This is a genomic window from Bacillus sp. AFS029533, assembly GCF_002585125.1.
GTDB classification, from domain to species: domain Bacteria; phylum Bacillota; class Bacilli; order Bacillales; family Bacillaceae_G; genus Gottfriedia; species Gottfriedia luciferensis_B.
Window position 1 is genome coordinate 115,344 of the sequence record NZ_NUQC01000013.1, and the last position, 57,671, is coordinate 173,014.

Consider the following 57,671-nt stretch of genomic DNA (forward strand, 5'->3'; position numbering starts at 1 on the left):
GTAGATGTATATGCTCTAAATTTAATTTTTGTAAGAAAAGGATTTTAAATAAAGGAAAGAGAATAAAGGACTATATTACCAATTTGGAGTTGAGAAAATGAAAGTTGTAATTAAAGAACTAACAGAATATGAGGTTGCGTTTTTTAGACGTGTCGGATCATATTTTGAACCAAATGGGGAACATTGGGATAAGTTATTAAATTGGGCAATAAATAATGGACTTTTTCCACCACAACAATCTTTCATAGGAATTTCCTTAGATAACCCAGATTTAATAGAAAGTCTAAATTGTCGTCACGATGCCTGTGTTACAATACCTGATGGTTTTGATAAAGAAAAACATGAAAATATCCAATTTAGAAAATTAGATGGAGGTCATTACGTTTTGTATCAATATTATGATTCTCCTAGTATGTTAAATAATGGATATAAATATATGTATGAACAATGGTCACCAAACAGTGAGTTTGAACCTGATTATGACCGCTATAACTTAGAATTTAGTATGAATAATCCTGCTGAAGACCCAGATGGAAAAGCTAAAGTTCATTTATATGTGCCAGTTAAAAGTCGGACAGCTTAAATAAACTAGTTTTTTAGTATTTTGAAAGACCAATTAGTAATAAAGTAAAATGATTTTCTATTAACCTAAACATCTTTTTTCATATATGATGTAAGTATTGTTATTTCTTGGAAATAATAATATAATTAAATAGAATTTAAATTAAAATTATATCCTTTGTGAAAGGGTGTTAGACTATGAATTTCACTATTTACTTTGGAAATCATGAAGATAAAGAAGTACATACAATGGATTGCTATGTAGACATTGAGGAAGAAACTGTTTCTTAAGCTAATGATCAATCTTAATAAAAATTATTTCAAGGATGCGAAAAATTTTCGTATCCTTTTTTCATTTTTAAGATTTACATTTTAAAATTTATTGTGTATGATTAAAATATAAAAGGCGAACTAATGTTCTATGTATAGATTTTAGAAGGAAAGGAACTTGCATGATGAAAAGAAATGGAGCAACTAAAAGGAAATCAAAAACACCTATTATATCCAATACAGGTTTTATCGGAGCAAGTTTCATTGATATGGAAGAATTGCAAGAAAATCAATATTATTTTACAAGGAAACATCCTTTAATTATACATGAAGTATTAAATGGACTATTGCAAGCTGCATGTGCATTATTTCAAAAACAAAAAATTCCAGCATTTATTGCGTGTGAATATTTAAGAGAGGAAAAGAAAATAGGCTTAATCTTATCAAAAAAGCCATTCGAAAAAGAAGAAGGAATTCGTTATTTTATTGAATATCTTCGTGAAATTGGTCACTTAAATAATGACAAAACAATAAGGGCTGAAATTTCAAATACTGGATTTATTGGCGTAATTTTTGTGGATTTATCGTATATTTCAAGGTTTACATTCGATACGGAAATGAAGTTGCTTTCTGCTTTCACTATTAATTTCATGGAACCGTTAAAAGAAATTTATCATCAAAATAAAATTCATTTATATATGTCAGGTGTTGAACTTCAAAAGGAAGATAAGTTAGGCTTTGTACTTTCTAAGAATCCTTATGATGAGCGGAAAGAAGCGAACTTGTATTTTAAGGAATATTTGAGAGAAAGAGGATTGTTAAAAAATTATAAAGAGAATGTGTTTATTCAAAGACATCGAGCATAAATTTTTTCATTATACTTAATTTGGTTTTAAAAATACATATAAAAACTGAGAGGGGCTGGCATGAGCGGTTCCTCTTTTTGTTTATTCAAAAAAAGTTCATAATTTTGATAAAGTTAGAAACTTACTTAAACCATTCGTTTGCATAAAATATAGAAAGGAAATAGTTAGAAAGTAACGAATAGTATAATATAGGACTAACCAAAAAGGTGGCTATAACGATGACGAATAATGGGAAATATGTAGATTGGTTAAGTGAAATTGTTAAACGTCATGAAAAAGAAGGTGGTTTTGAAGATTTACCTGGAATAGGTAAACCATTACCTAAGGAGCTTTTAAAAGATGATTTATTAACAACTGTTATTAAGAAGTCAGGCTATAAACCAGATTGGGTAATGCAACAAAAGAAAATATTCCAGAAGCTTGAAACGATTTTGATGAAGTTAAATTCTGATGAAAATAGTAAAGAAATAGCTAAAATGATCTCGGAAGTAAATGATGAAATTAAGAAATATAACTTAGGCTGTCCTTTTCCGATGCAAAGAAATTATGTAAATAAGGAAAACCTTGAGAGTCAATTGATTTATTGGAAATGAGTTTGTGAAAAAATGAACGAATTCACTATATAGATGTTTATACTTTTTTACTCGGTATAAGCATCTTTTTATTTTCTGACTTTAAAATGGGAATTCTATGAAAAAATCTATATTTAATGTTAATGTAAAATACATACATAATAAAAATAGTTGTAAGGGGGGATAAGAATGAGCGCCACTCTTGAAGTGAGGAGACTAGATCGGAATTTTCCATTTTGTTTATTTTCAAATGATGGATTGACGTTAGTTGGTCATCATTGGCATAAACTCGTAGAAATCATTTATGTACAGAAAGGCGTTTTAAAGATTGGTGTAAATGATGAGTTACTTCATTTAGAAGAAGGCGAATTTTATATCATTAATAGTGGTGATATTCATTATTTTTTATCTTCACCAAATAGTATGAGATTGGTCGTGCAATTTGATTTTACTATTTTCGAAGATGTACAGTTTTTGAAAAAAAATAATATGGAACTAATCGAATTGTTTAATTGTATTCAAAAATCTAGTGTTTTTTGGAATGAAGAAGTTAAACAGAAAATGATTACCTATTTAGAAGAACTTGAATGTGAATATATCGGCAAAAAAGAAGGATATGAATTGGCGATAAGAGCTAGATTATATGATATTTTACTTCTAGTTTATCGGGACCTACCTCATACAGAAAATAATAAACTAAACTATCCAAATAGGAAGGCTAGTTTATTAAAACTAGAAAAAATATTTCATTTTATAGAAGAGAATTATATGAATGATATTACATTAAATGATGTTGCGAATTATATCGGCTTTACCAATTCATATTTTGCAAAGTTTTTTAAAAAATACACTGGTTCTACATTTTGTCATTTTTTAAATCAATACAGAATAACGAAGGCTCAATGGTATTTATTTAATGAAGATTTACCAATTACAGAAATTGCTTATAATGTTGGATTCATTAATGTGAAAACGTTTAACAGATTATTTAAAAACGAAGTTGGTTTATCTCCAACCCAATATAAAAAAAAGACAATATTTGAGAAGTTTTAGGCAAGGTGTAAGGAAGACTCAAATGAATTATTTCTATAAACTGGAAATGTAAATAACATTTCCGGAGGTTTTTATAATGAAATTAAAAGTAGGAATAATCGGTTGTGGCGGTATAGCAAATGGTAAACATATGCCAAGCTTAGCAGTATTAGATCATGTAGAAATGGTAGCTTTTTGTGACATTATTGAAGAACGTGCTATTAAAGCGAAGGCACAATTTGGTGTAGAGGAAGCAAAGACATATACAGATTACAAGGAATTATTAGCAGATGAATCGATAGATGTCATTCACGTTTGTACACCAAATAAATCTCATTCATTTATTACAATTGATTCTTTAGAAGCTGGTAAACACGTTATGTGTGAAAAGCCTATGGCAAAAACTTCAGCAGAAGCAAAAGCGATGGTAGAAGCGTCTAAACGTACAGGAAAAAAATTAACGATTGGCTATCAAAATCGTTTTCGAAACGATTCACAATATTTAAGTGAAGTTTGTAAAAATAATGAACTAGGTGAAATTTATTTTGCAAAAGCTCATGCGATAAGAAGAAGAGCGGTACCTACTTGGGGTGTATTTTTAAACGAAGAAGAGCAAGGTGGCGGACCACTGATTGATATTGGTACTCATGCTTTGGATTTAACGTTATGGCTGATGGATAATTATAAACCTAAATTTGTAGTTGGAAACGTTTACCACGAATTATCTCATAAAGAAAACGCTGCAAATGCTTTTGGTCCATGGGATCCAAAGGAATTTAAAGTAGAAGATTCTGCATTTGGTTTTATAACGATGGCAAATGGTGCAACCGTTATCCTAGAATCGAGCTGGGCTTTAAACACTCTTGAAATAGGTGAAGCTCAAACTACACTTTGTGGTACTGAAGGTGGAGCTGATATGAGAGATGGTCTCCGAATTAATGGAGAAGCATATGGGCGACTTTACGATAAAAAAATTGATATCAACACTGGCGGCGTAGCTTTTTATGAAGGCGCAACCGATTCCGCTGAAGTATTAGAAGCGAGACAATGGATTGATAGTATCATTAATGATACAGAGCCAATTGTTAAACCTGAGCAAGCATTAGTTGTAACTCAAATTTTAGAGGCAATCTACGAATCTTCAAAATCAAAGAAACCGGTATATTTTAACTAATTAGTATAGGAGATGAAATATATGACACTACCAATTGCCCTACAATTATGGAGTGTAAAAGAGGACGCAGCAATCGACTTTTTCGGTACTTTAGAAAAAGTAGCGAAAATGGGTTATGACGGAGTAGAGTTCGCGGGATACTATGGTAAAAATGCTTCGGAAATAAAAGCTGTTTTAAACAAACTAGGATTAAAGATAGCAGGAGCCCATGTAAGTGCAGATCAAATTATTCATTATATTGATGACGTAATAGCTTTCGAAAAAGAATTAGGAAACAAATATGTTGTATGTCCTTGGGCCAATTTTACTAGTTTAGAAGAATGGAAAGAATTTGCGGAACATTTACAACAATCTGGAAACCGATTAGCTGAAGCGGGAATATCGTTAGTTTATCATAATCATGCTCATGAATTAGTCAGATTAGAAAGCGAATATATACTAGATATTTTATTAAACTCAGTTCCAACAAATCTCTTAAAAGCAGAGTTAGATACTTATTGGTTAGAATTTTCTGGTGTAGATGCGGTTGAATATATGAGTAAGTATAAAGGAAGAACTCCATTAATTCACCTGAAAGATATGGCACCATCCAAAGAGGAAAGTACTGAAGTTGGAAATGGAATTATGAATATAAAAGGAATTGTACAACAAGCAAAACTAAATTCAGCTGAATGGTTAATTGTTGAGCAAGAAGCGTTTACGAAACCACAATTAGAAAGTGTTGAAATTGGATTGAATAATTTAAAAAGGATTTTAGCTGAAGCTTAAAACGCTATTAAAATATGTAAAAAAATAGAGATGGGTGAGACATATGGTAAAAGTTACGATTTGGAATGAAAATCGACACGAACAAATTAATCCAGTTGTAAAAAGCATTTATCCAAGCGGAATACACTCAACCATTGCAACGTTCTTAAATGAAGCAGGGTATGATACTACGACAGCTACATTAGAGCAACCTGATCATGGATTGACCAGTGAAGTGCTAGAAAATACTGATGTATTAATTTGGTGGGGACATATTGCTCATAATGATGTGGAAGATCAAATTGTTCAAAAAGTTTATGAAAAAGTATTGCAAGGTATGGGATTAATTGTCTTACATTCTGGGCATTTTTCTAAGATTTTTAAAAAATTAATGGGGACTAGCTGCGATTTAAAATGGCGTGAAGCAGCTGAAACGGAAAGACTTTGGGTTGTCGATCCGAGTCATCCGATAGTAGATGGTATTGGCGAATATATTGAAATTGACAAAGAAGAAATGTATGGCGAACATTTTGATATTCCTACTCCAGATGAGCTAGTGTTAGTAAGTTGGTTTAAAGGTGGAGAGGTATTTAGAAGTGGCTGTACATTTAAAAGAGGGAATGGAAAAATCTTCTATTTCAGACCAGGACATGAAACTTATCCAACTTATCATCATAAAGAAGTTCAAAAAATTATCATTAATGCAGTAAATTGGGCGAATAAATCAAAAAGAAATTATCCTTCATATGGACATAAAGAGGCCATAGAGGCATTAACGTAAATCATAGATTGGAGCGAGAAATCGATGAAATTAGGAGTATTCACAGTATTATTTGCGGATCAATCATTTGAAGAAATGCTTGATAAAGTTGCAGATTCGGGATTAAAGGCTGTTGAGATTGGTACAGGTTGTTATCCTGGAAATTCCCATTGTCCGTTAGACCGTTTAATAGAAAGTGAGCAAGTAAGAAGAGAATATATTGAAAAAGTTGAAAAACGAGGATTAACGATTAGTGCTTTTAGTTGTCATGGTAATCCATTATCACCTGATAAAGAGTTTGCAAAGGAATCTCATGATGTACTTGCTAAAACGATTAAACTGGCTTCGCTATTAAGTGTACCAGTTGTCAATTGTTTTTCTGGAACAAGTGGTGACCATGAAGAAGCAAAATACCCAAGTTGGCCAGTAACTGCTTGGCCAAATGAGTATAGAGATGTACTAAATTGGCAATGGGAAGAAAAGTTAATTCCTTATTGGAAAGAAATGGGCAAATTTGCGGAGGATCATCAAGTGAAAATTGGACTAGAACTACATGGTGGCTTTTTAGTTCATACTCCATATACATTATTAAAGTTACGTAAAGAAACTAGTAATGCAATCGGTGCTAACTTAGATCCTAGTCATCTTTGGTGGCAAGGGATTGATCCAGTAGCAGCGATTAAAATACTTGGAAAAGAAAATGCGATTCATCATTTCCATGCAAAAGATACGTATATCGACCAAGATAATGTAAATATGTATGGTTTAACTGATATGCAACCTTATGGTGAAGTTCAAACTAGAGCTTGGACATTCCGCTCAGTAGGCTGTGGACATAGTTTGAAAGATTGGTCTGATATGATGAGCGCACTACGTACTTTTGGATATGATTATGTTGTTAGTATTGAACATGAAGACCCAATCATGTCGATTGAAGAAGGTTTTTCACGTGCTGTAAAAAACTTACATTCCGTATTGATAAACGAAGAGCCATCACAAATGTGGTGGACTTAATAAAAAATAGGTAACCAATCCAAAAAAAGTTGGTGAAAAAATGGAAAAATTAAGAGTTGCGATTATTGGTTGTGGAAATATATTTTTAATGCATGCACAACCTGCTTTCATAAGAGAAAATGTAGAATTGGTAGCGGTTTGTGATATTAAAGAAGAGCGAGCAAAAGAGAAAGCTGAACAATTCAAATGTACTTATTATACAAATTATCTAGAGCTTTTTGAGAAAGAAAATTTAGATGTTATCCATATTTGCTTACCGCATTATTTACATGCGCCGGTTGCAATTGAAGCTGCAAAGCGAAAAATCCATGTCCTTACTGAAAAGCCAATGTCTATTCATTATTCTGATGCACAAGAAATGGTAGAAACAGCAAAAAATAATGGAGTAACATTAGGTGTCATTTTTCAAAATAGGTATAATCCAGGATCAGTTTTAATTAAAGAAATGTTACAAAATGGTACGCTAGGAAAAATAAAATCTGGAAAACTATCAGTAACTTGGGACCGTTCTGACGCGTACTATTTAACTAGTGATTGGAAAGGGACTTGGGAAAAAGAAGGTGGCGGGGTAGTCATTGACCAAGCGATTCATACGATGGATTTAATGCGATGGTTCGTTGATGATGAGATTGAATATGTCGACGCGACAATTAGTAATAGAGCACATGAAATGATTGAAGTTGAAGATTGTGCAGAAGGTGTTATTAAGTATAGAAGTGGTGTAGTCACTGCCTTCCATACAATAAACTATTATTCTTATGATGCACCAGTTACGATTGAGCTGCATTGTGAAAATGGGCTTGCTAAAATGGTTGCTGACCGTGGAGTAGTCTCTTTAAAAGATGGAAGAGAGTTCGTTGCTGATAACAATCCAAATGAAACCTTTGATTATGGCAATGGCGCGAAGGGGTATTGGGGCGTTAGTCATGTAAAACAGATTAATAATTTTTATGAATCATTGAACGATCATTCTCAGTTACATATAACTGGTGAAGAAGCAATGAAAACTCAAAAGATGATTTGTGCAATCTATGAATCAGGTAAGAAAAAAGAGAGGATTTATTTATAAATAAATCGATTATTTTATCCCCAATAATTTAATAATTAAACTTATAAAAAAGTAAATGACGTAGAGGGTTATGCTACATGTCGTTTACTTTTTTTATTTTTTCACTGTATTCAATGACTAATTGACTAAATTGAATTATAGGAAGGAATTAAGATCGTAAACAAATAAAGTCCATTATTGAGGAAAAGATTTTGATGAAAAAAATATCACAATTAATGCAGCTTGCAACAAAGAATCTTAGTATTTCAATAAAAATTTCATTTACCGTATTAGTAGAACATACTAAGAAAGAAATTAAATCGTTATAAAGCATAAATGGGTAGCGAGTTAGGTTGTCAAGTATCCGTTTTGTTTAATTCACTTCATAAATTTTAATTATTTATTATTTAGTTTCTTTTCGTTAGATTTTTGTATTCATGCTAATTAAAAAAGAACCACTAGGATAGACTGCACCCCTTAAAGTAGATGTTGAAAAACCCACATATGGGCAACATTGATTTTAAGGGGTGTTTCTTATGGCGAAAAAAGGACAAAAGTTTCAAAAATATAGTATGGAAATTAAGGCAGAAGCAATCCGTTTAAAAGAAGAAGGTTATTCTTATAAGCAAATTGCTGACAGATTAAACATTGTAAGTAGTGACACTGTTACTACTTGGTGGATGAAATATCAAAGAGACGGACACGCATTTCATCTTGATAATAGAGGTCGAAAAAAAGATTATTCAGATCAAGAACGATACATTAAGAAATTGGAGTTAGAGAATGCCATTCTAAAAAAGTTTCAGGAAATCTTGATAAAGGAGGGAAAAAACTAAAGTTCCATATTGTTGACATTTTAAGAAGTCGATTTACAGTTGAAGATTTATGTAACTTTCTTGAGGTTTCTCAAAGTGGTTATTATAAGTATAAAAAGACTATTAAAGAGGATAAACATAGAGAACTAAAAGATTTAATTCTGAGATTGTATGATGAATCAGATAAACAATGGGGGTTTCGAAATATACACAGTGAGCTTGTAGAAGAATACCATATGAAGATTAATCATAAACGAGTATATCGACTTTGTAAGGAACTTGGAATCCGGTCTATTATTAGAAAAAAGAGAAAGTATCCTAACTACAATCAATACAGATTGAAAGAACCGGAAACAATCGCACCAAACCGATTAAATAGAGATTTTAAAGTCGATAAACCAAACCATAAGTGGGTAACTGACATTACTCCCTTCCAAGTAGGGGCTGAGAAATTACATTTATCAGCTATATTAGATCTTTATAATAATGAAATTCTTGCTTATGAAATGAGTAAAAATACAGAGACTCTTTTGGTAATAAAGACAGTGTATCAAGCAGTTCAAAAAGAAAAGGATGTGCAAAATGTTATTCTCCATAGCGACAGGGGAACACAGTACACATCCAAGCTATACCAAGATACACTGGATGCTTACGGAATTAAGTCCAGTATGTCTCGACCAGGCAATCCATATGATAATGCCTGTATAGAAAGCTTCTTTTCTCATTTAAAGACAGAAGCATTCTATCCCTATTCTGTACAAAATATGGAGGATTTAAAAGCGATAATTGATAAATATATTTATAAATATAATCACAAAAGAAGACAAATACGACTGAATAGACAATCTCCAGTTAGTTTTAGACATCAACAACTGGCTTCTTAAGCACGTAAAAAGGGAGCTATTTCAAAGAAATAACTCTGCTTTTTATTTCATATCCACTTTTTGGGGTCTTGACCAAGGAAAGGTCCTTCGACGAATATACACTTAAAAAAGATGATTGAATATGATGGGTATACATGGAAAACTAATACTTGATGTAGAAAAGAGGTATATTATGAATCGTTTTTCGGGATTGCCCACTCAAGAAATTGACTCGGGTTCGTCTGACAGTAGTGTAAAAAAGATCATTCAACGGATGAATGAAGAACCGACTTTATTTGGATTTCGATCTGTTGAAGAGTATGAGGGGATGTTGCGAAATAACATAATTTTAAGTGCAAGAGCTATGTTTCAAAATAAAATCAGGTTTGCAGTATTTGAAAAATCTTATTGTAATCCAATGTACTGGCAATTAATGAGAACTGGCGGATTCCTATTGAGGAGAGGCGTAAGACCTTCTGACGCAATTAATGATATTTTCATTAATAGTTCATATTATGCGTTTGAATGTGCAACGGCAATGGTCATCATTTATTACCATGCGGTCCTAAATCTTATTGGCGAAAACTTATTTAATCAAATATTTCAAAACATCTATTTATACGGCTGGCATACTAATACTGACTTAGGTATAGGTGCACAGTATTCTAACCGAATTTTACCTGGAGATATCGTATATTTTAATAATCCAGAATTTAATCCACTCACCCCTGAGTGGAGAGGGGAAAATGCGGTAGTTCTAGGAGATGGTACTTATTTTGGACATGGATTAGGAATATTGACAGCCGAACAAATGATTTTTGCCCTGAATAAAATGAGATGGCCAGGAGCATTTCGGTCAGCCTACCTGACTAATTCAGTTACAAGACCAAACTTTAAAAATTTGGCAGCATTATCGAATTGGCAACGAGATCATTCAAATAATAAGCATAGGAATATAGTAATCCATCATAATGAAAGTTCGATTTCATTTGATCATTATATGTATTTGTTAAACTACTTTACGAATCACTTTATGTGATGTTCAATTGTAATAAATATTACTTAAAACTATAAAAAACCAAAGTGAGGTCATGGCAGAGTGTTTTATTTGCTAAACCTCACTCTTTTTATAATATTTCCATTAGTTTATGCCCTAATATTCCCAATAACTTTATTACTTCTTAATTTTACCATTGATGTAAAAGTGGGCAATGGAAGTTAAAAATACTTCAGTGCTCACTTTTTAAAAGTATAAATATAACATTTCTAATTTAGATACAAAGGGTGGAAAAAATAAAGGAAAGTATTAATTAATTTTGATAAAATTAATATACGTATTATATTTCATCTACATTTAATCTAAACGTAATCAAAGAAAAAATAGAAAAATGGCTTTTTGGTATACATAGAATGGAGGATATGGGATGGCGGGAATAAAAGATATTGCCAAAGAAGCTGGAGTTTCCATTTCAACGGTGTCATATGCATTGAATGGTAGTCCAAAAGTAACAGAAGAAACTCGTAGCAGAATCATGAAGATTGCAAATAGATTAGGTTACGTTCCTAATGCTGCGGCAAGGATGTTAAAGGTTAAAGAAACAAAAATTATTGGGGTATTCTTAGCTGATTATGGAGGTTATTTTTACGGACCACTATTAAGAGGAATGAGACAAGCTTTAAACGACAAAGGTTATGAATTAATTGCTTGTTCTGGCGTGCAATCCCATCGACTTTTACTAGAAAAAGTAATTGATGGTGGAATCATATTAGATCAGGCTTTTTCAGATGAAGAACTTTTAGACTATGCAGAAAAAAATTATAAAATGGTAGTGATGGATCGAGAATTACAGCACAATAATATTAAAGGCGTTCTATTAAATAATAATAGTGGAGCTAAATTAGCGATTAAAGAACTTCTTAAAAATGATGTAAAAAAAGTATATGCGGTAACAGGGCCAGAAGGATCATACGATTCAAGTAAACGTATGGAAGGTGTTAGAGAGGAAGTAGCAAATTATCCTGAAATTGAGTTAATTGAAATCGGTGGAAATTTCATGAAGGATTCAGGAGAGTTAGCAGCACAACAAATCTTTTCAAACTATAATGAGCCAAGTTCAATTTTCTGTTTAAATGATGAAATGGCAATTGGGATCTATAACTATCTACAAAATACAGATTATAAAGTAGGGAAAGATGTCTATATTGTAGGTTTTGATAATATTGAATTATCACAATATGTATCACCAAGATTAAGTACTGTATCTTATTCTACATTTGATTGGGGTTCATTAGCGGCTAAAAATTTATTGAAACTCATATCTAACGAAGTTATTGAGAATGAGAAAATTGAAGTTTCATTAATTGTTGGTGGATCTTCTTAAGTAGATAATTATATCAGAAACTTAAGTTTTTCTTAAAGTGACTTAAATTTCTCTTAAAAAGAGATGTTTAAGTTTCTTTTTTATGTCTAATAACGAAAATTTCACATACCGTAATAGGACGAAAAAAACAAAAAAAAACAGTTTTTAATAGTAAAATTGAACAAATGACTTAATTAAAAAAGAACATACCTTGGAATTCAACCTCTTTTACTAATATGACAGGAAATTATACTGACTTTGTCGAAATATTGAACTATATAAATTCTACCAAAGGACTGAGTGCTTTTGAACACATTATTGTTAACGGGTTTTGAACCTTTTTTGAACTTTTCAATTAATCCTACAGAAGAAATTGTGAAAGAGTTAAATAATCAAGAGGTTGGTGGGTTTCAAATAATTGGGGCAGTTTTACCTGTTGATTTCAGTACAGCGGGTAATGAGTTTATAAAATTATTTCATACGTATAACCCATCGGCAGTTATATCATTAGGATTAGCAGGTGGTCGATTAAAAATAACGCCAGAACGGATCGCCATAAATTGCAATGATGGTGCAGCGGATAATAAAGGGAATAAATATGCAGGGGCTAAAATTGATCCAGAAGGCCCGGATGGACTATTTACAACACTTCCAATTCAAAAGATTGTTAATGAATTAAACAATCACAAATTTCCAGCTGAAATATCCAATTCTGCAGGTACTTATTTGTGTAATAACGTGATGTATCAAATGCTTAATGAATTAAATAAAATTAACAAGCAAATTCCGAGTGGCTTTATTCATATCCCAGCTTCACATGAAATGGCCGTAATTGATCAGAAATTGCCAAGTTGGTCACAAACTGATTTGACGAACGCTATAAAGCTAGCAATCGAAGTGATTGATTTAAATGACTAGCACCAAATTGGATATATTTCCAGTAGGTTGCTCTGGCTTAGTATGTTATTTAGGTGATTCCATTTCAATGGAAACAAATAAATTAGTACATGCTTTTTCAGAATATCTAAAAACTAAATTATTGACTAAAATAACAGCAGTTGTACCATCTTATCATTCCATTACGATTTTTTATGATTCAATTAACTTTTCATACAAGGAAATATACCAAGAAATAAAAGGTCATTTTAATCGTTATACTAGTTCGAAAATTAACAGAGAACATACAATTTATAAAATTCCAATTTGTTTTAGTTCCACGTTTGGGACAGAACTTCCAAAAGTAGCAGAGCATAATAAACTAAAAACTGAAGAGGTAATTCAACTTTATCTAGAAAAAATGTATCCCATTTATATGATTGGTTTTATACCCGGGTTTCCATATCTTGGCGGGTTAAATCCTAAACTAGCAACTCCTAGGCTAACAAAACCAAAAACAGTATTAAAGGGTTCGGTTGGGATTGCTGGACATCAAACAGGGATTTATCCATTTGAATCTCCTGGTGGATGGAATATTATTGGACGTACGCCAATTTCAATATTTTCAACTAAAAATAATGGCACAGAAAACTTTAAACCTGGAGATCTAGTGAAATTTTTTGAGATTAATATCGAAGGATTTAATGAGATTGAACAACTAGTGAAAGAGGACAACTATTCAATTAAAAAGGAAGTGCGTTTTATTGATTCACATTGATTTAAACTGTGATTTAGGTGAAAGTTTTGGAAATTACAAAATAAATGATGAACAAATTATGCCACATATTACTTCTGCTAATATCGCTTGCGGATTTCATGCAGGAGATCCGTTTGTAATTTATGAAACAGTAAAATTAGCAAAGCAATATAATCTATCAATTGGAGCGCATCCAAGTTTTCCAGATTTACTTGGTTTTGGTAGAAGAGAAATGAACTTCAGTGAAGAAGAAATATATAAATTAGTTCTCTATCAGATTGGTGCACTCTATTCGGTTTGCAAAGTAAACCAAGTTGAACTACGTCATTTAAAACCTCATGGTGCACTTTATAATATGGCAGCTACTAATCTGAAACTTGCTTTAGCGATTACAAAAGCAATGAAAAGCTTCGATCCTTCATTAGTCTTATTTGGACTTGCAAATAGCAAATTAATTGAAGCTGCAATCGAAATGAATATTCCTTTTTCTTCAGAAGTATTTGCAGATCGAGCATATGGTGATGATGGTCTATTAGTCCCTCGTAATCAATTAAACTCGGTTCATCACAATACGAAAGATGCCATTCATCAAGCACTTCAAATTGTAACAACTAAAACCGTATCGACAATTTCCGGTAAAGATATTCCAATTCAAGCAGATACCATTTGCATACATAGTGATTCTGACATTTCAATTAAATTAGCGATGGAATTACGTAAGGTATTTAGTGAAAATAATATACTTGTTAAGTCTATAGGAGCGTAATACTTTGAAAGAGCTTTTTGAAGTTTTACAAAGAGGTGTATCTATTTCAATTCAAGATAATGGTAGGAATGGATTTAGACATTTAGGGATACCTGTATCTGGTGCGATGGACAAGCTAGCTTATCAAATTGGAAATCTATTATTAGGAAATAAATTTAATGCATCTAGTATCGAAATTGCGATTGGTGGTACAGTCTTAAAAGCATTAAATCAATGCTCAATCGTCATTACAGGCGGAGATTTGAAACCTACAATTAACGGTAAATTCGTTGACATGTATAAAATAATCGACATAGAAAAAGGAGAGATATTGACTTTTAACGGGGGAAATAATGGTGTTTACTCATATATTTCGGTACCCGCCGGAATTACAAGTGAATGTCACTTCGAAAGTCAGTCCTCGTATGAGCCTGCTTCTCTTGGATTAATTGTTAAGAAAGGTACAATAATTTATGGTTCAAGGACTACATATAAACTAGTAAAAAATGGACTAAAGCATGAGTATATACCAATCTATCATAAGCATAATTTGGTTCATTTTATAAAAAGTAGTCATTTTGAAAAAATACATCACCAGATAAAAACACAAATTTTATCTGAACCTCTTACAGTTGGTATCTTTAATAGAATGGGAATGTATTTAAATTCAAAAAATGCTAATTTAGAACAGTTTGACTCAAATATTTTATCAGAAGGCACTACTTTTGGAACCATTCAAATCCTACCATCTGGTGAACCAATTATCTTACTAGCAGACTCACAAACTACAGGTGGATATGCCACATTAGGTACAGTAATTTATTCAGACCTTTGGAAACTTGTACAAATGCAACAAGGAAATACAATTCAATTAATACCAGTAGATGTAGATGAGGCGAGACTTTTAAATAAAAGGCTTCATTTATTTTTAAATTATTTACAAATTGAATGTAGAAATAAGGAGAGATAAAGATGGAAAATTTACTTGCAAAGTTATTTGATGCTACGGAAAAAGGCGAAAATGAAATTGTAATTGAAATAATAAGTAACCAGCCGAATTTGATTCATGAAGAAAATGAACATGGGCTAACGTTACTTGGAATCGCAGCACATTACGGTCAATATGAAGTTGTAAAAACTTTAGTAAAAAATGGTGCTCAGATCAATGAGCTTTCTCACTCAAAGCTTTCATTCATTCCACAAAACACGGCTCTCCATGCAGCTATTGCTGGTGCTAAGTCAATTGAAGTGATCGATTTTCTTTTAACTAATGGAGCAAATCCTAATATTAGCGACAGTGAAGGCCACACTCCTTTACATATCGCAGCATTTGAAGGAAACACTTCTATAGCTGAACATTTGTTAAAAAACGGTGCTGAAATTAAAACGAATAATTCTGGTAAAACACCAATTGAAATTGCTGAAGAACGTGGTAATTCAGATTTTATCAATTTTCTAAAAGAAGTAACTTTATAAATAATTCGTAGTGTTGTGATGACTGTTCTGTCACAACACTTTTTGTTATGATAAAGGAAAGACTAGTAAAAGAGGAATAAGATTTGAGAATTAATGTTTATATTAGTGCATCAGGGTATTGTTCCAGAAGGGCAGCAGAACGATTGGTAGCTGCGGGACAGGTTAAAATTAACGGACTAACTGCTGAAAAAAACAGCATAGTAGAAGAAAACGATGTTGTACAAGTAAATGATGAAGCTATTTACTTAACGAGTGAAAAAGACTATATTATCCTAAATAAACCAGTAGGAATTACTTGTACAGGATTACAAACCGTAAAAGGGAATATAATTGATTTTGTTAATTATCCAAAGAGGATTTTTCCAATAGGTAGATTAGATAAAGATTCTGAAGGATTAATCATCCTTACAAACGACGGACCTATTGCACATAAAATTTTACATAGTGAACATGGACATGAAAAAGAGTATATTGTTACAGTCGATCAGCCAATTAATGTAGATTTTATTAATGGCATGTCAAATGGTGTACTAATCGGAAATGTTTTAACTAAAAAATGTAAAGTTGAAAAAATAGATGAATTTACATTCCGTATTATTTTAACGCAGGGCTTAAATCGTCAAATTCGGAAAATGGCAAAAAGTTTTGGATTTAAAGTGATTAAATTAAAGAGAATTCGAATTATGAATATCCATATGGAAAATCTAGAAATAGGTAAATGGAGAAAATTAACAGATAACGAACTATTTATTTTAAAAGAACAATTGAAAGAGGAAGAATCAAATGAAAATTTTAATTGATGCAGATGGCTGTCCAGTAGTTTCAGAAACAATTAAAATCGCAGCAGAATTTAAAATAAACGTTCTTTTATTATGTGATACTGCTCATATAATGCAAAGAGAAGGCGCTGAAACGATAGTAGTTTCCCAAGGTGCGGATGCAGTTGATTTTGCATTAGTAAATCGAGTTGTAAGTGGAGATCTCGTAATTACCCAAGACTATGGTCTTGCTGCTATGGTTTTATCAAAGCAAGCTTATGTATTAAATCAAAACGGCTTTCAATATACAAATGAAAATATTGATTCACTATTACATACTCGATATGTTTCAAAGAAAATTCGAAATGCGGGTGGACGAGTGAAGGGACCAAAAAAACGTCAAAAGCTTGATAATGCAAATTTCGAAAACGGCTTAAGAAAATTACTTTCTTCAATTTCTTTATAGTAAAATAGAGTTGTACAAATAAAATAAAAAAGGAGGCAAGCATGTTAACACTTGCAAGAGAAAACTTAAAAAAGTATTTTGGATATGAAAATTTTAGAGCGGGACAAGAACAAATTATTGAACGAGTTTTATCAGGAAAGCACACAGCTGGTATTATGCCAACAGGTGGTGGAAAGTCGATCTGTTATCAAATTCCAGCGACAATTCTCCAAGGAGTTACCCTCGTCATTTCTCCTTTGATCTCTTTAATGAAAGACCAGGTAGATGCATTGCATCAAGTAGGTATTCCTTCCACATTTATTAATAGTTCACTTTCTTATAATGAAGTAAATGAAAGAATGATGGATTTAAGCTATGGCGAATACAAAATTCTATATGTTGCGCCTGAAAGGTTAGAATCAGAAAGCTTTATCGATGAATTAAAAAGATTGCCGATCTTACTTGTAGCAGTTGATGAAGCACACTGTATATCGTCGTGGGGACATGATTTTAGACCAAGTTACTTACGTATAAAAAACTTAATACAAGAATTGCCTACGAACCCAACAATATTAGCACTTACTGCTACGGCAACTCCTCAAGTTAAATCTGATATATGTAATCAACTAGGAATAATTGAGGAAACGACGATCATTACAGGCTTTGAAAGAGAGAATTTGTCATTTAAAGTGATTAGAGGACAAAATCGATTAGATTATATTTGTAATTACATAAAACAAAATAAAAACGAATCTGGTATTATTTACGCAGCAACTAGGAAAGAAGTAGATAATGTTACCAATAAATTAAAAAACCTAGGCATTTCCGTCGGTAAATATCATGCAGGCTTAAGCGATGCAGAACGTTCAAAACAACAGGATGCATTTTTACAAGATAATATTAATGTAATGGTTGCTACAAATGCATTTGGAATGGGAATTGACAAAAGTAATGTTAGATACGTAATCCATTACCAAATGCCTAAAAATATGGAAAGTTATTATCAAGAGGCTGGAAGAGCAGGACGAGATGGATTAGAAAGTGAATGTATTTTACTTTTTACTGCACAAGACGTTCAAATTCAAAGATTTTTAATTGAGCAATCTACCTTTGAACCTAATCGATTAAAACAAGAGATTTCAAAACTACAATCAATGAAGGATTACAGTTATTGTGAAACATGTTTACAAGCATTTATTCTAAAATATTTTGGGGATGAAAGTGACCACTCTTGTGGTAAGTGTAGTAATTGTATTGACGAACGGACTGCAATAGACATTACAATTGATGCTCAAATCGTTTTATCATGCATTATTCGAATGGGCGAAAGATTTGGTAAAACGATGGTTGCATCAGTACTAACTGGATCAATGAATAAAAAATTAATAGACTTAAATTTTCATACTTTAACGACATACGGTTTATTCAAAAATCGCACATTAAAAAGTGTTGGCGATTTAATTGATTATTTAACATCGGAACAATTTATTGGTGTTACAAGCGGTAAATTCCCACTGTTAACTGTAACAAATAGGGGAAGAGAAGTACTATTAAATAAAATAAATGTAATGAAAAAAGAAGAAATCCAAGTTACTGAAAGTACAAACGTCGATAATCATTTATTTGATCAACTGCGAAGTTTACGTAAAGAAATTGCGACAGAACTTGGAGTACCACCATTTGTCGTATTTGCAGATAGTACTTTACGAGATTTATGTAAATTACTCCCAACTACTGATGAAGAATTCCTACAAGCAAAAGGTGTCGGATTACAAAAACAACAAAAATTTGGTGATCAATTTATAGAAGTGATCAAGAAGTATAAAGAAGAAAACCAAATTGAAGTAGAAACAACAAAACCAAAAGCAACAATTATTAATAAAGTACCTTCACACAAAATATCATACGAATCTTATCAAAACGGACTTTCGATTTCTGAAATTGCAAAAGAGAGAGGATTAAATACGACTACTGTTGAAAATCATATTTTGCAAAGTGCAGTGGAAGATGATCGTTTTGATTGGGATGAAGTAGTGCCTTTTGATATTGAAAAACAAATTAAAGAAGTAATAAATACAGTTGGAAGCGAAAAACTTCGACCTATAAAAGACGAATTACCAACTGAAATTAGTTATTTTATGATAAAAGCTGTAATTATGAAATCTGCAACATAATATAAACTTTTTACACTAAAAGTATAAAGAGCTTCCTATTTTAAATGGGAAGCTCTTTATATTACCTATTTCTTGCTAGCCTTGACCTTTATTTGATTACTTTCTTTACTTTCATTATGAAGTCGATCGACAGCTGTTATTTCATACGTGTAATCTTTATCTATATTTGCTGTTGTATCTAAATATGTTGTTTTACCATTTTTTGATTTGCGAACAGTAGTTAAGATGTTCCTTGGATCATCAATGCTATTTTTATGTAATCCATCAAAACGGTATACAACATAATATGAAACATCTTGATCATTAGGGTGAGTATTCAATGTAAGTTGGATTCCATCTTTTGTTCGAGAAGCTTTTTCGAATTTTGGTTTCTTTGGAGCTTGGTTATCTAACCACGGCATTGAAGGAATTAATGCCTTTGTTCTATATAAGTCCTGGCTTAAACGATCCTTAATACCAAGTGGATTTCGATTTAAGTCTTTTATTGAAAAATGCATACTTCCTTTGATTTCAGGAATTGTACGATTTAATTCAATTTGTTTTGGTAATTCGTCAGGTAGAGCCCAAGCTGCGTTGTTATCGTTAATTTTGTAATCAGCTTGTCCAATATATAAATCAATATTCTTACCTTTTACTTCCTTCGTCCACCAATTTGCGAGTATATCGTATGCAGCAGGTTCAAATCCTATATTCCAATAGATTTGCGGAGTAATATAATCAAGATATTCTTTATTAATCCATTCTCTAGTATCTGCAAATAAATCATCATAATTTGTTTGACCAGCAGTAGTATTTGAGCCAGTAGGGTCTTTTGCTATATTTCGCCATACCCCAAAAGGACTAATCCCAAATTTGACATAAGATTTTTCTTTCTTTATTGAATTATGAAGTACTTTTACGAACTGATCTACATTGTCTCGTCGCCAATCTTCAATATTATCAAACTTTTGTTTACCATATTTTTCGTACGAAGATTGATCTGGAAATTCTTGACCAGCGATACGATATGGATAAAAATAATCATCCAAATGTACTGCATCTATATCATATTTTTTTACAACTTCCATAATCCCATCAATAATAAATTGACGTGCATCTGGATTACCTGGGTCAAAATATAATTGCTTTCCATATGGGACTACCCAATCAGGATGTTTTCTTGCAGGATGGTTTTCTGCTAAAGTATTTAAATCCTCTAAAGTTGCATTTCCTGGTGCTGTTCGTGGCATAGTAATTCGATATGGATTGAACCAAGCATGAAATTCAATATTTCGTTTATGTGCTTCTTCAACCATAAATGCAAGTGGATCATAGCCTGGATCCTTACCTTGTGTACCAGTTAAATATTTTGACCATGGACCATAATCGGATGGATAAAAAGCATCAGCGGTCGGCTTAATTTGGACAACGACTGAATTCATTCCCATCATTTCTACATCATCTAATAGTTTAATAAACTCCGATTTTTGTTGCATTTCAGACAAACCAGTAGCAGATGGCCAATCGATGTTTACTACTGATGCAATCCAAGCTGCTCGTAGCTCATGCTTTGGAGGGATAGAGTACTGTGAAGTAGTTTCAGCATGAACATTTTGAATTTGTTGAAATAATAGAGATGCACCTACTGTAGCAGCAATCGCATATTTTCCAAGTTTTCTTTTCTTCATTAGTGTTCCACCTTACTTTCTATTAAATTAGTAGCGCTTACATAATATAAAACTATCAAAAATGGAAAGTATTGTCTATAATTTTTGAAACAAAATTTCAAAAAAATCTAAAAAATCAAGAAATTAAATTTCGATTTATTTGATACTTTTTTGAAATCCCTCAAATATAAATCATTTTATCATTCCCGATTTATAGCTTGGCTTGTCTTAAATTGGTAAAATATTGATTGAAGTATAATTGCATAAATTAAAGGTCATATAAGGAATGAGCATACATAATTTATACAAATATTACGAGACAAGAGAGGATAAGAATTTGAAAATAAGTCAATTAATTGCAAATAATATTAATAAATTAGATGCAATTTTACCTGAGAATCAGTCATTAGGAATTGCTGGATTATCTGGCTCTGGTAAAACTACTTTTTGTCAAACAATTGGTGAGGAGTCAAAGAAACGTCTAGTGTCTTTACTTCCAAAAGCTGAATATCAATATTTATTCCCAAACATAATGAAAACAAATTTTAGTGCGATTAACATGGAAGAAATGCCATTAGTACTTTTCCTAGGCAAATCATCCATTTCTACTAATCCACGTTCAACACTAGGAACACATACAGGTGTTTTTAAAGACATTCGTGTAAGCCTTGCAGAAAAGTTTAATCTTTCTCCAGAAGTTTTTTCGTTTAATAATGAATTAGGTTGGTGTCCGGATTGTAAGGGCCGCGGAATTACAAAAAATATTGAATGTAAAAAGTGTAAAGGAAACCGATATAATCAAAAAATTGAAGAATATAAAATTGAGTTATTTGATCGTCCACATTCTATTTCGGATATTAATAATTTAAGTGTAGAAACAATTTTATCACTAGCAGAGGAATTACAAATTAGTGAAGCTAAACAGCATTTACTAAACAATATAATCAAAATGAATATTGGCTATTTATCCCTAAATCGAATTACTGGAACATTATCCGGTGGAGAAATAACTCGACTTTATTTAGCAGAATTTATGGCAACTAGTGAAAATACTGTTATAATCATCGATGAAATTTCGGTAGGTCTTGACCATGATACTTTAAATAGAATATTAGCCGAGATAAAAGAATTAGGATTTAAAAATCAAATTTGGTTAATTGACCATTCCGATACTGTACTAGATGCAACAGATGATCAAGTGTTTTTCGGACCTGGAAGTGGTAAATACGGCGGAAAAATCGTTGAAGAATCTCCTCGACCTAAACCGATTTATTGGAAAAGAAACGAGATTTTCCCGAATGATTTCTATGAGTTTAAAGATCTTCATTGTCGTAATATCCAAATTCAAGATATACAAATTCCTAAAAATAGACTAGTAACATTTACTGGAGAATCTGGATGTGGTAAATCAACTCTAGTAAATGAATGCATGTCAAAAGACTTTTTAAAACGATACCCAAAAGATAAATTGGTGATGGTAGGTCAGGATCGGAACCAATCGATTACGAGTCGATCAACAGTTGCTACTTTCCTAGATATAAAGAGAAAGTTAACAAAATATAGTGAAGAAATAGATGATATTTTCCTACGTTCAATCGAGGATATCATTGAAGAACTACCGAACGAAGACATAGCACATAAGCGATTAAGCTTATTAATCAAACTTGGGCTTGGCTATCTTACTCTTGAGAGAAAAACACAAACACTATCAACTGGTGAATTTCAATGTGTACATTTAGTTTCTGAACTATTTTCTAATACAAGAAGCCCTCATACATTATTCATTTTTGATGAGCCCTCAAAAGGATTATCACAAAATATATTAAATCAATTTATCGATAGTGTTCGAGAAATTCTAAAAGATGAATCAATTTCTATTATGATGATTGAACACAATGCTTACATGTTAGAAAGCTCGGATTATATTGTTGATTTTGGAAAAAGAAAGATTACTCCCGTTGAACATCTCGATGTTGTAAATCATGATGACTATTTTAATCAGATAAAACAGGATCATGAAAAGCCACAGTCGCAAATTTCATCATCACTTAAAATACAAAAGGGTGTTCAATATTTACAAGAAAATAATATAAATTATTTCAAAAATGCAGAAAACATTTATAAAGGCGGAATATTAAAAAGTCTATCATCGATGGCACGACTTATTTATGGAGAATATGAATCTGATGCTATTCTTCCTGTTATTGCAATTGATTTAGAAAGACATTTATACAGTCAATATACATTTTTATATGAAATCGGCGGCCTAATCAATCAAATCGTTGCTTCACATCCGACAAATAAGGATACAAGAAGTTTTGACTTTTATAACCAAGAAAATCATTGTCCTTCCTGTTCTGGCCGTAGAGTAATTGAGAAGTTTGATATTGATGTAGTCATTCAAGATAAAACAGTACCATTTTGGGAAGGTTTATTACATTCTGATGTAATGGAAGTTTTAAAATATTACCAATATCCTAAATTACAATTCTTATTTGATGAAATAAAAAATGAACTTGGTCAAGACATTAGTAAAAGTTTTAATGAGATGTCAGAAGCAGAAAAACAAACTTTTTTATATGGATACTATGAAAAAACTTTTTATGATAAGGCTGGAAAGACACAAAGATTATGGGAAGGCTTTAATACGATTATTGGACGGTATATGTCAATTTCAAAATCGGCCATTAAAGAACAAATGAAAGCTTCCAAAGTGCAAATTATATGTCCTATTTGTGAAGGCACAGTTTTAAACCACCACAAAAAATTAATGTTTGGCAAATTAGATATTCGTGAAATCATCAATCAACCTGTAGATCAAGTAATTAATACAGTTGGACAGTTAACAGTCTTAGAAGAAATAAAATCAATTGTTGGTGGAGAAACAGCATTAACTGTAGAAGTTTCTTTACTATCTCGAGAACAACAGGTTGCTTTAAAAATGTTAGAAATAAAACAAGCAAGTTTCGTTGGATATGAAGTTGTATTACAAAATGCTTTACCGTTCTGGGATCGTGTTAAGACAAATATTGAAGAAATAAGCAATAAAAACTTAGTAACGATAACTGATTTTAAAGATATATTGGAGACCAGAGAAGATATCATAGACAAATATTTTACAAATGGTAAATTCAAAAAACTAACATATGTTTATGAAGCATTTGGATATAAAAAAATCGTTACACTAATTAATAAAGTAAAAGCGAGTAACCCTTGTCCGTTCTGTAAAGGAAAAAAAGTAATTTCTGAAGATAATTTACATGACGGTGTATATAAATTAACAATACCATGTGTTAGCTGTTTAGCTAGTGGAATCAATGAGAATGGACGCCAACAGCTTGTTGAGGGAATTGCAGTTCAAACATGGCTCACTGGTAAAGTAAGTGAAATAGTTCCTGAAAATCAATTAACTGAAGAAGTTAAAGATATACCGATATTTAATCGTATAAGAGAACTAAATAAACGTGATATGATGGCAGTTTATCAATGTTTGATTCAAAATAATTAATAAAAATAAAACTCATTTTCAAAGAACTTTTTGAAATGAGTTTTTTATTTTGTGGCTTAAAATATATGTGTCAATATAACAGGTAAAATTGTTGTAAAACTTTCATAGAATAATGTTCACAGTTTATACATGGTATAAAAACAGGATACTTAGTATGATTAATCTGTAGAAAAAAACGAATTTTTTAAAAATATATTTTTAAAATAACAATACTATATTTGAAAGTAGGAGATATAATGAATCATTTAAACTTAGGTAGAAACTTAAAAATATCAGCGGGTTTAACAGTATTTGTAATATTCTTGATGACATATCTTTTAAACTAAAATATTGTATTTTGCATATTAATTTTATCCGAAAACTCATTTGTTAAAAATACAAATGAGTTTTTTTATATTTCTTTTTTTAATAAAGAAATTATTATATCATTTCATTCGTATAATAATAGAACTGTAAATTAGAACAATGCTTTTATCAATATTATACAAAGATAACATGCAAACGAATGTTCATAGTAACTTTGATATTATTGGTTTATCTTAAGCATGCTTTTACAAAATATAAAAATCATAGAACACTATTGAACTTACTGTTTAATATAAATGCGTTTATAAATTACAATAGAAGAAATTAAATAGAGAATCACACTAAAGTAGTGGTCCTCTTTTATAAAAATTCATTTATTAGCTCATCAAATCTTTCTCTTTCAATAAACTTTGATGCTAAATTCGATAAACCTTTTAATGCAAAAAGGAGATAGCATGCCAGTATAGAATATAAGCATTGTAAGGAGTGTGAGGGGTATGATAGATGGAGATGTAATATTAACTAGTACTCAAATAAGAGAGCAGTTAGAGTTGAAACCAAGCACCTTCAGAAAATATCAGGACATCTTAGAGAATGTTGGTTATACAATCAAGAAGAATAGTAGAGGACATCGACAATATTCAAATTATGATGTCTTGATCTTCGAAAAACTAATCGAATTAAGTAAGCATGATGGTATGACGTTAGAGAAGTCTGCGAGATTGATAAAAGAGCAAACCAATAGATTAATACCTCATACTGACATGATAGTCGAAGAAAAGTCTTTAAACTTAACGGAGCACCTAATACAAATAAACAATGAACACCAGTTGCATACAATTGAAAAACTAATGAATGAAATGGAAGAAAGACTTTCTAAAAAGATGGATCTACAACATAAAGAAGTATTAAAGCAACGAGAAAAGCAGACTAGCTTACTGATGCAAGAATGGAGAGAACAAAGAAAACAAGATCAACAACTGTTATTAGAAACGGCAGCCACTCAAGAAAAGAATTCATTACTAAAGAAAGTAAGTGAAAAAATGGAAGAATTAAAAAAATGGTATTTTGAAACATGAGCTTATATTACAATCTAGCACTTTCGCAGTGCTATTGTCGTTGGAATAATATTAGCCATTTGGAATTCTACACTTAATTACTGGTTTTTGGATATTCTAATGGTAAAATTAGGTATAGTAGGGCGTGGTAGGTGCCTTTCTTCTTAAAGAAGAAGAGGAGAGTGGTGGTTAGGCCTTGATATACAAGCTTTTTAATTGGTAATTAGTTAATGTAAATTTGATGTAAATCGTTATTAGGCTCACTTTTAGATGTAATTGCTTCAGGATCAAAAGAATTGCCTAATGATAAGTTAGAAGATACTCCACGTGGCTAGTTTTGCTGCTGGGTAGTTCCGAGTGAAAAAGCGATAAAATGATGATATTTACTAAGTAGACCTAAACTGCGCACCTTTCTTTTTTTAAAGAATGTTTTGCGATGTGACTTTACTGATGATGATCGTTCAACTATCACTCCAGATAGTTGAACAATACTGAAATATACTATCAAAAACTTAATATGAATTAAGTTCTTCAATAAGGTGTATTACATCAATAAGTGTTTACTATGTTTTATATTAGTTTTTAGTCGAAGGCTCAGAGAAGTCTCTCTAAGCCATTTTGGTGTAAGATTTGGAAGATTTTTTTGCAATTATCAAGTTTTCAAGTTAGTTCAACGCCTAATTGCTTAAAAATTTTTTTCATCCCTATTTTTCATTCGTTAGTAGGATATTTATAATGGTAAATCTTTTCGCTTAAAAACAACAACGCCCATGAAATAGAGAAGAAGGCTTAATCCAACAAGTATGAATAATTGACCTCCATAACTTCCGTTTTGAATGATGGCAGTGGAATCATAAAGAGTGATAATACTAACATTTCTAAGGAATTCCAGACTGTCATTCATTCCAGAAAGCATATTCGTTGCATAGAAAAACACTGTAAGGCCTGCACCTAGTGCTAGGGAATAGCTTGAACGGTTGAATAAACAAGATGCAAAAAAAGTAATGCTACTAATGGCTAAATTCAATACTAGAGATCCTAATGTAAGAATGAAGAATTTATTTACAGGTAATTCACCAGGCTGGACTAGCTCCGCCACACCGTATCCTACAACAAATATCAACCCGAACATTACCACTAGTGACAAAACAAAAAAGATAATACTTGTAAAAGTGTATTGCGTTCTTGTGATCGGAGTTGATAAATGAAAGGCCATGCTACCTTTATCTACTTGTTCTGCTATTAGTTTATTTCCAATAATAATCGAATAAATCATGGCAAAGATGAGGACGAAGTTTCCAAAATATTGATTTGCTACAAAGGCAATTAAGGTAGTTATATCACCTAAGGGATTTACAGGAGCATCCATGCTTGTTTGGGCAATATTCTGCATGGTTTCCGGAGTGAAAACACTCATAACAATCACTATTAACAGAGAAAGTGCTCCTGCAATAATACTGAAAACTTTTAAATTTAATTTTACTAAGCGGATAAATAAAGACTTTTTAAACATGCTCTTGATTCTCTCCTTTATAAAAACTCATAAAATGATCTTCTAATGAGTTCTTCATTTCACGAAACATTGTTACCTCTCTTTTAGACAGGGAACGTATTAATTCGTTAATTTGTTTGTCTTCTATCTCTACAGTAACCTGTAAAGTTTCCATATCGTTCTTTTTAATGACAAAATTTTCTTTTAAAATCGATTCGAAGTCTGATCGTTTTTTAAACATAATGATAAATGTGTTTTTACTAAAATGCTTAAAATCTTGAGAGTTCATTACCGAAATGATTTTACCTTGCTTAATCATCGCAATACTATCGCATGTTCCCTCAATCTCCTCAAATAGATGAGAAGACATTAGGATACTTTTACCCTTGTTTTTTTCCTGATGAATTAATTTTACAAACATCGATTGCATTAGTGGATCAAGACCTGTTGTTGGCTCGTCTAGAATAAGAATCTGAGGATCATGCATGAAAGCACAAACAATCCCAACCTTTTGTTTCATTCCTTTGGACATACGTTTTATTTGAGTTGATGGATCTAAGTCGAACATCTCTATTAACTGATTCGCCTTTGTCATGTCACCGAGACCACGCATTTTAGCTGCATGCAAAATAAGTTGTGTACCAGTCATGTTCTCAGGAAAAGCAATCTCTGCAGGTAAATAACCAAGATGTTTTTGAATCTCTTTTGGTTGATTCCAACAATCTAAATTTAAAATTGTAGCTTTTCCACTTTGGGGTTTGATAAATCCTAATAGGTGACGGATCGTCGTAGTTTTACCAGCACCGTTAGGACCTAAAAAGCCAAAAACTTCCCCTTTCTCAATTTTAAGTGATACATCAAAAATACCCTTATTGTTTCCATAATCTTTTGTAAGGTGTTGGATGTTTATTATTGTCATTTAAATCACCACGCCAATTCTGCTTTATTTATCCGACAACATGTCGTATGATGTAAGTGTATTATGGATTACTATCTCTATCAACCGACATTCGTAGTACAACTGTCGGATTTCGAGAGACAAGTTGGAGGGATAAAAATGAAAAAGAAGCCAGAGATAACTGCACAAACAAAACAAAATTTAATAGATGCCTTCTGGGAAATTTATTGCACTAAGCGAATAGAAAAAATTACAATAAAGGAAATTACAACTAGAGCAGGGTATAATCGGTCCACATTTTATGAATACTTTTCCGATGTTTACGATGTCCTGGCACAATTGGAAGACAATTTAATTTTCAAACTACAACAGTTACCTATCCAGAAATTATCCACTTCAGATACATTTCCGTTTGAAGCAATTGTGAGCATGTATTCACATCACCGCAAATATCTCATGGTCCTGTTAGGAGATCAAGGAGACCTAGCCTTTCAAGGGAGAATTAAAGCAAGCATGAAACCCATGATGAAAGAACTCCTAATTGCACGAGGAGCGACAGACAGTTTTAAGCTGGATTATAAGTTGGAATATGCCTTATCCGCTATGATAGGCGTACTAAGCTATTGGTTTAACCAAGAAAATGCTCCATCCATTGAAAAATTGATAGAGTTGTTAGGGGAACTTTCTAGTGAAGGTGTTATGAAGAAGTTAATAGGGTGAAGTTGAGTGGTATTTTTTTGGGGATATTTATTGTTGAATGCGTAAATTAATACACAAAAACATAAATGGAGAGTGTGTGAAAAGAGCAAATACATCTGATCAACAATTTGGTGTTTTTCTAAAAAAAGAAAAGAGACTTGATGCTTTAAGGCTATTATTGTGAGGTAACTCTTATTACGCAGTACGAAACGATAGCGTAATAGACCAAATATACTATATTCTATTTTGGCTATATATCAACAAACGATAATTGTTGTGCTGCTGCAGTTATAGCGTAATTATTTGCCATTCTCCAACATGATGGAAAACCCACTAAAGTGGAGTATGTATAGGAAGAATTGAGAAGACAAAAATTGCATTTGGAGTATTAAAATATTTTATGAGTTCTTAGATTGCCATTGGTATAAAAAAGAAAGCAAAATTTTTAAAAGTATTAACAAAAACAGAACATACATTCTGGTTTTGTGTTATAGATTATGGTAAAATAAGGTAGAGTAGAATTGTAAGTTGCCTTTCTTTGTAATGTAAGTCTATGTAGATATTAAATTAGGAAAACTACATAAAGTTAAAATCAGTAGTATCAAGGCTTTTTTGAAATTATGTAGGAATACTATTTCCTGATAGAAGTAACTGCTAGTCTTTCTTCGCATAGAAGGGAGGTGAGAATGTGACTGGTTATGAGATTGCAAATTTAATTATTCAATGTGTTGGAATAACTGCAACTGTAATCTTAAGCATAATCGGTATTATCATTTCTATTAGCAAAAAAAAATAACCACCCTACCCCTCGAAATGGTTGTGGTGATTATTTCTTCACTGGATCCAAGGAAAGCAACTTTCCAATTACTACTCGGAAGGGGTGTGTTCGCAGCACATCCCTTTTTAGTATATTCTTTATGACTTCATTATAGTCCTTTTAGTATAGTTTGACAATGAAGTTAACGTTCTTTTTAACTGAATGAATCGTTAATTTGCAATTTTTTCATTTGAATTTTGCGACACTTTTTTCGGTGAATTCAGTAGCAGTATTAAAGCGATACCTAAAAATGTCATAAAAATTCCTATTATTTGGGTTGGTGTTGGTTTAAAACCTGTTATGACTGTATCTAATACAATGGCCACTGCAGGATCTAAAAATGTTAATACAGCAATCATATTAGAAGGTAAAAATCGAATATTACCAAAGAATAATGCATAAATAACGCCAGTATGAACAAAACCAATAATCAAAATAAAACTCCAGTTTTCTAAATGCAAGTTTTGAAAAGAATCAAATTTAACAAAAGGAATTAAAAGTAGAAACCCTAATGTAGTCTGAAGTAAGGTCGTAAAATATGAACTTGTTTTTGTAATCCCTTTATTCACAATCATTAATAATCCATAAAAGATTGCCGCAAGAAATGCCCAAATGACACCAGATGAAAGAAATTTATCAAGTGTAAAATCAGAATTAATACCGGATAAAAGAATTGAGCCGATAAAACTACTTAAAACACCAAGTAAAGGAATTACCGTAATTTTTTCTTTATAAATTAAACTACCTAATAAGAATAAAATAACGGGAGCTAAGTAATAAATTGAAACTGAAATTGTAACTGATAAATTTTCAAATGATTTAAATAAAAATACCCAATTCATAACTAATAGGATCCCACTAAATAATGAAAGTGTTATATCTTTTTTATTAAATATTTCTTTTTTAGCTAACCCTGAAAAATACCAAACTGAAAATAAAAAAATAGTTGCAAAAACACATCTAATAAAAACTAAATCAATGGCTTTTAGGCCTGTTTTAGGAGCGACGAAACCTACTGTGCCGAAAGTAGCCATTGCAATAATGATACTAATTGTCGCCTTTTTATTTACTGTCATATTCCCCAATATGTATCACATCCATTTCATGTGTAATTTCAATATTCTGTCAAATAAGTATATACTAAACATTAGGGTTATATCAATCGAATAAATCATGGATAAGGAAATACCCTCCTCATAGGGTATTCATGTAGAAGTAAAAAGGCAAGAAGATGAGATATACTTCCTCAAAGTTTATTCATGAGGAACTAAAATGCCAGAAAGTTGAAATTTACAAGAAATCATTAGTAAGTAATTAGCTAGAAAGCTAATAATTCCTTACTAATAAGATGTTCAAAATAAATATATTTTCCAAGCCATTTAAGATTTTTAAAATCGAAGTTTTCATTAAATTCTGTTTAAATTAATAGGCAAATAAATAGAATTCATTTATACTATTATTTGTAGTTTTAAAGAATTATTGATAAAAATTAGTCAATTAAGTTTTTAATAGTGAGGGGAATTTAAATGAATATCGTAGTAGTAAATGGTTCACCAAGAGCAAATGGTCGAACTAGATTCTTAGCAAAACAAATCGCAGATTCTAATAATTTTACAAATTTAGATTTAGCATTTGAACAAGTTCCTCTTTATAACGGGGAAGCTGAACAAAAAGAAATAGAAGCAGTTAAAGCTATTAGAGAATTACTAGTTAAAGCTGATGGAATCGTTATTTGTACGCCAGAGTACAATAATGCGATGAGTGGAGCTTTAAAAAATCTAGTTGAATTATTAGGCTCTGAGCCATTTAAGAAAAAGCCAATTTCATTATTAGCAGTAGCTGGTGGTGGAAAAGGTGGTATAAACGCTTTAAATAGTATGAGAACTGTAATTCGTGGTGTATATGGAAATGCATTACCAAAACAACTAGTTTTAGATCCAGTTGATTTTGAAAATGATACAGTTGTGAAGCCTGAAGCTTTTGCAAAAGTAGCTGAAGTAATTGATGAATTAAAAGAATATGTACAAAAAGAAATTTTGTATAAAGAATACATAGAATCAAATAGTGTTTCTAAGTAATAAAAATGGTCCTAATCAATTATGGGTTAGGACCATTAAAAATAGCTTAACATCTTTGTTAAGCTTAAAGTAAATTATCATTTACATTTCTAATAGGAAAGTTTACTTTGTATCGTACAGCGATAATTCTAATTGCAGTTGTAATTAGAAAACAAATATACAAAGATTGCAGTTTAGTAAATTCACCATGTGTAAACAAAATTGTAATAGAGCCGATAATTGCTGCTATTGCATAAATTTCTTTTCGGAATACAAATGGAATTTCTCTTGCGAATACATCTCGCATAATTCCACCGCCAATTCCAGTGATTAACCCCATCGAAATAATTAAAAAAGAACCTTTTAAACCATGATCAATTGCCGAATATGAACCAACAGCAGTAAAAACACCTAAACCAATTGCATCAGTAATGATTAAAGTTGATTGGAACTGCATTGTTCGTTGATAAAATAACCATGTTACAATTGAAACGACTGTACTTACGATAAAGTATTGAGGTTTTGCGAAAGCATTCGGTACCGTTTGACCTAAAATAATATCACGTATTAACCCTCCGCCAAGAGCAGTACAAGCTGCTAAAAAAACAACACCGAATAAGTCCAATTTCTTTTGAATACCAACCAAAGTACCAGAAATGCTAGCAGCTATAATCCCTGCATAAACAAAAACCTCGAGCAAAATCATCCATTCTATCCCCTTAATTCCATTTTCTATGATTCATTTTAGCAACAGGTAAGGACTATTACAATATTAAAATAACTTTGAAAACGCTTCATTTAAAAAAATTTTTTCATATGAAAAATTTACAGTATTTTACAAGAAATTCACTTGAAATTTATAGATAGGAGAGGTTAAAATGCAAAACAAAATTATACAACATAAAAATAAAATTTTATCAAAAGAAATTCAATTAATAATGGATAAATTTAATATTGTCGGGTTTCAAGCTGCTGCGGTTTTAAAAGATAAACTGATTTGGTCCGATGCTTATGGTTATCGTAATTTAGAAACAAAAGAATTAGTTACAGAAAATACGATGTTTCGAATTGCTTCTATTTCAAAACTTTTTACTGCTACTGCAATCATGCAATTAGTCGAAAGAAAACTAATCGATTTAAATCAAGATATTAGTCATTATTTAGGTTTTAAAGTAAGAAATCCTAAATTCCGTAATTCTTCAATTACCTTGAGACAAATATTAACTCATACATCATCACTTAACTCGGACGATGCTTCAAATAGTGTTTATGCTAAGTACATTAAAGATGGCCATTCAGATTTTTCATTACAACTTACAGAATTATTAGATGAAAATGGAAAGTATTTTACGAAAGAAATATGGGGGGATTGGAAACCAGGAGATCAATGGATGTATTCAAATATTGGTGCGATCATATGCGGTGCAATAATAGAAAAAGTCACTAAGTTACGCTTTGACCAATATATCAAACAAAATATTTTTGAACCTTTAGAAATGAAGAATGTAGCATTTTCGTATGCTAATTTTAATAAAAGCCATGAACTGGCAAACCTTTATGAAAAAAATAAAGATACAAACGAATATAAAGTATCAATTGATGATATTAGGCAGAGTGGATATTCTAAGAATCATTGGGACCAATACATCATCGGTAAACATGGAGGATTATTTGAACCTCAAGGTGGACTAAGGACATCCGCAGTTGAATTAAGTAAGTTTTTACGGGTACATATGTTAAGTGGGAGTTTAAATGGACACCAAATTCTTGAACAAAAAACGTCAAAATTAATGACATCAATTCAATGGTCTAGAGAAGAAAATAATCACTTCTTTAGTAAAATGGGGCTTGGTTTTCATATTAGCCACGACTTTTTACCGGGTTACAAAGAAATGATCGGGCATGCGGGTGAAGCATACGGATTAATCAGCAACTTATATTGGCATGAAGAAAAACAATTTGGAATGATATTTATTTTGAACGGATGTCAGTTTGAATTATCTGAAGATTCAAGATTAGAAGTAGAAAAAGAATTAGCAGAAATAATTTATAAACACATTATTGAAGAACGTTTATTAAATCAGCTGTAAGGTAAATAATAAGAAACTACAATTTTTTCTGTTCCATAGTGGAGTAAAAATTCCTCCATCAGACTTAATCTTGTTAAAAGGATCTATTTATCAATAGGTCTTTTTTTATTTGTAATAGAAAATCCCAATTAAATTTTCATCAATTTTTCATAAAACTTTTATATAATAATTTCCGATCAAAAAAATGGAGGAAATTTTAATGAACTACTCAATATTTAAATTAATAAATAGTTTTGCTGGCAAATGGCCTGCTTTAGATAGTGTAATGATATTTTTATCTAAATCTGCCATTTTAATCGTAATAGGAATTTTATGTTATTTATGGATTCAAAAAGGAACCGAACGTAAGTATACAGCCTTTTATATTGGTTTAACACTAATTTTAGCACTAGGTGGTAACTTTATTATCCACCAATTTTATTACCACGCGCGACCATTCGTTAATCACCATGTGACCAAATTGATTTCACATTCGTCCGACTCATCTTTTGTAAGTGATCACGGTACATTAGTATTTTCTACTGCGCTTATTTTATTGTTTAGAAAAGATCGATTAGGTTTGATTTCATTTGTTTGGGCGATATTAGTTGGTATTTCCAGAATCTTTGTTGGGGTACATTATCCATTTGATATAATTGGTGCATTTATTTTGGCTGGTGTAGTTGCAATTGTTGTTTTAAAAACATCATCGTTAACGGAACCAATAATGAAAATATTATTGAAGTTATATGAAAGAATAATAAAAAAGTTACCAAATAATAAGAAAAAGAATTTGAGTTCCTAATTAAGAACTAAATAGAGGAGACATCTTTTGAAAATTTTATTTGCTGAAGACGATCAAAAATTAGGGAAAATGACGACCCATTTGTTAAAAACACAAACTCCATTTCAAATCGAATGGACTACAAACGGAAAGCAAGCATTGGAATTAGCTATCCACTATGATTTTGATTTACTTATTTTGGACTGGATGTTACCTGAAATTAGTGGTTTAGAAATATGTAAAAAGCTTAGAAGAGATGGATTTAAAGGACCTATCTTAATGTTAACAGCCAGAGATAGTATTAATCACCGTGTTGAAGGATTAGAAGCTGGAGCGGATGACTATTTAATCAAACCATTTGATTTTAGTGAGCTTGCCGCAAGAATTAAAGTACTCAATCGAAGGAATTTTGCACCACTTCAAGATGAAGTCATCACGATTGAAGACTTAACTTATAATCGGACAAATTTTAGTTTAAGTAGAGGCAATGAACAAATTATTTTAACGCAAAGAGAATTACAATTATTTGATTTATTAGTAAAAAATAGAGGGATTGTGCTCACTAGAGAAGTTATTTTTGAAAGAGTTTGGGGAATTGAATCAGAAGTAACAAGTAATGCTGTTGAAGCGTATGTAAAAAATCTAAGAAAAAAAATTGATCTACCAAATGACAGAACTTATATAAAGAGTGTTAGAGGTGTTGGATATACAATCGAAAAATGAGATTTCACTATTTCATCAAATTAGCAAGCGATTAACATTTTTCAATCTTAGAATTTTAATGATTTTCATTATTTTATTTAATATTTCAGTGGGAATTGTAATGTCGTTTTACATTTACTTAGACCAAAAGAGTGATCTAATCACAGTGTTAAAGCAAGAAATAAAAGAAGTAAAAATGAATGCTACTTCTCTAGGTCCAAATGATGACATTACTCAAAGAAAACATAAACGTAAAAATGTTTATTTTAATTATTTTTTAAATAAAAAAAACGGATTTGAAATCTATGATGAAACAGCACCCGGGTATACAAGGGATATAGAAAAAGTTTTAAAACAGATTAATCCTATTCATAATAAAGTCGTTATTAAACGAATTGATCCTCATGATAAAGAAGAACTAAATTTAATGATTGCTGCAGAAAATGTGTATGATTCATCAAACCATTACCTTGGGACAATTTATAGTGGTAAAGATTTATCGTCGGTTATTTATTTAATAAAGCAGTTTATCAGTATCTCATTTTTGCTCTCAATCATCTTTTGTTTTATGGCATACTACTTCGGAAAGAAAATTACAAATCAGGCAATGGAACCAATTATTGCATCTTATAAAGAACAACAAGAATTCGTGGAAAATGCTTCACATGAACTAAGAACACCGTTATCAGTATTACAAGCCGGTATTGATGTATTAAGCGTTGAACAAGATCGCCTATCTGATTTCGGAAAAGAAACCTTAACAGATTTAAAAAAGGAATTAAGTGATACACGTAATCTAGTCCATCAATTACTTTTTCTAGCAAGACTTGATCATAAACAAATCGCCAAAGTGAATAGAGAAGAATTTAGAATCGATGTCTTTTCGGAACAAATTCAAAAAGCATGGCAATATAAGGCATCAGAAAAAAAACAAATAATCAAGCTATTAAATGAAGAAAAATTTATTGTTAAAACAAATCAAGAAAGTTTAAAACAATTGATTAATATCTTTGTTGATAATGCAATTAAATATTCAAATGAGGACCATACCATCTCCTTAAATTACTATGTAAAATCAGAAAAAAAAGCAACCTATTTCTATTATGAAATAAATGATAATGGTATTGGAATTCCAAAAGAGCAACAAGACAAAATATTTAATCGGTTTTATCGAATAGAAGAGCATAGGTCGAGAGATGAAGGAAATACTGGACTCGGTTTATCGATCGCAAAATCGATTATAGAGTCTTTAAATGGAGAAATTATAGTAAATAGTGAATTCGGTAAGGGAAGCAGTTTTAAAATTAAAATTCCGATTTCAAATTTATTTCAAATTAAGACAAACATATAGAGAATGATTTTTAAGGGAGTTAAAGTTATATGGAGATTATTAAAAATATTATTGATCTCATATTGCATTTAGATCAACATTTATTAACCTTTGTGCACAATTATGGGGCAATAACTTATTTCATCTTATTTTTGATTATTTTATTGGAAACCGGACTTGTTGTGACACCATTTTTACCAGGAGATTCATTAATTTTTACAGCAGGTGCACTTGCTTCCTTACATTTATTAAACTTTTTTGGATTATTAGTCCTTTTCATAGTAGCAGCAAGTTTAGGCGATTCTTTAAATTATTTTATAGGTAAGAAATTCGGTAGTAAATTAAGTAAGAGCAAAAAAATAAATTCGAAATACATTCATGAAACTGAAAACTTTTACAAACAAAAAGGTCCTAAATTTATTGTATTAGCAAGGTTTATTCCGATTGTTAGAACTTTTGCTCCGTTTGTTGCAGGGATCGGTGAAATGAACTATTCAAAATTTATTTCATATAACATTTTCGGAGCGACGCTTTGGGTTGGACTAATGGTATCGATTGGTTACTTTTTTGGTAATATTCCTTTTGTTAAAAATCATTTTGGGCTATTAACGATTGGAATCATTTTCGTATCAATCATTCCAATATTAATCGATGTAATTAGAAAATTTATTAAGAAAAAATAAATTGAATCTAAACAAATGAATCAATTTTAGGAAAACATAATACTATTTTCATTAATTTTTCACTTTTATTTTGTACATTAGTTTGTATATAAAAGGAGGAGAATATGGATTATGTGTTTGCTAATATTTTTTCAAAACTTGAAAGGAACAAATCAATATGATTAGTAATTGGATAAAAAATAAATCTGAGAGAAAATTAATTTATATAGCATTAGCAATTTCGATCATAATTTTCGTCATTGCTGGGTGGAAAGTCTCGCATCGTACTGAATTATTAACGAATATGGGACCTCATATACAAAATGGAATCCAACATGGTTTTCATAAAATAAATCCTTTAAAAATGTATGCGAAAGATAAAGGTTCCCTTGGAAGAATAGGTGTATTTGCGGCATTTGTTCTCTTTCCGCTTTATTTTTTAATTAGATTTAAAAAATTAAATGATAAAAAACAATTTAAGAAATTCTTAGGTAAATTATTGAAATGGTGCAAGTTAATACATGTCCCAATCTCGTTAATTACTTTTGCTTTAATTACAGTACACTCTGTGATTATGACTTTTTTTGAATGGAAAACAGATGCTGTTTATATTTCAGGTGTTATAACTTATTTGCTACTACTTCCATTAGGAATATTCGGTTTTTTAAGATATAAACGAAAAGATAAAAACTGGCATTACTATCTTTCATTTGCAGTTGTAATCTCAATGTTAATTCATACATTCGTTTAATTAATTTGTCTATTCAAAAGAGGTTGATTAGTATGGTATTGCAACCAAAAATACTTGTCGTTACATCGAGTTTTGGAAATGGGCATAAAGAAGTATCAAAAGCGTTAAAAAGTGAGTTTGAACATATTAACTTTAACGATGTAACAATAATTGATATATATGAAGAAGCATATCCAACAATAAATGTATTTGCAAAAAATATTCATTTGCAATTATTCCAGCATGCCCAAACAATTTATAAATGGTTCTTTTATGGGACTGAGAAATTATTCAGCACAGTCATTTTTGACAGGCTTTTAGAATTATGCGGAAAGAATATAAAAAGTATTCTTCAAAAAGAGAAGCCTGATATTATCATTACTACCTTTCCAGTTGGATCTGTAGCAAAATGGAAAAAATATTCTTCACATCCTTGTAAATTATATACAGTAGTTACAGACTATTATATTCACCGTTCATGGATTCATAATGAAATCGATCGATACTATATAGCGACGGAAGGATTAATACATCAAATGGTGAATTTAGGTGTTTCTCTATCGAAAATATTTGTATCTGGGATACCTCTTCGCCAAGAATTTAAAGAAATAGATTTTTTAAATGAAGGTACAAGTAATTCGAAATCTAACGATCAAATATTAATAGTTGCTGGGGCAGTTGGATTATTAAAGGATGTAGAAAAAATGGCCAAGCAGTTACTTGTTGAAACAAAACTTAAAGTAGCAGTTGTTTGTGGCTATAATCACATCCTTTATAATAAATTAAGTAAGTTAAATGAAGAATACAAAGATCGACTACAAGTATTTGGCTACGTAAATAATATTCGTAATTTGTATAAAAAATCTGATCTCTTAATTACCAAGCCTGGTGGTATTACATTATCAGAATGTATTGCATGTAATTTACCGACAATCCTATATAAACCAACACCAGGTCAAGAAAAAGAGAATTCCCGAATATTTGAAAATGCGGGTGCTTCAGTAACAGTAAAGTCGTTAAATGAATTAACTTTTTATATTAATCGAATTCTTTTCAAATCAAATCATTTAGAACAAATGAAATCATCATTAACTGCATTAAATAAAGGATTTAGTTCTCAATTAATTGTTAATGATATTTTTAGTTCAATTTCTTAAAATTTTATGACTAATAACTTTATAAATATGTAAAAACACCACAAGGTATAGAGTTTCCTTGTGGTGTTTGGGTTTAATTAGCTAATGATCAATCCTAACAAATTGATATTGGTTTTGTAAACAATATCCAATAAATCTCTCTAATGCTTTTATTGTATGAATAGGAGCATCCTCATCTGCACCAAATGTATCTCCATTATCATGTAATAAAATAATTGCTCCTGGTTTCGTTTGATTTAACAAAAGAGAATAAATGCCTTCACTTCCTTTTTTACTACTCCAATCATTTGCCATGACAGACCATAAAATAATTTTAAGCTTTTTCTGAAATAGAAGTGGCAGTGAAACTAACCCCCAAGGTGGTCGATAGTAAATTGCATCACTGTTCGTTATTTTCTTAATAATACTTGCAGTCTTTTCGATTTGATTATTTAAATGTTTTGGACTGAGAAACCAATTACATTTATGTTTATAATTGTGTATTCCGATTAAGTGACCATCTTCATGTATCCTTTTAATGATCGCAGGATACTTTTCTGCCTCTGATCCTAATACAAAAAAAGTTGCTTTAATTGAATGACTTTGGAGTAAATCTAAAAGTAAAGTCGTATAAACTGGATGGGGACCATCATCAAAAGTTAAAGCAATGCGTTTTTGATTATTAATTGAAACTGTATGTATTGAAAAAAATTTAAATAAACGTGTTAGTAAACTCGGGATTGGACCATAAAGGATAAATAATATTACAAGTAAACCACCGATTATGACGAAAATTCTTAGCATAAATTCTCCTTAAACTACCTTTAAATAAAAATGATAATATAACATTATTATAGTCCAATTTACATTTTGTTGGTAATTAAATGTAGAAAATATTATGATGAAATAAGATTGCGCTATGGTTTAAAAGATGAATTAAATCAACTTCGAAAATGCAGATCTGATTTAATTATTTATTTAGATGCTGAATTTGAAACTCTTGAATGAAGAAAACAAAATGATTTGTCAAAAAGAAGAGGTTCATTTGACCAAAATATGAAATTATATCAATATGAAAAAGAGTGGTATAAGCAGTTTAACACTAAATTTATTGATGTAAATGACAAGGCATCAATTGAAGTAGAAAATCACTGTTGGAAATGTTAACGAATAATAATTTTCTAAGATATGAATTTATCTCTAGTATAAAGGGATTAAAACTATTACATAGAATTAATACATTATACGTTTCAAATTTTCCATTTTTAACTAATGAAATTTAAAAATGGGATTGAAATACATTCACAAAATTGAATAAATATATTTGTGTGAAGAATAAAAATTTTGAGGTGAACAATATGATCGTAGTTACAACTGAAAATATTGAAGGGTATAAACTAGTTGAAGTTAAAGGTCCTGTATTTGGAGTAATTGTACGTAGTAGAGGACTGGGTGGCGATATTTTAGCTGGTCTAAAAAGTCTTGTTGGTGGAGAAATCAAACAATACACTGCAATGCTTGAGGATGCAAGAAAAGAAGCGATGAATCGAATGACTAAAAATGCTAGTGAAATGGATGCAAATGCAATTATTATGATGCGCTTTGATTCAGGTGAAATAGGGCAAAACATGAGTGAAATTGTAGCATATGGAACCGCTGTAGTAGTCGAGAAAATATAGTGGAAACATTTATTTTCGGTTTTTATGGTATCCAAATCTTATTTCTCATTATTTGTTTATTGCTAGGTTATTTTATTTACGATAAACGATTTAATCGAAATCATGGAAACCAAATACCAGAAGGATTTCAACGAACTAGCGAAGTTAATATCGATCCTGTAACAGGGGAGAAAACAAGAGTTTACTATAATCCGGATACAGGTGAACGATTTTATAAAAAAGAAAAGTAATAAATTAAAAACGCCCCTAAAGGGCGTTTTTGTCTTGAAAATCAATTTTATTTAATTGTTGAGTTAATTAATTCAAGCATATCATTAAAATCAAACGGAGATTTTGTTTTTACGGTCTCAGCAAATTGAGATATAATTTTTAATGTTTCAATGCTTTCGATTGGATGATGGCCAGCAGCACTTTCAGCGGATAACATGACGGCATTTGTACCATCCATCACTGCTTGAAATACATCTGTTACTTCAGCTCTTGTTGGAAGTGAGTTATCTATCATTGATTGTAGCATTTGAGTTGCTGTGATCACATATGTCCCATTTGAATTACACTCATGAATCATGGCTCTTTGTAAGAGAGGAATCCATTGATAGGGTAGTTCAACACCTAAATCACCACGAGCAATCATAATTGCATCTGTTTCTTTATTAATTTCTTGGAAATTTTTTATTGCTTCAATCGTTTCAATTTTTGCGATTAATTGAGGTGTTTTATCACTTTTTGAATTCATAAAACTTCTGATTTCTTGTAAATGCGATGACCGCCGAATAAATGAGCATGCAATATAATCTAAACCTTCTTGCAAAATGAATTCGATGTCTTTTCGGTCTTTTTCAGTTATAGCAGGTAAACTTGTAACGACTCCGGGTAAATTTACCCCTTTATGTGAAGATATTTCGCCACCTGTTTTTACTGAAGTGACAATCTTATTTTGTTCTATTTTTTCAACAATTAACTCCACAGCACCATCATTAATTAATATACGATCTCCTTGTTTCACATCATTTATTAACCCTTTATAATCTACACTTGCTTGATTACGATCACCTGTAATTTCATCAATTACGAGTGTAAAAGTTTGATTAGGTTCAAGATTTATTTTTTCGCCTTCAATTTTACCTAATCGTATTTTTGGACCTTGGAGGTCTCCTAAAATCTTGATTTCTTTTCCTGTCTCTTTCCTGATAGCTTTTATTAGTTCAATCACATTGTGATGACTCTCATGTGTACCGTGTGAAAAATTTAGTCTTGCGATCGTCATGCCGTGTTGAATCAATTCAGACAGTATTTTTTTATCAAAACTAGCTGGTCCAATCGTACAAATTCGATCAATTGTCATTCGATATCGCCTCCATTTACTGGAATTATTATACCCAAGATAAAGTAGAAGAATCTAAATTATTTATGAAGTGTTAATTAAAAAAGAATATCTCAAATAATCTTGATTTCTAAAATTTGACATTTTTCTACGTTTTAAAGAAGGAATTCATGTAACTTTTGTAGAACACTACTAATCGATCAAAGTTTAGTGTGAGGTGAATCTACTAGTGATTAAACAAGATGAATTAAAAGTTGTAATTGGAGCAGGTGAATATAACAATAATCCAACATGGATTCAAACTCAGGAAGAAGAACTTAATCTATTAGTTAAGTCCACGTGGGAAAATAAATTTGAGAAAAATTCAATTACAGCTATTTTAGCTGAACATGTTTGGGAACACCTTACATATGATGAAGGTTTAGCAGCTGCTAAAATTTGTTATGATTATTTAAAACCAACGGGTTATATTCGTTGTGCAGTACCAGATGGATTTTTTCAAGACGAAACTTATCAAAGTATTGTTAAAGTTGGCGGACCAGGACCAATAGATCATCCTGCTGCAAGCCATAAAATTGTCTATAACTATAAAACACTAGTTACTATGTTTGAAACAGCGGGTTTTGAAGTTAAACTGCTAGAATATTGTGATGAAGAAGGAAATTTTCATTTTAAAGAGTGGGATGGCAAGGACGGGGTTATTTTCCGTTCAAAAAAATATGATCCTAGAAATCACGGGGAAAAAGTGCTGTTTCCATCAATCATTGTAGATGCAATAAAGCGATAAAATACCAAAAACATCATTTTCTTAACAAAGAACTGAAGCTTTACTTCAGTTCTTTAAAATAGATTTAATTAGTAGATCATTATATCTCTGATTTCTTTCGTTATTCGTTCGATTTGACCTTGAAACATCATAGAAGGTATGAAAATAGATTCTTCGGGATGATTAATTACTAAATAAGCACTATGTGAGGGTGTTTCTTTATAGCGATATTGTAAATTAACACGTGTAATATGATGAGCGGGTATCGTTCGCTTAAAACCCCAATGTTCGTATGTAACACCGTAATCGTTTATTCTAATAATCATACTACGAGTATAGCCAATATAAGCTAGAAAGATTAAGAATACCATAGTCATGATCATATATGACTTAATCGTAATAGGAAATCCATGCCTTTGTACATAAAATATAAAAGTGATTAAACAAATCGTAAACAATATTGCAACTAAAAAATTGGAAAGCCTTCCACTACTTCTAAATTCCACTATTGATACACCTCTTTCATATTAATATAGTTTCGACTAAAAACTTTAACTATTAACATTTGGATGATCTCTTTTAGTATGAATCAATCTATTTTCAATAATCAGGCTTATCCAATCTAATAACACAAATAATCTATCTTCCTATAAAAAAGAATACAAGTGTAAGGAGTTTATGATGAAAATCCAACCTCAGAAATTTACGATAAATGGACTACAATTTATTATTAGACATGCAGTACTTACTGACGCTAAACAATTATCTAGTTTGAGAGTACAAATTGACGGGGAAACAGAAAATTTAGACAGAGAAGCCGGGGAAGCATTTATTGATCCAAAAGGCTTTGAACAATTAATTATCTCAGATACAGAAACGATTAATAATTTATTTTTAGTAGCAGAAGTTGAAGATAAAATAATAGGTTTTTCTAGATGTGAAGGTAATGAATTAAAAAGACTTTCTCATAAAGTAGAGTTTGGAGTTTGCGTCTTAAAAGAATTTTGGGGATACGGAATCGGTAAAAATCTTTTAAAACGATCAATTTCTTGGGCGGATGCAAATGATCTCCATAAAATGAATTTGAGTGTTTTAGAAACGAATGAAAATGCAATTAAACTTTATAAAAAGTTAGGCTTTGAAGTTGAAGGTGTTTTAAAAAACGATAAGGTACTTTCTGATGGGAAATATTATAATTCGATTTTAATGGGTAGATTTAATAAATGAATGTTCATTAAAAAGAGTCAGTTAATGCGTCTCCTTTTACAACCATTTGATAAATTAAATTAATAGCTAAGTATTATAAGAGAGGCTAAAATAAAGACATTTTCAATATTATAAAATGAATTTTCTGAAAAATCTAGTGTTTTATGCGTTTACTTGGATTAGAGAAATTAGATAACCCTCTTTTAAATATAAAAACTTTTTGGAGTCCTTTATACGGACAAGTAACCGATAAATTTGGAGTTACATGGTAGGTTTCAACACAGTCAGTTCAATAGATGAAAGATGCTTTCTGGATAACGAATAAATCCGGTAGAATGTGGGGTAACCCTTAAGACTGACACAAATTAGTTTAACGAAAAGAGTTACTTTTGTGACTCTTTTTTTATTTTTGTATCTTTAATCATTAAATTTCCTGCCTATAAAATCAATTACTTTTAAAAATGAAAATAAAAACCTTTTTATCTTCCATTTTTCAAGTATAATGAATCATACTCAATAAATGAATATGATTTTTCTTAGAGAGAATTCTATACATATATCGAAAAAAACATAAAACGAGGTTAAGAAATGACTAAAAGAAGTTATGCGGACTATCATCTAAGTGATGAAATTAAAAGAGCACTTGCTGTATTAAAATACGAAACTCCAACTGAAGTTCAAAGAGAAGTTATACCATTGGCAATGGAAAATCAAGATTTAGTCGTAAAATCTCAAACAGGAAGTGGCAAAACGGCTTCTTATAGTATTCCTGTTTGCGAAATGATCGAATGGGAGGAAAAAAAACCACAGGTTTTAATTTTAACTCCAACTAGAGAGCTTGCGGCTCAAGTCCGTGAAGATATTACGAATATTGGAAGATTTAAACGCATAAAAGCGGTGGCCGTATATGGAAAAGAACCGTTTACGAAACAAAAGGTAGAATTGGAACAAAAAACACATGTTGTAGTTGGTACACCTGGAAGGGTTATGGACCATATTCAACGAGAGACACTCGATCTAGATCAAATAAAATATCTTATCATCGATGAAGCTGATGAGATGCTTAATAGAGGTTTTATCGATGAGGTAGAAGCGATCATTAATCAGCTTCCTTTAAATCGGGTAACGATGGTTTTTTCTGCAACCTTACCTAAAGATGTTGAAAATCTCTGTCATGAATATATGAAAGATCCGATTCATATTGAGATTGAATCAACGGGTGTAACAGCCGATACAATTGAACACTTTTTAATAGAAGTGAAAGAGGAAGAAAAGATTCAACTCCTTAAAGACATTACTGTTGTAGAAAACCCAGATAGCTGCCTAATTTTTTGCCGAACGAAAGAAAATGTAGATACTGTGTATAGTGAACTGGAAAAAGCTAATTATTCATGTGAAAGACTCCATGGGGGACTGGAACAAGAAGACCGTTTTGCTGTAATGGAAGGATTTAAAATAGGGAACTTCCGCTATCTAGTAGCAACCGATGTAGCTGCAAGAGGTATTGATATTGATAATGTAACGTTAGTCATTAACTATGACGTTCCTATGGAAAAAGAGAGCTATGTGCATCGTACTGGAAGAACCGGCCGTGCCGGAAATAAGGGTAAAGCAATTACGTTTTCAACACGTTTTGAAGGAAAGTTTGTTAAAGCAATTGAGAATTATATCGGCTTTGAAATACCTAAAATAGAAGCACCTAGTCAACAAGAGGTGGTTGGTGGAAAAGCTATATTTGAAGAAAAACTTAACAGCAGGCGAATTGTAAGAAATAATAAAACAGCCCGAATTAACCAAGATATTATGAAACTTCATTTCAGTGGCGGAAAAAAGAAAAAAATTCGTGCAGTTGATTTTGTTGGAACAATCGCAAAAATCCCTGGAGTGTCAGTAGATGATATTGGTATAATAACTATTCATGATCAGATGTCCTATGTTGATATTCTGAATGGAAAAGGGTCACTAGTTTTACAAGCCATGGAGAACGCGACGGTCAAAGGAAAAAAATTAAAAGTGAGTAAAGCAATTAAATAATGAAGGATTAGTACTTACTTATAGTGAAATAGGGTACAGATTTAATCTAAGTATTATTCAATACTTACATGCTTAAGTTACTGTAGAACCAAAAAAAGTCGATTTTCCCACCAACGGAAATCGACTTTTTTGGTTCTACATTTATATTCAATAATTTGTGAAAAGGCAGGCGCTATTTTAAAATCCATTTAATTTTATAAACAAGCTTCTAATGCAAGTTTCATCATTTTATCGAATGAAGTTTGTCTAGCTTCAGCGCTTATCTCTTCATGTGTAACTAAAGAATCTGAAATAGTAAGTAAACAAGCTGCATTCTTTCCTAATACTTTCGCATTATGGAATAGTGCATAGCTTTCCATTTCTGTACAAATACAATTATGTTCTTTATAAAAATCAACAAAATTTGGAACTGAACTTTCATAATAAAATACATCACTAGAATGTATTCTTCCTTTAACAATCGGAGTATTAATCTGTTTTGCAGTTTCTTCAATATTGCTTGTTAATGATTCGCAAGGATACTGAATGTCACTTTCTACGCCTGCTTGAGTCTTTGCAAATGTAGATTGACTCCAAGCACTATCTACAAGCACAATATCGTGAATATTAAGTTCATCTGTATAAGCTCCTGCACTACCAACTCGGATAATATTTTCAACATCATAAAATTTATATAATTCGTATGAATAAATTCCAATACTTGGCATCCCCATACCAGATCCCATTACTGATATTTGTTTTCCTTTATAAGTTCCTGTATAGCCAAACATATTACGTACTGTATTAAATTGCACTGGGTTTTCTAGATAATTTTCTGCAATATATTTTGCACGTAATGGATCCCCTGGCATTAAAACTGTTTTTGCAATTTCTCCTGATTTGGCTGTATTATGTGGCGTTGTCATAGTTTTTTCTCTCCATTTCTTTTCTAATAATTTATTTAACTAATCTATACAACTTATATTCTTACTCATTTCACATGTTCATACTTCTTAACATTATCATTCTTTCCTAATATGTTTCCGTTTACAAAATAAAACAAAACAACATAATCAAAATAATGTTAAATTAATACTACGAAGTATAGTTGTATAAGTAGTTGTCTATTTTACTTCAACTAAATTATATTTCAACAAAATAGATAAATCAATAGCAACTTAAACAGACCCAAAATTTATATTAAAAAAATTCTAGGAAGTTTATTTAAAAGAAAAAATGATCAGGTTTGCCGTTCGCACTTTTAACAGACAAGTTTGCGAATAATCCATAACCCGATATAATAATGATAAGGAGTGTTGTTATGTCCGTTGAAAATAAAAAAAAATTGCCACTATACGTAGGGGTTTATGAAAAATTATTTAAATTAATTAATGAGGGAGTCTATCCGATTGGAAGTAAGCTTCCTTCTGAACCAGAACTTTCTAAGATGATGAATGTAAGCAGAATGACGCTAAGACAAGGATTGGGTTTACTAAAAGAGGACGGTTATATTGAAACAATCCATGGACAAGGTAACTTTATAAAACAAAATGTGAATTTAAGAAGTGCCGGATTAGAAAAAATAGATAATACAGTTTATCAATGCTGCACAGAAACAATTGATGATGTAGATGCTTATTTAGAAGTTAGTTTTTCGGATGATTATGAATATGTTAAAAAAATTTTTAATCAAGATTCTGCAGTGTTAATCAGGTTTAATAGATGGTACAAAGCTAAAAGTAAAATTGTCGCACATGCTTATACTATGTTCCCAAGTGAGACTGCTTCCTTATATCAAATGAATCTAGGCGACCATCTGGGTGTACTAAAAATACTTGAAGAAGATATTTATAAGTTAATACACTCATCAACAATCGAAATAAAATTTACAGAATCAGTCCTTCCTTCTTCAAACCATGAATTACGTTCAACGAATAATTTATTCGTTTTACTAATTGAAAATCTATATGACTCAATGGGGAATATTGTGCTTAAAAATAAGATCTATATCCCAATCGAACTTAGCTCAATAAAAATAAATCGTATAAACAAATAGTGGAAAGTGCATTGAATTTTTATAGAAAGAAATGTTAACTAGACGAGTATGTCAGTTTTTAGTTGAGAATTTTAATTACATAAGATTTTGCTCATCCAATCAATTTTGAATCAAATTATGAACATTTCAGCAAACTATATCATATTTAATTGATTTTAAAGGAGAGCAATATGATTAAACTTGTATTAATCAGACACGGGCAAAGTTTATGGAATGTTGAAAATCGGTTCACAGGTTGGACAGATGTTGATTTAACGAAGAGCGGACTTTCTGAGGCAAGAGAAGCAGGTATTATTTTAAGAAAAAACGGATTTACATTTGATGTTGCCTATACATCGGTACTAAAAAGAGCAATTCGTACGTTATGGATTATATTAAATGAGATTGATATGATGTGGATTCCAGTACATAAAACTTGGAGATTAAATGAACGACATTACGGTTCACTTCAAGGACTGAATAAATCCGAAACAGCTAAAAAATATGGTGAAGAACAGGTTAATATTTGGCGAAGATCTATGAATGTTAGACCACCTGCTCTAGAACCAGATGATCCAAGATATGAAATAAATGAATCTCGTTATAAAAACTTGTTAAAAGATGAATTCCCGCTTACCGAAAATCTGGAAGATACAGAAAAAAGAGTTTTAAAATATTGGGACGAAGAAATTGCACCAGCTTTGAAAACTGGCAAAAAGGTTATTATTTCTGCACATGGTAATACGTTGAGGGGGATCGTACAATATTTAGATCAAGTCTCAGCTGACGGAATTGCTTCGCTAAATATTCCAACAAGTATTCCTTTAGTTTATGAATTAAATGACGAACTGAAGCCAATTCGACATTACTATTTAGGTATGGATGGAGAACTTCCACCCGATGTAATCCCAAAACATATCCCTAGCGAATTACTAGACAAATTTGATGATGAACATCCAAATATAACAATACAAGATGATTAAAATAGAAAAAGGATGGGTTTAGCAATCGTGCTTCCCATCCTTATCATTATGCTTCAGATAACTTTATTTTTTTTATTTGTAATTGTACTAATCGGAAAGATAATGTTAGTGCAGACACTCCTAAACCGACGATTAAACCAACCCAATATCCTTTTGCACCAAGATGAGTATTAGAAAGTGCATACCCAACTGGTAATGCGATTACCCAATAAGCTAAAATCATCATAATTAACGTGGCATTCACATCTTTATAACCTCTTAATGCACCTTGGATTGGTGCTGCAATTGCATCAAATAGTTGGAACATGACTGCAAAGATTAAGAATCCGCCAGCCAAAATTTGGACAGATGGGTCATTTGTATACCATCCAGCTACATCATATCGGAATAAATAGATGATGATCCCAAAAAATGAAGCAATTGAAACTGCCATTACTAAACCAATTTTGCTATATTCTTTTGCATTTTGAAACTCTTTCGCACCAACTTCATAGCCAACAGCAATTGTTAAAGCCATCGAAATACTTAATGGAACCATATAGAGTAGACTTGCAAAATTCATTGCCACTGTATGTGCAGCAATCGTTTCAGTATCAAATTCACTTAATAATAATGTTACGACCGAGAACACACTTACTTCAAAAAAGATACTAAGTCCAATTGGAACTCCTAATTTTAAAATACTTTTCCAAGTTGTAAATGAAATTGGAGGAAGTTTTTTAAAAAGATTAAAGCCGCTAAATGGCTTTTTAGTTTTAATAATATAGAAAGCAATTCCAAAAATAATCCAATACGTTATTGCAGATGCTACACCAGAACCTACTCCACCTAAACGTGGAAGACCAGCTTTACCAAAGATAAGGAAATAGTTCAAAATTACGTTAACTGGTACTGAAATAACCGTAATGATCATAGTAGTTCTTGTTTTACCTAAACCATCAATAAACTGACGAATGACTGTATATAGGAATAAAGGTAAAATTCCAAATGATAATGCGAATAAGAAATGAAGAGCAACACGATGAACTTTCGGATCAAGATTCATATGATTTAAGATTGGATGAATTGAAAATATACCAATAATAATAATGACAACTGCAATAATCCCAGCCAAATAAAGTGCCTGCGTAACAAGAGGCGTTATTTTTCCATCCTGTTTTGCACCATTTAAATTGGCAACCATTGTTGTAATTGCGACTAAAATGCCAGTTAACCCTGTACTAATTGGAGTCCAAATACTAACACCAATCGCAACCCCTGCTAAATCCCCTGGACTACTATTTCCAGACATGATTGTATCAAAAAATGACATCGAAAATAATGTCACTTGAGTGATTAAAATCGGAAGTAGCAGTTTAAAAAAGCGTGATATTTTATCCGTTTTAGTAGTATTCAATTTATCGACCTCCTAAACAAACACTTTTACAATTGTATCATGTTTTGGTTTAATAGCTATAATGAAATTATTCGGATAAATATTTTATAAAGAAAGTTGGTCTTAGATTGGGAAATCAAGTTGTTATCATAACAGGCGCAGGAAGTGGATTAGGCGCGTCATTAGCTAAAAAGTATTCTGAAAATGGAGCTCACATTTGTTTGTTAGGAAGAACTGAAAATAAACTTAGAGAAATTGGTAAACAATTACCTAACAATTATTCAATACATACTGTAGATGTTTCAGAACATGAAGATGTAAAAAGAGTTTTCGATACAATCATTCAAACATATGGAAAAGTTGATTTATTATTTAATAATGCAGGTGTTGGAATTTTTGATCTTGCAGAAGAATTAACTGAGGAAGCAGTACATAAGATGATTGACATTAACTTAAAGGGAACTATTTTCTGTTCACAAGAAGTTTTAAAACAAATGAAAAAACAAGATAATGGAACAATCGTCAATATTGTTTCTACTGCAGGTCTAATTGGAAAAGCAACCGAATCAGTTTATTGTGCAAGTAAGTTCGGAGTTAAAGGCTTTACCGAAAGTTTGGTGGTCGAATTAACCGGAACACCAATTTCAGTATTTGCAGCATATATGGGTGGAATGAATACAGACTTTTGGGCCGGTATTTTTGATGAAGATAAAACTTCAAAAATGATGAATCCTGACGATATAGCTGAAATTATTATTGAAAATATAAAACCGCGTAAAAATATAGCCATACCTGAAATTATTATAAAAAACATAAAATAAGTATTAACTAAGCCGTCTTTTACACAAACTAAATCCAAATCATTAAGGACTAAGTGAGGTATAAGAGATGAGCAAATCAAAAAAGAACAAATCAATCGATTCGAATCAAAATAATTTTGATGAATTATTACTTGAAGATCTTAATACTGCAGATGATATTCCAATTGATTGGTTACCAAAAACTGAACCGATTACGGAATCAATGTCATATAAAAATGATGAAGATTAATTAGATTGTTGTTTATAAAGACTTGCTGCTTGTTAGCAAAAGGATGAATAGGCTTAGCGATATGGAAATTAAGCGCTTTCAATTAGTCTCATTGGCATGTTTTTTTGACTTTGTCAGCAAACTGTAAAGAATAGCCATTTTGGCTATTTTTTTTTATTTTGATATGGTATTATTATTGAAGCGTTTTATATTAAAGCCAATTCCTGGCATTAAAATACATAAAAAAATGAAAAACAAGATATAGTTAGGAGAATTTTTGATGGAAAAAGTACTAGTTTTTGGTCACAAGAACCCAGACACAGATACAATTTGCTCTGCAATTGCATATGCAGAATTAAAAAAGGCTTTAGGTGAAAATGCTGAAGCAATTCGTTTAGGTGAAGTAAGTGCAGAAACACAATTTGCACTTGATACATTTAAATCTGAAGCACCACGCTTAGTAGTAAAAGTTGCAGCTGAAACAAATAATGTTATTTTAGTTGATCATAATGAACGTCAACAAAGTGCTGATGATATCGAACAAGTTCGTGTACTTGAAGTTATTGATCATCACCGTATTGCTAATTTTGAAACTAGCGATCCATTATACTACCGTTGTGAGCCAGTTGGATGTACTGCTACAATTTTAAACAAATTGTATAAAGAAAATAATATCGAAATTAAGAAAGAAGTTGCTGGTTTAATGCTTTCAGCAATTATTTCTGATACTTTATTATTCAAATCTCCAACTTGTACTGATCAAGATGTTGCTGCTGCAAAAGAACTTGCAGAAATCGCAGGAGTAAATGCAGAAGAATATGGTCTAGAAATGTTAAAAGCAGGTGCAAACTTAGCTGATAAATCTATTGAGTCTTTAGTTTCACTTGATGCTAAAGAATTCCAAATGGGTAACTATAAAGTAGAAATTGCACAAGTAAACGCAGTTGATACTAATGACGTACTTTCTCGTCAAACTGAATTAGAAAATGTACTTGAAGGCATCGTAGCTAATAAAGGATTAGACTTATTCTTATTTGTTGTAACAGATATTTTAACAAACGACTCGATCGCAGTTGCAAAAGGAACTGCTACTAATGCGGTAGAAAAAGCATACAATGTAACGTTAGAAAACAACACTGCTTTATTAAAAGGTGTTGTATCTCGTAAAAAACAAATCGTTCCAGTATTAACTGAAACATTTAATACACTTTAATTCGTAATTTAACAACAAAGTCTTTGAAAGGCTTTGTTGTTTTTTTATAAAAAGTTAAAAAAATGGGGGATTTGAAATGGAAAATTTAAAATATCCGATTGGCAGATTTACTTTACCATCAAGCTACACTCATCAACAACGTAAAGAATTTATTAAAGTACTAAAAGATGCACCGATTAAATATAAAGAGGCAATCACATCCCTTACTGAAGAACAATTAAACACACCTTATCGTGAAGGTGGTTGGACACCAAAACAAGTTATTCATCATGTTGCTGATAGCCATATGAATAGCTTTATGAGAGTTAAACTAGCTTTAACTGAAGAAAATCCTACAATCAAAGCCTATGATGAAAATGCATGGATTTCATTAAGTGATTCGAATTTTGATTTTCATAGTTCTTTAAAAATAATCGAAGGTATTCACGAACGTTACGTAGTTTTACTTGAATCACTAACAGAGGAAGAGTTTAATCGCACTTGTTATCACCCTGAACTTAAAATTAATATTAGTATAGATTTCATCTTAGCTTTATACGCTTGGCATAGCGAACATCATTTGGCTCATATTTATTTAGTAATAAACAATTAATAGTAAGGTGTGAAGAACAATTAAATTATTATTTATTTGTAGCAAAAATCAATGGAGAAGTCCTACAGCAGAAAAGATTTTTCACTTAAATAATGGCAACAAAGCAAGATCCGCGGGTACTGAAACTGGTGCTAGAATTAAAGTGACCGAGGGACATATTGGTTGGGCTGATATTATTTTTGTAATGGAGAAAAAACATTTAAGAAGAATACGCGATAAATTCGGTGATTTACTCAATGATAAAAAGATTGTCAATCTAGATATAGCTGATGATTATCAGTTTATGGACGAAGAATTAATTGAAATTCTCCGTAATAGAGTATCGGAAATAATTTAGGGTAAATCGGAAAGAAGCGAAAAAAATTTAAAAATTTATAAGATTTTAAGACCCACTCAGCAAAACGAGTGGGTTTAGTTCTTTTTACCTTATGAACGGTTAGATTCTAAGTACTTCCTCATTTTTTTAAAAATTTCCAAAATAACCCAATTCACAACAGTGTCAAAGTCCATGTTGTACACATAAAAATAAAAGTAGAGCAAAATAGAAAAAGGTGTGAGCATGTACTACAAATTATTAAAGCAATATATTAAAAATTCAAATTTAAGTTTGACTGAAATAGCCAATGAATTAAATAAGTTGGGTTTTTCAAAAGACAAGAGCTATTTAAGCAAATTACAAAATGCGAAATTGACTCCACCTGAAGAGAAATTAACTAGAGCGATTGCTAAAGTGACTGGTGGAAATGCTGAAGATTTAATTTGGTGTGCTTATATTATTAATGCACCTGAAAGATTAAAAACTCCTTTAAGAAATTTATCAGAGGAAGTATTTAATCTTTCACAGATAGAAATGAATAGTAATCTAAAATTTGATGTGATCTATAAAGAGCAAAAGATTGAGGATCGTTCAAAAATATTTGCTGAATTTATAAGACAGTCACGATTACAAAAAAATCTTTCAATCAAATGCCTTGGAAAAAAAGCAAATGTATCGCATTCATATATTTCACAAATTGAAAATGGCAAAAGAGGTATTCCGTCAACAGAAATTATTCGAAAGTTGGCAGAACCACTCGGTGTTCCTGTTATTCAGATGTTTCAATTAGCAGGATATGTACCAATTGATGAAAACGATTGGATAGAAGGTGTGAACCTCATACGTAAAGCTAATTCAATGTTAAACAATGAAGAAAAAGAGAAATTATTGAGGTTAATTGAAGCTTTTCTAACATTGTCTTCTTTACGCTTTTTCTAATTAAATAGAATAAATAAAAGCAGGATTCAGGATTACTCCTTAACCTGCATTTTTTTATCCTTTTAATATGCCTTTAATTAGGTAAATAGCAATACACCAAATGATGATAGCTGATATTTTATTAAGAACCAACATAAATTTACCAGATTGATCAAGTTTTCCTGCCGTTCTTCCTGTTATAGCGAGCGACAAAAACCAGATCCACGAAACTGCAATACACGTTACTGAGAAAGCAACTTTTTCAAGGCCATCATATTGAAGTGAATTTGTTCCAATTACGCCTATAGTATCCAAAATTGCATGAGGATTTAGAAGTGAAACTGATGCAGCAAACAATATTTGTTTTTTTACTGAAAACTGATCCGAATTTGTAGTTACATTTGAAGATTCAGCTTTCCATGTTTGCCAGCCCATATAAGTTAAAAACAAAACGCCAAAACATAAAAGAGCGGTCTTTAAATAAGATGATGTTAATATTAGCACTGAAACTCCTGTAACAGATAAAGTAATTAATAAAGTATCGCAAATCGATGCAGTTATTACAGCAGGAAGTGCATTAATAAATCTTTTTTGAGTTGCACCTTGTTGAAAAATAAAAACGTTTTGAACCCCTAAAGGAAGAATTAATCCAAATGATAATAACGAAGCGTGTAAAATAGTTTGAATCATAGAACCACCTAACTGATCATTTTATATACATTTCAAATCTTTTTACGAATCTTGACTAAATTTGTAAATTTTAGGAAAGGATAGTAAGAAACTGTAAAAGGAAGTGAAGAGTATGTCACAACAATTTGACAATCTACCTGATTATGAATTATTAGCAAATAATCCAGCATTATCTTTACATGAACTGTCATATCATTATGATATGAGTTTTAATGATATCGCTGAAATTAGAGGAATCTCTGTAGAAGATTTAGTAAATTACTATCAGACAAATACTTCTCACGATTCATTATTTTATTTTGAGTAAAATAGACATAAAGCTGACCCAATATCTATTGGAATCGGCTTTTTTTATGTAATCGCACCTGCTTATTATATTGAAAAAATTATGAGAATACTAGAATTTTAAACAGACTTAACATGGCGAATTAGGAATTAGCCTTAAAAAAAGAAAGTTAGGCCGTTTATGACCTAACTTCAATTTTTCTTCCTTGTCTTTAGTCGCCAATTATTACATACCATAAATTTACCAATTGGATATTCAAAATTACATTTTTTAATAAACTTGAAATTTAATTTTTCACATATTTTATTAGATGGAATGTTATTAGTAGAAGGAAAAGCGTGAATGTATTTATGTTTAGATTCTTTTTGGGCTTTCTTAATAGCTTTTTTTACTGCGATTGTTGCGATACCTTTTCGTTGAAATTGAGGTAAAATGCTCCAACCAATTTCATAAACAAGTTTACCTTCCCATATGCGATCCCAGTAGCCAACAGTTCCTATTTTTGTTCTATAAGGAAGCAAAATGATTACAAACATTTGTCCTGTACCTACTCGGCTCATTTCAAGATAATGCTTATGTCGACTCATAATTTGATTTAAACTTTCTAGACCACCAAGATATTTCATCATATTATTCGTATTCGATGACAAAAGTAAATTTAGATCTGCTTCGTTCCAAGGCTCAATTAGAATGTTTGATTCATCTGTTTTTGACAATTAATACACTCCAAATTTATATTAAAAAGAATCATAATAAGATAGTATTCCGAAGTGAAGATGATATCTCTAATTAAATAACACAAATTAAATAGGTGAAATTCTTAACACGATATTCGTTTTATAACAAATATCCATTAAATAAATAGAGAAGTTTAAAAGGGCTGTTTGAAGTTAGAAAACTTTGGACAGCCCTTTTATTGAAGAAGATTAAATTTAATAAAGTATAGTATATATGATTTAAATCTTCATCTGATAAGCTCTGACGATAATCCCATCATTTGCTGGTTCAAAGTCAAACTTTGGTAAACGTTTAAATCCGATACTTTCATATAAACTTATGGCATTTTTCATAAATTCACCGGTATGTAATCCAATTGCATCGAATCCTTTTTCCTTCGTACGATTAATACATTCTGAAATTAGCGCAGAAGCAATTCCTTGACCGCGGTTGCTTGAGTCTACAGCAAGCATTCGAATCTCTGGATAATCAAGTTCGTCGATATAATCTCCATAGGCATTTATTTTAGCTGGAAATAAAGCGACACTACCGACAATTTTTCCTAAAACCGTGGCAACAATTATTTCCACGCCTTCTTGTTCATCAACATTTGATAAGAGGGACTTCTTTAAAGCATTCCAATGTTTATCTGGTAATAAGTTGACGTATTCATCATAAGCGTTAATTCTTTGTTCTCGAATAGACTGAAACATCTCTTTTTCAGCATTACAAATTTTTATTTTTACCATTTAGATTGCATCTCCTTTTGCCTTAATGAATGAGGAACTTTTCTTTTTGTCCACTTAAATCTTCTCGATTGTGCTTCGAATTCCAAATCATAAGTTCAGGACCTTTTGGTAAGACTTTTGGTTCTTCTTTATCTGGCGAGATGGTTATTGATAAATGATAATGTCGTTTAATTGCATCAAAATCAGTTGTATCCCCAAACCCAGGTGTTTGATATAAATCTCGAACATAGCCCCATAAGTTTTTATACTCGCGAATTAAATTTCGATTCGTATTAAAGGCTGTAAAGTAAGCAGCATCGAACCGTACTAATGTTGTATATAACCTAACATCAGTATCAGTAATTTTATCACCAAATAAAAAACGTTGTTTAGATAAGCGTTTCTCTAGCTCATCTAGTCTATTAAATAGCGTTTCATAAGCATCCTCATAGGCTTTCTGAGATTGTGCAAAACCACATTTGTATACACCATTGTTTACATCAGTGAATATGATTTCGTTTAGCGCATCAATTTCTTGTCGGATGGAAACTGGGTATAGATCTGGTGCATTTTTTTTATGGTACGGCTTCCAAG

61 protein-coding genes (1 of these 61 only partly in view) are annotated in these 57,671 nt (G+C 31.2%); 47 read left to right on the forward strand and 14 right to left on the reverse strand.

Going from position 1 to position 57,671, the window contains the following annotated elements:
• Positions 1–97 precede the first annotated feature (97 nt).
• The 21 genes from COE53_RS06910 to recQ all read left to right on the forward strand — a co-directional run bounded on the left by COE53_RS06910 (position 98) and on the right by recQ (position 19,313).
• The gene (locus COE53_RS06910; RefSeq protein WP_069032568.1) at positions 98–583 is read left to right on the forward strand and encodes an AraC family transcriptional regulator; all 486 of its coding nucleotides are present in this window, start codon (positions 98–100) and stop codon (positions 581–583) included.
• A gap of 430 nt (positions 584–1,013) precedes the next feature.
• The gene (locus COE53_RS06920) at positions 1,014–1,697 is read left to right on the forward strand and encodes a hypothetical protein (protein ID WP_069032569.1); all 684 of its coding nucleotides are present in this window, start codon (positions 1,014–1,016) and stop codon (positions 1,695–1,697) included.
• Between the two features lie 218 nt (positions 1,698–1,915).
• Positions 1,916–2,290 carry a DnaJ family domain-containing protein gene (locus COE53_RS06925; RefSeq protein WP_025569009.1) on the forward strand — a complete coding sequence of 125 codons (375 nt, stop codon included), beginning with the start codon at positions 1,916–1,918 and terminating at the stop codon, positions 2,288–2,290.
• A 168-nt stretch (positions 2,291–2,458) separates the two neighbouring features.
• A complete protein-coding gene (locus COE53_RS06930) occupies positions 2,459–3,322 on the forward strand; it encodes an AraC family transcriptional regulator (protein ID WP_025569010.1) in 864 nt (287 codons plus the stop codon).
• A 76-nt stretch (positions 3,323–3,398) separates the two neighbouring features.
• Positions 3,399–4,475, forward strand: coding sequence for a Gfo/Idh/MocA family protein (locus COE53_RS06935; RefSeq protein WP_069032570.1), 1,077 nt, complete (start codon positions 3,399–3,401; stop codon positions 4,473–4,475).
• 21 nt (positions 4,476–4,496) lie between these two features.
• Positions 4,497–5,243: a sugar phosphate isomerase/epimerase family protein gene (locus COE53_RS06940; protein ID WP_069032571.1), complete on the forward strand. Its 747-nt coding sequence runs from the start codon at positions 4,497–4,499 to the stop codon at positions 5,241–5,243.
• Positions 5,244–5,286: 43 nt separating this feature from the next.
• The gene (locus COE53_RS06945; protein ID WP_029715355.1) at positions 5,287–6,003 is read left to right on the forward strand and encodes a ThuA domain-containing protein; all 717 of its coding nucleotides are present in this window, start codon (positions 5,287–5,289) and stop codon (positions 6,001–6,003) included.
• A 24-nt stretch (positions 6,004–6,027) separates the two neighbouring features.
• Entirely contained in the window at positions 6,028–6,996 is a 969-nt protein-coding gene (locus tag COE53_RS06950) for a sugar phosphate isomerase/epimerase family protein (protein ID WP_029715356.1), read from the forward strand.
• 40 nt (positions 6,997–7,036) lie between these two features.
• Positions 7,037–8,065 (forward strand): Gfo/Idh/MocA family protein, encoded by a 1,029-nt coding sequence (locus COE53_RS06955; RefSeq protein ID WP_025569013.1) that lies wholly within the window; start codon positions 7,037–7,039, stop codon positions 8,063–8,065.
• A gap of 515 nt (positions 8,066–8,580) precedes the next feature.
• A complete protein-coding gene (locus tag COE53_RS06960; RefSeq protein ID WP_069032572.1) occupies positions 8,581–8,880 on the forward strand; it encodes a helix-turn-helix domain-containing protein in 300 nt (99 codons plus the stop codon).
• Positions 8,881–8,897: 17 nt separating this feature from the next.
• Positions 8,898–9,743: an IS3 family transposase gene (locus COE53_RS06965; protein WP_069032573.1), complete on the forward strand. Its 846-nt coding sequence runs from the start codon at positions 8,898–8,900 to the stop codon at positions 9,741–9,743.
• 172 nt (positions 9,744–9,915) lie between these two features.
• Positions 9,916–10,761: a protein-glutamine gamma-glutamyltransferase gene (locus tag COE53_RS06970; RefSeq protein WP_069032637.1), complete on the forward strand. Its 846-nt coding sequence runs from the start codon at positions 9,916–9,918 to the stop codon at positions 10,759–10,761.
• A gap of 385 nt (positions 10,762–11,146) precedes the next feature.
• Positions 11,147–12,103 (forward strand): LacI family DNA-binding transcriptional regulator, encoded by a 957-nt coding sequence (locus tag COE53_RS06975; protein WP_069032574.1) that lies wholly within the window; start codon positions 11,147–11,149, stop codon positions 12,101–12,103.
• 279 nt (positions 12,104–12,382) lie between these two features.
• A complete protein-coding gene (locus tag COE53_RS06980) occupies positions 12,383–13,000 on the forward strand; it encodes a pyroglutamyl-peptidase I (RefSeq protein WP_353616537.1) in 618 nt (205 codons plus the stop codon).
• Positions 12,993–13,736, forward strand: a complete 744-nt coding sequence (gene pxpB, locus COE53_RS06985; RefSeq protein WP_098947594.1) for a 5-oxoprolinase subunit PxpB — start codon at positions 12,993–12,995, stop codon at positions 13,734–13,736. Before COE53_RS06980 ends, pxpB begins: the two co-directional genes overlap by 8 nt.
• The gene (locus tag COE53_RS06990) at positions 13,726–14,481 is read left to right on the forward strand and encodes a 5-oxoprolinase subunit PxpA (protein WP_098947612.1); all 756 of its coding nucleotides are present in this window, start codon (positions 13,726–13,728) and stop codon (positions 14,479–14,481) included. The genes pxpB and COE53_RS06990 overlap by 11 nt, the downstream gene beginning before the upstream one ends.
• 4 nt (positions 14,482–14,485) lie before the next feature.
• Positions 14,486–15,430 carry a 5-oxoprolinase subunit C family protein gene (locus tag COE53_RS06995; protein ID WP_098947596.1) on the forward strand — a complete coding sequence of 315 codons (945 nt, stop codon included), beginning with the start codon at positions 14,486–14,488 and terminating at the stop codon, positions 15,428–15,430.
• Between the two features lie 2 nt (positions 15,431–15,432).
• On the forward strand, positions 15,433–15,936 hold the full coding sequence (locus COE53_RS07000) for an ankyrin repeat domain-containing protein (RefSeq protein WP_098947598.1): 504 nt from the start codon (positions 15,433–15,435) through the stop codon (positions 15,934–15,936).
• Positions 15,937–16,019: 83 nt separating this feature from the next.
• Positions 16,020–16,736, forward strand: coding sequence for a pseudouridine synthase (locus COE53_RS07005; RefSeq protein ID WP_091021361.1), 717 nt, complete (start codon positions 16,020–16,022; stop codon positions 16,734–16,736).
• The gene (locus COE53_RS07010; protein ID WP_025569195.1) at positions 16,720–17,160 is read left to right on the forward strand and encodes a YaiI/YqxD family protein; all 441 of its coding nucleotides are present in this window, start codon (positions 16,720–16,722) and stop codon (positions 17,158–17,160) included. Before COE53_RS07005 ends, COE53_RS07010 begins: the two co-directional genes overlap by 17 nt.
• A gap of 41 nt (positions 17,161–17,201) precedes the next feature.
• Positions 17,202–19,313 carry a DNA helicase RecQ gene (gene recQ / locus COE53_RS07015; RefSeq protein ID WP_098947600.1) on the forward strand — a complete coding sequence of 704 codons (2,112 nt, stop codon included), beginning with the start codon at positions 17,202–17,204 and terminating at the stop codon, positions 19,311–19,313.
• 65 nt (positions 19,314–19,378) lie between these two features.
• Here recQ and COE53_RS07020 read toward each other — a convergent pair whose 3' ends face one another.
• A complete protein-coding gene (locus COE53_RS07020) occupies positions 19,379–20,980 on the reverse strand; it encodes a glycoside hydrolase family 10-like protein (protein WP_098947602.1) in 1,602 nt (533 codons plus the stop codon).
• Between the two features lie 316 nt (positions 20,981–21,296).
• Here COE53_RS07020 and COE53_RS07025 point away from each other — a divergent pair, with 316 nt between their 5' ends.
• Together COE53_RS07025 and COE53_RS07030 are read left to right on the forward strand one after the other, a co-directional pair.
• On the forward strand, positions 21,297–24,467 hold the full coding sequence (locus COE53_RS07025; protein ID WP_098947604.1) for an ATP-binding cassette domain-containing protein: 3,171 nt from the start codon (positions 21,297–21,299) through the stop codon (positions 24,465–24,467).
• 803 nt (positions 24,468–25,270) lie between these two features.
• The gene (locus COE53_RS07030) at positions 25,271–25,852 is read left to right on the forward strand and encodes a MerR family transcriptional regulator (RefSeq protein WP_069032583.1); all 582 of its coding nucleotides are present in this window, start codon (positions 25,271–25,273) and stop codon (positions 25,850–25,852) included.
• A 709-nt stretch (positions 25,853–26,561) separates the two neighbouring features.
• Here the strand turns inward: COE53_RS07030 and COE53_RS07035 are convergent.
• Together COE53_RS07035 and COE53_RS07040 are read right to left on the reverse strand one after the other, a co-directional pair.
• Positions 26,562–27,344: an ABC transporter permease gene (locus COE53_RS07035; RefSeq protein WP_069032584.1), complete on the reverse strand. Its 783-nt coding sequence runs from the start codon at positions 27,342–27,344 to the stop codon at positions 26,562–26,564.
• Positions 27,337–28,242 carry an ABC transporter ATP-binding protein gene (locus tag COE53_RS07040; protein WP_069032585.1) on the reverse strand — a complete coding sequence of 302 codons (906 nt, stop codon included), beginning with the start codon at positions 28,240–28,242 and terminating at the stop codon, positions 27,337–27,339. Before COE53_RS07040 ends, COE53_RS07035 begins: the two co-directional genes overlap by 8 nt.
• 138 nt (positions 28,243–28,380) lie before the next feature.
• On the opposite strand from COE53_RS07040, the gene COE53_RS07045 reads away from it, so the two are divergent.
• Positions 28,381–28,941, forward strand: coding sequence for a TetR/AcrR family transcriptional regulator (locus tag COE53_RS07045; RefSeq protein WP_069032586.1), 561 nt, complete (start codon positions 28,381–28,383; stop codon positions 28,939–28,941).
• Positions 28,942–29,907: 966 nt separating this feature from the next.
• Here COE53_RS07045 and COE53_RS07050 read toward each other — a convergent pair.
• Entirely contained in the window at positions 29,908–30,813 is a 906-nt protein-coding gene (locus COE53_RS07050) for a DMT family transporter (protein WP_069032638.1), read from the reverse strand.
• Between the two features lie 450 nt (positions 30,814–31,263).
• On the opposite strand from COE53_RS07050, the gene COE53_RS07055 reads away from it, so the two are divergent.
• Positions 31,264–31,815, forward strand: a complete 552-nt coding sequence (locus COE53_RS07055; protein WP_069032587.1) for an NADPH-dependent FMN reductase — start codon at positions 31,264–31,266, stop codon at positions 31,813–31,815.
• A 64-nt stretch (positions 31,816–31,879) separates the two neighbouring features.
• Here the strand turns inward: COE53_RS07055 and COE53_RS07060 are convergent, their stop codons facing one another.
• Positions 31,880–32,500 carry a trimeric intracellular cation channel family protein gene (locus COE53_RS07060; protein ID WP_069032588.1) on the reverse strand — a complete coding sequence of 207 codons (621 nt, stop codon included), beginning with the start codon at positions 32,498–32,500 and terminating at the stop codon, positions 31,880–31,882.
• Between the two features lie 172 nt (positions 32,501–32,672).
• On the opposite strand from COE53_RS07060, the gene COE53_RS07065 reads away from it, so the two are divergent.
• From COE53_RS07065 to COE53_RS07095, 7 genes are all read left to right on the forward strand, one after another.
• Positions 32,673–33,884, forward strand: coding sequence for a serine hydrolase domain-containing protein (locus COE53_RS07065; protein WP_069032589.1), 1,212 nt, complete (start codon positions 32,673–32,675; stop codon positions 33,882–33,884).
• Between the two features lie 199 nt (positions 33,885–34,083).
• Positions 34,084–34,668: a phosphatase PAP2 family protein gene (locus COE53_RS07070; RefSeq protein ID WP_069032590.1), complete on the forward strand. Its 585-nt coding sequence runs from the start codon at positions 34,084–34,086 to the stop codon at positions 34,666–34,668.
• A gap of 27 nt (positions 34,669–34,695) precedes the next feature.
• Positions 34,696–35,370: a response regulator transcription factor gene (locus COE53_RS07075; RefSeq protein WP_069032591.1), complete on the forward strand. Its 675-nt coding sequence runs from the start codon at positions 34,696–34,698 to the stop codon at positions 35,368–35,370.
• A gap of 100 nt (positions 35,371–35,470) precedes the next feature.
• Positions 35,471–36,700 (forward strand): sensor histidine kinase, encoded by a 1,230-nt coding sequence (locus COE53_RS07080; protein WP_180242395.1) that lies wholly within the window; start codon positions 35,471–35,473, stop codon positions 36,698–36,700.
• A 29-nt stretch (positions 36,701–36,729) separates the two neighbouring features.
• Positions 36,730–37,362, forward strand: a complete 633-nt coding sequence (locus tag COE53_RS07085; RefSeq protein WP_069032593.1) for a VTT domain-containing protein — start codon at positions 36,730–36,732, stop codon at positions 37,360–37,362.
• Positions 37,363–37,519: 157 nt separating this feature from the next.
• Positions 37,520–38,092 carry a hypothetical protein gene (locus COE53_RS07090; RefSeq protein ID WP_069032594.1) on the forward strand — a complete coding sequence of 191 codons (573 nt, stop codon included), beginning with the start codon at positions 37,520–37,522 and terminating at the stop codon, positions 38,090–38,092.
• Between the two features lie 32 nt (positions 38,093–38,124).
• On the forward strand, positions 38,125–39,228 hold the full coding sequence (locus tag COE53_RS07095; RefSeq protein WP_069032595.1) for an MGDG synthase family glycosyltransferase: 1,104 nt from the start codon (positions 38,125–38,127) through the stop codon (positions 39,226–39,228).
• A gap of 81 nt (positions 39,229–39,309) precedes the next feature.
• Here COE53_RS07095 and COE53_RS07100 read toward each other — a convergent pair whose 3' ends face one another.
• A complete protein-coding gene (locus COE53_RS07100) occupies positions 39,310–40,011 on the reverse strand; it encodes a polysaccharide deacetylase family protein (RefSeq protein WP_069032596.1) in 702 nt (233 codons plus the stop codon).
• A 219-nt stretch (positions 40,012–40,230) separates the two neighbouring features.
• Between COE53_RS07100 and COE53_RS23880 the strand changes: the two genes are divergently transcribed.
• The 3 genes from COE53_RS23880 (at position 40,231) to COE53_RS07110 (ending at position 41,116) form a co-directional block, all read left to right on the forward strand.
• Positions 40,231–40,374 carry a hypothetical protein gene (locus COE53_RS23880; protein WP_180242396.1) on the forward strand — a complete coding sequence of 48 codons (144 nt, stop codon included), beginning with the start codon at positions 40,231–40,233 and terminating at the stop codon, positions 40,372–40,374.
• Positions 40,375–40,565: 191 nt separating this feature from the next.
• Positions 40,566–40,886, forward strand: a complete 321-nt coding sequence (locus tag COE53_RS07105) for a YbjQ family protein (protein ID WP_069032597.1) — start codon at positions 40,566–40,568, stop codon at positions 40,884–40,886.
• On the forward strand, positions 40,886–41,116 hold the full coding sequence (locus COE53_RS07110; protein ID WP_175403448.1) for a hypothetical protein: 231 nt from the start codon (positions 40,886–40,888) through the stop codon (positions 41,114–41,116). Before COE53_RS07105 ends, COE53_RS07110 begins: the two co-directional genes overlap by 1 nt.
• 47 nt (positions 41,117–41,163) lie before the next feature.
• Here COE53_RS07110 and COE53_RS07115 read toward each other — a convergent pair whose 3' ends face one another.
• Entirely contained in the window at positions 41,164–42,231 is a 1,068-nt protein-coding gene (locus COE53_RS07115) for a pyruvate kinase (RefSeq protein ID WP_069032599.1), read from the reverse strand.
• 196 nt (positions 42,232–42,427) lie between these two features.
• On the opposite strand from COE53_RS07115, the gene COE53_RS07120 reads away from it, so the two are divergent.
• Entirely contained in the window at positions 42,428–42,997 is a 570-nt protein-coding gene (locus COE53_RS07120) for a class I SAM-dependent methyltransferase (RefSeq protein ID WP_069032600.1), read from the forward strand.
• 68 nt (positions 42,998–43,065) lie between these two features.
• Here the strand turns inward: COE53_RS07120 and COE53_RS07125 are convergent, their stop codons facing one another.
• A complete protein-coding gene (locus COE53_RS07125; protein WP_069032601.1) occupies positions 43,066–43,482 on the reverse strand; it encodes a hypothetical protein in 417 nt (138 codons plus the stop codon).
• 175 nt (positions 43,483–43,657) lie between these two features.
• Here COE53_RS07125 and COE53_RS07130 point away from each other — a divergent pair, with 175 nt between their 5' ends.
• Positions 43,658–44,203, forward strand: a complete 546-nt coding sequence (locus COE53_RS07130) for a GNAT family N-acetyltransferase (RefSeq protein ID WP_069032602.1) — start codon at positions 43,658–43,660, stop codon at positions 44,201–44,203.
• Between the two features lie 567 nt (positions 44,204–44,770).
• Positions 44,771–46,216, forward strand: a complete 1,446-nt coding sequence (locus COE53_RS07135; RefSeq protein ID WP_069032603.1) for a DEAD/DEAH box helicase — start codon at positions 44,771–44,773, stop codon at positions 46,214–46,216.
• Positions 46,217–46,410: 194 nt separating this feature from the next.
• Here COE53_RS07135 and deoD read toward each other — a convergent pair whose 3' ends face one another.
• Positions 46,411–47,121, reverse strand: coding sequence for a purine-nucleoside phosphorylase (gene deoD, locus COE53_RS07140; RefSeq protein WP_069032604.1), 711 nt, complete (start codon positions 47,119–47,121; stop codon positions 46,411–46,413).
• A gap of 395 nt (positions 47,122–47,516) precedes the next feature.
• On the opposite strand from deoD, the gene COE53_RS07145 reads away from it, so the two are divergent.
• Together COE53_RS07145 and gpmA are read left to right on the forward strand one after the other, a co-directional pair.
• Positions 47,517–48,251 (forward strand): GntR family transcriptional regulator, encoded by a 735-nt coding sequence (locus COE53_RS07145; protein WP_069032605.1) that lies wholly within the window; start codon positions 47,517–47,519, stop codon positions 48,249–48,251.
• Positions 48,252–48,421: 170 nt separating this feature from the next.
• A complete protein-coding gene (gene gpmA, locus COE53_RS07150; protein ID WP_084006765.1) occupies positions 48,422–49,213 on the forward strand; it encodes a 2,3-diphosphoglycerate-dependent phosphoglycerate mutase in 792 nt (263 codons plus the stop codon).
• Between the two features lie 46 nt (positions 49,214–49,259).
• On the opposite strand, the gene COE53_RS07155 is transcribed toward gpmA, so the two are convergent.
• Positions 49,260–50,609, reverse strand: a complete 1,350-nt coding sequence (locus tag COE53_RS07155) for an MATE family efflux transporter (protein WP_069032606.1) — start codon at positions 50,607–50,609, stop codon at positions 49,260–49,262.
• A gap of 107 nt (positions 50,610–50,716) precedes the next feature.
• On the opposite strand from COE53_RS07155, the gene COE53_RS07160 reads away from it, so the two are divergent.
• The 6 genes from COE53_RS07160 (at position 50,717) to COE53_RS07180 (ending at position 54,677) form a co-directional block, all read left to right on the forward strand.
• Positions 50,717–51,409 carry an SDR family oxidoreductase gene (locus COE53_RS07160; RefSeq protein WP_069032607.1) on the forward strand — a complete coding sequence of 231 codons (693 nt, stop codon included), beginning with the start codon at positions 50,717–50,719 and terminating at the stop codon, positions 51,407–51,409.
• Between the two features lie 67 nt (positions 51,410–51,476).
• Positions 51,477–51,638 carry a hypothetical protein gene (locus tag COE53_RS23885; RefSeq protein ID WP_175403449.1) on the forward strand — a complete coding sequence of 54 codons (162 nt, stop codon included), beginning with the start codon at positions 51,477–51,479 and terminating at the stop codon, positions 51,636–51,638.
• Between the two features lie 259 nt (positions 51,639–51,897).
• Positions 51,898–52,830 (forward strand): manganese-dependent inorganic pyrophosphatase, encoded by a 933-nt coding sequence (locus tag COE53_RS07165; RefSeq protein ID WP_069032608.1) that lies wholly within the window; start codon positions 51,898–51,900, stop codon positions 52,828–52,830.
• A gap of 76 nt (positions 52,831–52,906) precedes the next feature.
• A complete protein-coding gene (locus tag COE53_RS07170; RefSeq protein ID WP_069032609.1) occupies positions 52,907–53,422 on the forward strand; it encodes a YfiT family bacillithiol transferase in 516 nt (171 codons plus the stop codon).
• A gap of 19 nt (positions 53,423–53,441) precedes the next feature.
• A complete protein-coding gene (locus tag COE53_RS07175; RefSeq protein WP_084006766.1) occupies positions 53,442–53,759 on the forward strand; it encodes a low molecular weight protein tyrosine phosphatase family protein in 318 nt (105 codons plus the stop codon).
• A 222-nt stretch (positions 53,760–53,981) separates the two neighbouring features.
• On the forward strand, positions 53,982–54,677 hold the full coding sequence (locus COE53_RS07180) for a helix-turn-helix domain-containing protein (protein ID WP_069032611.1): 696 nt from the start codon (positions 53,982–53,984) through the stop codon (positions 54,675–54,677).
• A gap of 54 nt (positions 54,678–54,731) precedes the next feature.
• Here COE53_RS07180 and COE53_RS07185 read toward each other — a convergent pair whose 3' ends face one another.
• On the reverse strand, positions 54,732–55,346 hold the full coding sequence (locus COE53_RS07185; protein ID WP_025569135.1) for a LysE/ArgO family amino acid transporter: 615 nt from the start codon (positions 55,344–55,346) through the stop codon (positions 54,732–54,734).
• 112 nt (positions 55,347–55,458) lie between these two features.
• On the opposite strand from COE53_RS07185, the gene COE53_RS07190 reads away from it, so the two are divergent.
• Complete coding sequence (locus tag COE53_RS07190; protein WP_025569137.1) at positions 55,459–55,653, forward strand: hypothetical protein; 195 nt, start codon at positions 55,459–55,461, stop codon at positions 55,651–55,653.
• Positions 55,654–55,823: 170 nt separating this feature from the next.
• Here the strand turns inward: COE53_RS07190 and COE53_RS07195 are convergent, their stop codons facing one another.
• From COE53_RS07195 to COE53_RS07205, 3 genes are all read right to left on the reverse strand, one after another.
• Complete coding sequence (locus tag COE53_RS07195) at positions 55,824–56,348, reverse strand: GNAT family N-acetyltransferase (protein ID WP_069032612.1); 525 nt, start codon at positions 56,346–56,348, stop codon at positions 55,824–55,826.
• A gap of 240 nt (positions 56,349–56,588) precedes the next feature.
• The gene (locus COE53_RS07200) at positions 56,589–57,098 is read right to left on the reverse strand and encodes a GNAT family N-acetyltransferase (protein WP_069032613.1); all 510 of its coding nucleotides are present in this window, start codon (positions 57,096–57,098) and stop codon (positions 56,589–56,591) included.
• Between the two features lie 22 nt (positions 57,099–57,120).
• On the reverse strand, positions 57,121–57,671 hold the 3' portion of the coding sequence (locus COE53_RS07205; RefSeq protein WP_098947608.1) for a glutathione S-transferase family protein. The gene runs 433 nt beyond the window's last position; the window shows 551 of its 984 coding nt (coding positions 434–984); its start codon lies beyond the right edge, outside the window — the gene reads right to left on this strand; its stop codon occupies positions 57,121–57,123.

What these genes read in the sequence shown, in the direction of transcription:
- COE53_RS07165 (WP_069032608.1), top strand. Translation starts at nt 51,898, where the DNA reads ATGGAAAAAGTACTAGTTTTTGGTCACAAGAACCCAGACACAGATACA.
- COE53_RS06970 (WP_069032637.1), top strand. Translation starts at nt 9,916, where the DNA reads ATGAATCGTTTTTCGGGATTGCCCACTCAAGAAATTGACTCGGGTTCG.
- COE53_RS06920 (WP_069032569.1), top strand. Translation starts at nt 1,014, where the DNA reads ATGATGAAAAGAAATGGAGCAACTAAAAGGAAATCAAAAACACCTATT.
- COE53_RS07055 (WP_069032587.1), top strand. Translation starts at nt 31,264, where the DNA reads ATGAATATCGTAGTAGTAAATGGTTCACCAAGAGCAAATGGTCGAACT.
- COE53_RS07000 (WP_098947598.1), top strand. Translation starts at nt 15,433, where the DNA reads ATGGAAAATTTACTTGCAAAGTTATTTGATGCTACGGAAAAAGGCGAA.
- COE53_RS07090 (WP_069032594.1), top strand. Translation starts at nt 37,520, where the DNA reads ATGATTAGTAATTGGATAAAAAATAAATCTGAGAGAAAATTAATTTAT.
- COE53_RS06960 (WP_069032572.1), top strand. Translation starts at nt 8,581, where the DNA reads ATGGCGAAAAAAGGACAAAAGTTTCAAAAATATAGTATGGAAATTAAG.
- COE53_RS07185 (WP_025569135.1), bottom strand. Translation starts at nt 55,346, where the DNA reads ATGATTCAAACTATTTTACACGCTTCGTTATTATCATTTGGATTAATT.
- COE53_RS07115 (WP_069032599.1), bottom strand. Translation starts at nt 42,231, where the DNA reads ATGACAATTGATCGAATTTGTACGATTGGACCAGCTAGTTTTGATAAA.
- COE53_RS07065 (WP_069032589.1), top strand. Translation starts at nt 32,673, where the DNA reads ATGCAAAACAAAATTATACAACATAAAAATAAAATTTTATCAAAAGAA.
- COE53_RS06940 (WP_069032571.1), top strand. Translation starts at nt 4,497, where the DNA reads ATGACACTACCAATTGCCCTACAATTATGGAGTGTAAAAGAGGACGCA.
- COE53_RS07180 (WP_069032611.1), top strand. Translation starts at nt 53,982, where the DNA reads ATGTACTACAAATTATTAAAGCAATATATTAAAAATTCAAATTTAAGT.
- COE53_RS06975 (WP_069032574.1), top strand. Translation starts at nt 11,147, where the DNA reads ATGGCGGGAATAAAAGATATTGCCAAAGAAGCTGGAGTTTCCATTTCA.
- COE53_RS07105 (WP_069032597.1), top strand. Translation starts at nt 40,566, where the DNA reads ATGATCGTAGTTACAACTGAAAATATTGAAGGGTATAAACTAGTTGAA.
- gpmA (WP_084006765.1), top strand. Translation starts at nt 48,422, where the DNA reads ATGATTAAACTTGTATTAATCAGACACGGGCAAAGTTTATGGAATGTT.
- COE53_RS06935 (WP_069032570.1), top strand. Translation starts at nt 3,399, where the DNA reads ATGAAATTAAAAGTAGGAATAATCGGTTGTGGCGGTATAGCAAATGGT.
- COE53_RS07100 (WP_069032596.1), bottom strand. Translation starts at nt 40,011, where the DNA reads ATGCTAAGAATTTTCGTCATAATCGGTGGTTTACTTGTAATATTATTT.
- deoD (WP_069032604.1), bottom strand. Translation starts at nt 47,121, where the DNA reads ATGACAACGCCACATAATACAGCCAAATCAGGAGAAATTGCAAAAACA.
- COE53_RS07200 (WP_069032613.1), bottom strand. Translation starts at nt 57,098, where the DNA reads ATGGTAAAAATAAAAATTTGTAATGCTGAAAAAGAGATGTTTCAGTCT.
- COE53_RS23885 (WP_175403449.1), top strand. Translation starts at nt 51,477, where the DNA reads ATGAGCAAATCAAAAAAGAACAAATCAATCGATTCGAATCAAAATAAT.
- COE53_RS07130 (WP_069032602.1), top strand. Translation starts at nt 43,658, where the DNA reads ATGAAAATCCAACCTCAGAAATTTACGATAAATGGACTACAATTTATT.
- COE53_RS07035 (WP_069032584.1), bottom strand. Translation starts at nt 27,344, where the DNA reads ATGTTTAAAAAGTCTTTATTTATCCGCTTAGTAAAATTAAATTTAAAA.
- COE53_RS06950 (WP_029715356.1), top strand. Translation starts at nt 6,028, where the DNA reads ATGAAATTAGGAGTATTCACAGTATTATTTGCGGATCAATCATTTGAA.
- COE53_RS07030 (WP_069032583.1), top strand. Translation starts at nt 25,271, where the DNA reads ATGATAGATGGAGATGTAATATTAACTAGTACTCAAATAAGAGAGCAG.
- COE53_RS06930 (WP_025569010.1), top strand. Translation starts at nt 2,459, where the DNA reads ATGAGCGCCACTCTTGAAGTGAGGAGACTAGATCGGAATTTTCCATTT.
- COE53_RS07045 (WP_069032586.1), top strand. Translation starts at nt 28,381, where the DNA reads ATGAAAAAGAAGCCAGAGATAACTGCACAAACAAAACAAAATTTAATA.
- COE53_RS06925 (WP_025569009.1), top strand. Translation starts at nt 1,916, where the DNA reads ATGACGAATAATGGGAAATATGTAGATTGGTTAAGTGAAATTGTTAAA.
- COE53_RS07190 (WP_025569137.1), top strand. Translation starts at nt 55,459, where the DNA reads ATGTCACAACAATTTGACAATCTACCTGATTATGAATTATTAGCAAAT.
- COE53_RS06910 (WP_069032568.1), top strand. Translation starts at nt 98, where the DNA reads ATGAAAGTTGTAATTAAAGAACTAACAGAATATGAGGTTGCGTTTTTT.
- COE53_RS07020 (WP_098947602.1), bottom strand. Translation starts at nt 20,980, where the DNA reads ATGAAGAAAAGAAAACTTGGAAAATATGCGATTGCTGCTACAGTAGGT.
- COE53_RS07085 (WP_069032593.1), top strand. Translation starts at nt 36,730, where the DNA reads ATGGAGATTATTAAAAATATTATTGATCTCATATTGCATTTAGATCAA.
- COE53_RS06945 (WP_029715355.1), top strand. Translation starts at nt 5,287, where the DNA reads ATGGTAAAAGTTACGATTTGGAATGAAAATCGACACGAACAAATTAAT.
- pxpB (WP_098947594.1), top strand. Translation starts at nt 12,993, where the DNA reads ATGACTAGCACCAAATTGGATATATTTCCAGTAGGTTGCTCTGGCTTA.
- COE53_RS07145 (WP_069032605.1), top strand. Translation starts at nt 47,517, where the DNA reads ATGTCCGTTGAAAATAAAAAAAAATTGCCACTATACGTAGGGGTTTAT.
- COE53_RS07095 (WP_069032595.1), top strand. Translation starts at nt 38,125, where the DNA reads ATGGTATTGCAACCAAAAATACTTGTCGTTACATCGAGTTTTGGAAAT.
- recQ (WP_098947600.1), top strand. Translation starts at nt 17,202, where the DNA reads ATGTTAACACTTGCAAGAGAAAACTTAAAAAAGTATTTTGGATATGAA.
- COE53_RS07010 (WP_025569195.1), top strand. Translation starts at nt 16,720, where the DNA reads ATGAAAATTTTAATTGATGCAGATGGCTGTCCAGTAGTTTCAGAAACA.
- COE53_RS07170 (WP_069032609.1), top strand. Translation starts at nt 52,907, where the DNA reads ATGGAAAATTTAAAATATCCGATTGGCAGATTTACTTTACCATCAAGC.
- COE53_RS07070 (WP_069032590.1), top strand. Translation starts at nt 34,084, where the DNA reads ATGAACTACTCAATATTTAAATTAATAAATAGTTTTGCTGGCAAATGG.
- COE53_RS07050 (WP_069032638.1), bottom strand. Translation starts at nt 30,813, where the DNA reads ATGACAGTAAATAAAAAGGCGACAATTAGTATCATTATTGCAATGGCT.
- COE53_RS07135 (WP_069032603.1), top strand. Translation starts at nt 44,771, where the DNA reads ATGACTAAAAGAAGTTATGCGGACTATCATCTAAGTGATGAAATTAAA.
- COE53_RS06955 (WP_025569013.1), top strand. Translation starts at nt 7,037, where the DNA reads ATGGAAAAATTAAGAGTTGCGATTATTGGTTGTGGAAATATATTTTTA.
- COE53_RS07040 (WP_069032585.1), bottom strand. Translation starts at nt 28,242, where the DNA reads ATGACAATAATAAACATCCAACACCTTACAAAAGATTATGGAAACAAT.
- COE53_RS07080 (WP_180242395.1), top strand. Translation starts at nt 35,471, where the DNA reads ATGTCGTTTTACATTTACTTAGACCAAAAGAGTGATCTAATCACAGTG.
- COE53_RS07060 (WP_069032588.1), bottom strand. Translation starts at nt 32,500, where the DNA reads ATGATTTTGCTCGAGGTTTTTGTTTATGCAGGGATTATAGCTGCTAGC.